The 57,671-nt window shown below is 42.6% G+C and carries 52 protein-coding genes and 1 tRNA gene (1 of these 53 running past the window's edge); 36 read left to right on the top strand and 17 right to left on the bottom strand.

Annotated features, from left to right (window positions below):
* From AC13CC_RS02700 to AC13CC_RS02685, 4 genes are all read right to left on the bottom strand, one after another.
* Nucleotides 1-57, bottom strand: partial view of a hypothetical protein gene (locus tag AC13CC_RS02700; protein ID WP_482877204.1) — the start only. Its footprint begins 561 nt before the window's first position; the window shows 57 of its 618 coding nt (coding positions 1-57); the start codon lies at nt 55-57; the stop codon falls past the left edge of the window.
* Nucleotides 58-181: 124 nt separating this feature from the next.
* A complete protein-coding gene (nosZ, locus tag AC13CC_RS02695) occupies nt 182-2,134 on the bottom strand; it encodes a Sec-dependent nitrous-oxide reductase (protein WP_482877203.1) in 1,953 nt (650 codons plus the stop codon).
* Between the two features lie 25 nt (nt 2,135-2,159).
* Complete coding sequence (locus AC13CC_RS02690) at nt 2,160-2,741, bottom strand: fasciclin domain-containing protein (RefSeq protein WP_482877202.1); 582 nt, start codon at nt 2,739-2,741, stop codon at nt 2,160-2,162.
* A 5-nt stretch (nt 2,742-2,746) separates the two neighbouring features.
* Nucleotides 2,747-3,259, bottom strand: coding sequence for a c-type cytochrome (locus AC13CC_RS02685; protein ID WP_482877200.1), 513 nt, complete (start codon nt 3,257-3,259; stop codon nt 2,747-2,749).
* A gap of 116 nt (nt 3,260-3,375) precedes the next feature.
* Between AC13CC_RS02685 and AC13CC_RS02680 the strand changes: the two genes are divergently transcribed.
* Nucleotides 3,376-3,807, top strand: coding sequence for an RrF2 family transcriptional regulator (locus tag AC13CC_RS02680; RefSeq protein ID WP_482877198.1), 432 nt, complete (start codon nt 3,376-3,378; stop codon nt 3,805-3,807).
* Between the two features lie 17 nt (nt 3,808-3,824).
* Here the strand turns inward: AC13CC_RS02680 and mobA are convergent, their stop codons facing one another.
* Nucleotides 3,825-4,412 (bottom strand): molybdenum cofactor guanylyltransferase, encoded by a 588-nt coding sequence (gene mobA / locus AC13CC_RS02675; protein ID WP_482877197.1) that lies wholly within the window; start codon nt 4,410-4,412, stop codon nt 3,825-3,827.
* On the bottom strand, nt 4,406-4,783 hold the full coding sequence (locus tag AC13CC_RS02670; RefSeq protein WP_482877196.1) for a DUF7009 family protein: 378 nt from the start codon (nt 4,781-4,783) through the stop codon (nt 4,406-4,408). The genes mobA and AC13CC_RS02670 overlap by 7 nt, the downstream gene beginning before the upstream one ends.
* A gap of 185 nt (nt 4,784-4,968) precedes the next feature.
* Between AC13CC_RS02670 and AC13CC_RS02665 the strand changes: the two genes are divergently transcribed.
* Nucleotides 4,969-6,585 (top strand): carboxylesterase/lipase family protein, encoded by a 1,617-nt coding sequence (locus AC13CC_RS02665; RefSeq protein ID WP_482877195.1) that lies wholly within the window; start codon nt 4,969-4,971, stop codon nt 6,583-6,585.
* Nucleotides 6,586-6,729: 144 nt separating this feature from the next.
* Here AC13CC_RS02665 and AC13CC_RS02660 read toward each other — a convergent pair whose 3' ends face one another.
* From AC13CC_RS02660 to AC13CC_RS02640, 5 genes are all read right to left on the bottom strand, one after another.
* Nucleotides 6,730-7,773 (bottom strand): LLM class flavin-dependent oxidoreductase, encoded by a 1,044-nt coding sequence (locus AC13CC_RS02660; protein WP_482877194.1) that lies wholly within the window; start codon nt 7,771-7,773, stop codon nt 6,730-6,732.
* A gap of 36 nt (nt 7,774-7,809) precedes the next feature.
* A complete protein-coding gene (locus tag AC13CC_RS02655; RefSeq protein WP_482877193.1) occupies nt 7,810-8,079 on the bottom strand; it encodes an ArsR/SmtB family transcription factor in 270 nt (89 codons plus the stop codon).
* Between the two features lie 191 nt (nt 8,080-8,270).
* Nucleotides 8,271-9,668 (bottom strand): Gfo/Idh/MocA family protein, encoded by a 1,398-nt coding sequence (locus AC13CC_RS02650; RefSeq protein WP_482877192.1) that lies wholly within the window; start codon nt 9,666-9,668, stop codon nt 8,271-8,273.
* Between the two features lie 25 nt (nt 9,669-9,693).
* Nucleotides 9,694-11,052, bottom strand: coding sequence for a TolB family protein (locus tag AC13CC_RS02645; RefSeq protein WP_482877191.1), 1,359 nt, complete (start codon nt 11,050-11,052; stop codon nt 9,694-9,696).
* A gap of 55 nt (nt 11,053-11,107) precedes the next feature.
* Nucleotides 11,108-11,809: an arylesterase gene (locus AC13CC_RS02640; protein WP_482877190.1), complete on the bottom strand. Its 702-nt coding sequence runs from the start codon at nt 11,807-11,809 to the stop codon at nt 11,108-11,110.
* A gap of 43 nt (nt 11,810-11,852) precedes the next feature.
* Here AC13CC_RS02640 and AC13CC_RS02635 point away from each other — a divergent pair, with 43 nt between their 5' ends.
* The 7 genes from AC13CC_RS02635 (at nt 11,853) to AC13CC_RS02605 (ending at nt 23,486) form a co-directional block, all read left to right on the top strand.
* Nucleotides 11,853-12,530, top strand: coding sequence for an ABC transporter ATP-binding protein (locus tag AC13CC_RS02635; protein ID WP_293162391.1), 678 nt, complete (start codon nt 11,853-11,855; stop codon nt 12,528-12,530).
* A 1-nt stretch (nt 12,531) separates the two neighbouring features.
* Nucleotides 12,532-15,069, top strand: coding sequence for an ABC transporter permease (locus tag AC13CC_RS02630; protein ID WP_326279207.1), 2,538 nt, complete (start codon nt 12,532-12,534; stop codon nt 15,067-15,069).
* 307 nt (nt 15,070-15,376) lie between these two features.
* The gene (locus tag AC13CC_RS02625; protein WP_482877189.1) at nt 15,377-16,831 is read left to right on the top strand and encodes an efflux transporter outer membrane subunit; all 1,455 of its coding nucleotides are present in this window, start codon (nt 15,377-15,379) and stop codon (nt 16,829-16,831) included.
* Nucleotides 16,821-18,029 (top strand): efflux RND transporter periplasmic adaptor subunit, encoded by a 1,209-nt coding sequence (locus tag AC13CC_RS02620; protein WP_482877187.1) that lies wholly within the window; start codon nt 16,821-16,823, stop codon nt 18,027-18,029. Before AC13CC_RS02625 ends, AC13CC_RS02620 begins: the two co-directional genes overlap by 11 nt.
* A gap of 8 nt (nt 18,030-18,037) precedes the next feature.
* Nucleotides 18,038-21,184 carry an efflux RND transporter permease subunit gene (locus AC13CC_RS02615; protein WP_482877185.1) on the top strand — a complete coding sequence of 1,049 codons (3,147 nt, stop codon included), beginning with the start codon at nt 18,038-18,040 and terminating at the stop codon, nt 21,182-21,184.
* A gap of 84 nt (nt 21,185-21,268) precedes the next feature.
* Nucleotides 21,269-22,111, top strand: coding sequence for an ATP cone domain-containing protein (locus AC13CC_RS02610; RefSeq protein WP_326279211.1), 843 nt, complete (start codon nt 21,269-21,271; stop codon nt 22,109-22,111).
* Nucleotides 22,112-22,115: 4 nt separating this feature from the next.
* The gene (locus AC13CC_RS02605) at nt 22,116-23,486 is read left to right on the top strand and encodes an MBL fold metallo-hydrolase RNA specificity domain-containing protein (RefSeq protein ID WP_482877184.1); all 1,371 of its coding nucleotides are present in this window, start codon (nt 22,116-22,118) and stop codon (nt 23,484-23,486) included.
* A gap of 4 nt (nt 23,487-23,490) precedes the next feature.
* On the opposite strand, the gene upp is transcribed toward AC13CC_RS02605, so the two are convergent.
* Complete coding sequence (gene upp / locus AC13CC_RS02600) at nt 23,491-24,144, bottom strand: uracil phosphoribosyltransferase (protein WP_326279213.1); 654 nt, start codon at nt 24,142-24,144, stop codon at nt 23,491-23,493.
* A 177-nt stretch (nt 24,145-24,321) separates the two neighbouring features.
* Between upp and AC13CC_RS02595 the strand changes: the two genes are divergently transcribed.
* The 3 genes from AC13CC_RS02595 to AC13CC_RS02585 all read left to right on the top strand — a co-directional run bounded on the left by AC13CC_RS02595 (nt 24,322) and on the right by AC13CC_RS02585 (nt 26,496).
* Nucleotides 24,322-25,236, top strand: coding sequence for a DnaJ C-terminal domain-containing protein (locus tag AC13CC_RS02595; protein ID WP_482877183.1), 915 nt, complete (start codon nt 24,322-24,324; stop codon nt 25,234-25,236).
* Nucleotides 25,237-25,242: 6 nt separating this feature from the next.
* On the top strand, nt 25,243-25,533 hold the full coding sequence (locus AC13CC_RS02590; protein WP_326279215.1) for a chaperone modulator CbpM: 291 nt from the start codon (nt 25,243-25,245) through the stop codon (nt 25,531-25,533).
* Nucleotides 25,534-25,674: 141 nt separating this feature from the next.
* Entirely contained in the window at nt 25,675-26,496 is an 822-nt protein-coding gene (locus tag AC13CC_RS02585; protein ID WP_326279216.1) for a universal stress protein, read from the top strand.
* Here the strand turns inward: AC13CC_RS02585 and AC13CC_RS02580 are convergent, their stop codons facing one another.
* A complete protein-coding gene (locus AC13CC_RS02580; RefSeq protein WP_326279217.1) occupies nt 26,497-26,904 on the bottom strand; it encodes a hypothetical protein in 408 nt (135 codons plus the stop codon).
* Between the two features lie 119 nt (nt 26,905-27,023).
* Here AC13CC_RS02580 and AC13CC_RS02575 point away from each other — a divergent pair, with 119 nt between their 5' ends.
* The 11 genes from AC13CC_RS02575 (at nt 27,024) to AC13CC_RS02525 (ending at nt 36,172) form a co-directional block, all read left to right on the top strand.
* On the top strand, nt 27,024-28,520 hold the full coding sequence (locus tag AC13CC_RS02575) for a sensor histidine kinase (RefSeq protein WP_482878236.1): 1,497 nt from the start codon (nt 27,024-27,026) through the stop codon (nt 28,518-28,520).
* A complete protein-coding gene (locus tag AC13CC_RS02570) occupies nt 28,498-29,547 on the top strand; it encodes a response regulator (protein ID WP_326279218.1) in 1,050 nt (349 codons plus the stop codon). Before AC13CC_RS02575 ends, AC13CC_RS02570 begins: the two co-directional genes overlap by 23 nt.
* Before the next feature lie 87 nt (nt 29,548-29,634).
* On the top strand, nt 29,635-30,471 hold the full coding sequence (locus AC13CC_RS02565) for a universal stress protein (protein WP_482877180.1): 837 nt from the start codon (nt 29,635-29,637) through the stop codon (nt 30,469-30,471).
* Between the two features lie 153 nt (nt 30,472-30,624).
* Complete coding sequence (locus AC13CC_RS02560) at nt 30,625-31,467, top strand: universal stress protein (RefSeq protein ID WP_482877178.1); 843 nt, start codon at nt 30,625-30,627, stop codon at nt 31,465-31,467.
* Nucleotides 31,468-31,477: 10 nt separating this feature from the next.
* Nucleotides 31,478-32,287: a universal stress protein gene (locus AC13CC_RS02555; RefSeq protein ID WP_326279221.1), complete on the top strand. Its 810-nt coding sequence runs from the start codon at nt 31,478-31,480 to the stop codon at nt 32,285-32,287.
* 58 nt (nt 32,288-32,345) lie between these two features.
* On the top strand, nt 32,346-33,197 hold the full coding sequence (locus AC13CC_RS02550; protein ID WP_482877176.1) for a universal stress protein: 852 nt from the start codon (nt 32,346-32,348) through the stop codon (nt 33,195-33,197).
* Between the two features lie 13 nt (nt 33,198-33,210).
* A complete protein-coding gene (locus AC13CC_RS02545) occupies nt 33,211-33,639 on the top strand; it encodes a hypothetical protein (protein ID WP_326279223.1) in 429 nt (142 codons plus the stop codon).
* Nucleotides 33,640-33,750: 111 nt separating this feature from the next.
* Nucleotides 33,751-34,128 carry a hypothetical protein gene (locus tag AC13CC_RS02540; RefSeq protein WP_482878235.1) on the top strand — a complete coding sequence of 126 codons (378 nt, stop codon included), beginning with the start codon at nt 33,751-33,753 and terminating at the stop codon, nt 34,126-34,128.
* 78 nt (nt 34,129-34,206) lie between these two features.
* Nucleotides 34,207-34,647: an Hsp20/alpha crystallin family protein gene (locus AC13CC_RS02535; RefSeq protein ID WP_482877172.1), complete on the top strand. Its 441-nt coding sequence runs from the start codon at nt 34,207-34,209 to the stop codon at nt 34,645-34,647.
* A 49-nt stretch (nt 34,648-34,696) separates the two neighbouring features.
* A complete protein-coding gene (locus AC13CC_RS02530) occupies nt 34,697-35,143 on the top strand; it encodes a hypothetical protein (protein ID WP_482877170.1) in 447 nt (148 codons plus the stop codon).
* A 21-nt stretch (nt 35,144-35,164) separates the two neighbouring features.
* Nucleotides 35,165-36,172 carry a 2-hydroxyacid dehydrogenase gene (locus tag AC13CC_RS02525; RefSeq protein ID WP_482877169.1) on the top strand — a complete coding sequence of 336 codons (1,008 nt, stop codon included), beginning with the start codon at nt 35,165-35,167 and terminating at the stop codon, nt 36,170-36,172.
* On the opposite strand, the gene cls is transcribed toward AC13CC_RS02525, so the two are convergent.
* Nucleotides 36,167-37,573 carry a cardiolipin synthase gene (gene cls / locus AC13CC_RS02520; RefSeq protein WP_326279229.1) on the bottom strand — a complete coding sequence of 469 codons (1,407 nt, stop codon included), beginning with the start codon at nt 37,571-37,573 and terminating at the stop codon, nt 36,167-36,169. The two genes, AC13CC_RS02525 and cls, sit on opposite strands and share 6 nt — an antisense overlap.
* A 397-nt stretch (nt 37,574-37,970) precedes the next feature.
* Between cls and AC13CC_RS02515 the strand changes: the two genes are divergently transcribed.
* From AC13CC_RS02515 to AC13CC_RS02480, 8 genes are all read left to right on the top strand, one after another.
* Complete coding sequence (locus AC13CC_RS02515) at nt 37,971-39,611, top strand: TldD/PmbA family protein (protein WP_482877167.1); 1,641 nt, start codon at nt 37,971-37,973, stop codon at nt 39,609-39,611.
* Nucleotides 39,612-39,638: 27 nt separating this feature from the next.
* Entirely contained in the window at nt 39,639-40,955 is a 1,317-nt protein-coding gene (locus AC13CC_RS02510) for a TldD/PmbA family protein (RefSeq protein ID WP_482877165.1), read from the top strand.
* Nucleotides 40,956-41,047: 92 nt separating this feature from the next.
* A complete protein-coding gene (locus tag AC13CC_RS02505; RefSeq protein WP_482877217.1) occupies nt 41,048-41,668 on the top strand; it encodes a DUF4159 domain-containing protein in 621 nt (206 codons plus the stop codon).
* Nucleotides 41,669-41,678: 10 nt separating this feature from the next.
* A complete protein-coding gene (locus AC13CC_RS02500) occupies nt 41,679-42,683 on the top strand; it encodes an AAA family ATPase (protein ID WP_482877164.1) in 1,005 nt (334 codons plus the stop codon).
* Entirely contained in the window at nt 42,683-43,582 is a 900-nt protein-coding gene (locus AC13CC_RS02495; protein WP_326279233.1) for a DUF58 domain-containing protein, read from the top strand. Before AC13CC_RS02500 ends, AC13CC_RS02495 begins: the two co-directional genes overlap by 1 nt.
* A complete protein-coding gene (locus AC13CC_RS02490; RefSeq protein WP_482877162.1) occupies nt 43,583-44,854 on the top strand; it encodes a BatA domain-containing protein in 1,272 nt (423 codons plus the stop codon). It abuts the gene before it with no gap.
* Entirely contained in the window at nt 44,851-47,079 is a 2,229-nt protein-coding gene (locus AC13CC_RS02485) for a tryptophan-rich sensory protein (RefSeq protein ID WP_482877161.1), read from the top strand. The genes AC13CC_RS02490 and AC13CC_RS02485 overlap by 4 nt, the downstream gene beginning before the upstream one ends.
* Nucleotides 47,072-48,823 (top strand): hypothetical protein, encoded by a 1,752-nt coding sequence (locus AC13CC_RS02480; RefSeq protein WP_482878234.1) that lies wholly within the window; start codon nt 47,072-47,074, stop codon nt 48,821-48,823. The genes AC13CC_RS02485 and AC13CC_RS02480 overlap by 8 nt, the downstream gene beginning before the upstream one ends.
* A gap of 58 nt (nt 48,824-48,881) precedes the next feature.
* Here the strand turns inward: AC13CC_RS02480 and AC13CC_RS02475 are convergent, their stop codons facing one another.
* Together AC13CC_RS02475 and ppdK are read right to left on the bottom strand one after the other, a co-directional pair.
* A complete protein-coding gene (locus AC13CC_RS02475; protein WP_326279239.1) occupies nt 48,882-49,763 on the bottom strand; it encodes a cation diffusion facilitator family transporter in 882 nt (293 codons plus the stop codon).
* Nucleotides 49,764-49,895: 132 nt separating this feature from the next.
* Nucleotides 49,896-52,616, bottom strand: coding sequence for a pyruvate, phosphate dikinase (gene ppdK, locus AC13CC_RS02470; protein ID WP_326279240.1), 2,721 nt, complete (start codon nt 52,614-52,616; stop codon nt 49,896-49,898).
* A 341-nt stretch (nt 52,617-52,957) separates the two neighbouring features.
* On the opposite strand from ppdK, the gene AC13CC_RS02465 reads away from it, so the two are divergent.
* The 5 genes from AC13CC_RS02465 to AC13CC_RS02445 all read left to right on the top strand — a co-directional run bounded on the left by AC13CC_RS02465 (nt 52,958) and on the right by AC13CC_RS02445 (nt 56,725).
* Complete coding sequence (locus AC13CC_RS02465) at nt 52,958-53,560, top strand: YceI family protein (protein WP_326279241.1); 603 nt, start codon at nt 52,958-52,960, stop codon at nt 53,558-53,560.
* A 35-nt stretch (nt 53,561-53,595) separates the two neighbouring features.
* On the top strand, nt 53,596-54,858 hold the full coding sequence (locus tag AC13CC_RS02460; RefSeq protein WP_326279242.1) for a hypothetical protein: 1,263 nt from the start codon (nt 53,596-53,598) through the stop codon (nt 54,856-54,858).
* A gap of 123 nt (nt 54,859-54,981) precedes the next feature.
* Nucleotides 54,982-55,536, top strand: coding sequence for a YceI family protein (locus tag AC13CC_RS02455; protein WP_326279243.1), 555 nt, complete (start codon nt 54,982-54,984; stop codon nt 55,534-55,536).
* Nucleotides 55,537-55,677: 141 nt separating this feature from the next.
* On the top strand, nt 55,678-56,544 hold the full coding sequence (locus AC13CC_RS02450; RefSeq protein ID WP_326279245.1) for a sugar phosphate isomerase/epimerase family protein: 867 nt from the start codon (nt 55,678-55,680) through the stop codon (nt 56,542-56,544).
* Between the two features lie 104 nt (nt 56,545-56,648).
* Nucleotides 56,649-56,725, top strand: a tRNA-Arg gene (locus tag AC13CC_RS02445).
* Nucleotides 56,726-57,215: 490 nt separating this feature from the next.
* On the opposite strand, the gene AC13CC_RS02440 is transcribed toward AC13CC_RS02445, so the two are convergent.
* A partial coding sequence (locus AC13CC_RS02440) for a PorP/SprF family type IX secretion system membrane protein (protein ID WP_482877155.1) occupies nt 57,216-57,671 on the bottom strand: 456 nt, incomplete at its 5' end.

Below are 57,671 nucleotides of genomic sequence, written 5' to 3'. Positions count from 1 at the left end.
GTAGAGACCCAATAAAAGCAGCGGGCCAACAATCATTATAATACTAGCCTTTTTCATTTTTTATGATTTAAAAGTTACAAACTGCGTGTGGCTTTTGGAGGGTAGACGGTATTCCAATTTGTAAGAAAAGCGGGCAGGTCGTGGAGACAGCCCGCTTTTTTCCATGGTGACTCAATCCGAATTATTCACCAAGTGACCATTTAAGCTCCACATTGGAGTTAGCGGGGGAAACCCTGACGTATCCTTGCATTTCTTGGTGCAGTGCAGAACAGAAATCCGTACAATAGAATGGCCATACCCCAACTTTTTTAGGTTCCCAAACCGAAGTTTTGGTCTGTCCCGGCATGATAAGGAGCTCCGAGGTGTTCTGTCCTATCATGGCAAAACCGTGCGGAACATCAAAATCCTGTTCGTGGTTGGTAATATGGAAATATACCTTGTCACCGACCTTGATACCTTCAATGTTGTCGGGGGTAAAGTGACTTCTAATGGTGGACATATATACATGTACCTCGTTTCCTTCGCGCACCACTTTGGAGTCGGTGGGGGATAATACGGCATAGGGGTGTTCGTTCTCGTCCAATCTATATATTTTCTTTGATTTTGGTGCCAAAATCTCAGCTGGGATCCCTGCGGCATAATGGGGCTCACCATGGGTAGGGAAGTCATAGATCAACTCCATTTTCTCTCCGGAGATGTCGTAAATCTGGGCTGAATGTTCCATTTCGGGCCCTGTGGGCAAGTACCTGTCCTTGGTAATCTTGTTCATGGCCACAACATATTTGCCGAAAGGTTTTCTGGAGTTCCCCCCGGGGATCATCAAGTGACCTACGGAATAGTAGGTTGGTTTTCTGTCAATGACCTCCCAGGTCCCCAACTTCCATTTCACCACTTCGGAGGAGATAAAGAAAGTGGTGTAGGCATTTCCCTCTCCATCAAACTCGGTATGTAAGGGCCCCAAACCGCCGCTTTTTACCTGTCCTGCCAATACATCCTCGAACTTAAGGATAGGGATGCCGTAGGCTTCCCCATCAAATTTTTCGCCTTCAATGGCGGCAATCATTTTATCAAAGGAGTGTACGGTCAAGTCTGCCGACAATTTACCGTTACCAATAATGTACTGTCCGGAGGGATCTACATCGCAACCGTGGGGAGATTTTGGGGTGGGCAAAAAGTAAACAGCTCCGGGAACTTTCAATGGATCTACCGTCAACACCTCTTTTTTCATGGTTGTGGTAGCTGTATGGGTACTTTCATCGTATAGATTATGAGCATAGTCGGCAGGCATTTTTGTACCTCCGCCATTGTTCACATATTCCTCGATTTTCTTCCAGTTGACCGCTGCAATAAAGTCCTTGTCGTTTTGTGAGGCATTTACTTCTTGCAAGGTGTGTGCCTCTTCGGTGTTATAGGTGGTGAAAAAGAACCAACCATGGGATTTCCCCCGTCCCGGGTGGGAAAGATCATAATTGAAACCGGGCATCAACAATTGGAATTTTAAATCCATGTGGCCATGCTCTGGGTCAACACTGATAAAGGACAAAGACCCCTTAAAGTTGCTTTTGTATTCATTGATGGGTATGTCCCTTTGTGGAATGGGAACAGAGAAACGGGTTCCCGCCACTACATACTCTGTGTTTTCAGTGATAAATGAGGAACTGTGGTTACCGGCACTATTGGGTACCTCAATAATTTCCTCGGTCTCAAAAGTGCTCAGGCTGATACGTGCAATTCTGGGCGTATTGTTCCCATTGATAAAAATCCAGCGTCCATCCAATTCACCATTGGTCTGTGATATGTCCGGGTGGTGGGCATCGTCCCAAGGTACAAAACCATGTGAAGTGTTGAGCATGGGCTTGGTTTCCTCTGAATATCCATAACCATTTGTCGGGAATTGGGAGAATACCGGAATTTCCTTGAACATTCTTCCAGAGGGCAACCCGTAAACGGTAAGGTTTCCGCTATAACCGCCCGACATAAAGGCGTAAAATTCATCTTGCTCGCCCGGAGCTACGTATACTTTTTCGGCGGCACTCGAAGAAAGTGCACCGTTCGAACTTTGGTTTTGTTGGCCGCATGAAACCAGTAATAAGGTCGCTCCCAGGGCCGTGATTAAATGACTATAGATTTTCATTGTATTAGTTTTTGTGTTATACTTTTTATTGGGTAGGAGGTAGGATTACCTTGTCCACTACATGGACGATTCCGTTTCCTGCTGTTATACTTGCAATTATTTTGGCACCGCCCACATAAACCTCGTTATCCTTTACCTCAACGGTTACATTTTGATTATTGGCCTGGCCCAATTTTTTGAAATTCATCAAAAAGTCCTTTGAGTAGTTGCCGGGGGTTACGTGGTATTTAAGGATATTGGCCAGGGCATCTTTATTTTCCGGTTTCAATAAATCTTCCACGGTACCTTCGGGCAATGCATCAAAAGCGGCATTGGTAGGCGCGAAGACCATCAGCGGACCGGCATTGACCAGTACGTTTTCCAAATCTGCTGCTTGAACAGCGGCCACCAAGGTACTGTGGTCTGCCGATCCAATGGCAATTTGTAGCACATTGGGCGTGGATTCGTCATCAGCTATAAAGGCTTGCCCTTTGTTGTTTTCCGAATTAATAATGGCCTCGTTTTGACTGGGGTCCGTTGTTTTGTTTTGAGACTTGTTTTTACAACTACCGAGAAGAGTGAACAGTAAGAACAATCCCATCATACTGAGTTTAATGGACGATTTCATAACGTTTATTCTAAGGTTCTGAAATATTCAAGAACTGCCCTGGCCTGTTCCTCGGTCAATCCTTGGTTGGCCATGGGAGATCCGTTGAACTCTTGGAGAAGATCTTTTGCCAAGGGATCTTCTTTCACCATGTTCTCAGGGTTTAGAATCATGTTCATCACCCATTCCGGGGTTCTTCTTTCCAATATTCCATTGGGGGGAGGGCCAATGAACTTTTTACCGATCCTGTGGCAGGCCAGACACATTTGGTCATATACCTTTTTACCGTTTTCCGCCATGGCTTGGTCAATTTCCGGCGATAACTCAACAGAAGTAACGGGGCCAACCCCTTTTGTGGTCATGTCCACCCGCTCGGAAGGTTTGACCTGATCGGTGGAGCTGGTTTCCGCCGGTTGTTCTGTTTGGGCCTTTTTGCGCTGTACGCTAAAGCCTTCCTCTTTTTTTTCCTCTTTCTTTCCACCGCAACCAATCATTATAAGGGTGAAGAGCAGGGCCATACTTTTTACTATTGCTTTCATGTGATCAATGGTTAAAATTTCGTTTCAAAAGTATATAGCGGCTTGGACCTATAACATGATATTAATCATAAAAAGGATAAAAATGTCTTTTAATCTTTGCTTAACATTTTGATGCCATGCTTTCCAATTCATCCAAATATGCCATAAAAGGGGTACTCTATTTAGCTTTGAACTCCGATGAGAGCCATAAGGTCATGGTCAGGGATATTTTTGAGGTAGTGCATGTACCGGAAGCTTATTTGGCAAAATTATTACAGGAACTATCCCGACATGGTGTCATATCATCGACCCGGGGACCCAAAGGGGGTTTCTATTTGAGTGAAGATGACCGAAGGCGTACCTTAATGGATATTGTAAGGGTAATCGATGGTGAAAAGCGCGTGCACTCCTGCGTCATGGGTATGAGAAACTGTGATTTGGACAACCCCTGTGTGCTTCATAAACTTGTAGGGGCCAATAAGTCTAAATTTATCGACATTCTGGAAAATACGACCATTCTGGACTTGGTTGATGGCAAACAGAACATTGAGGAGTTTTTTCCATTATAGTCCAGAACAGCCTATAGTTAGGTTTCTTTTTTAAGATTTTGGATCGCTTTAAAATCTTCTAGTGTATTAATGTTCCATACTGACTTGGAGTGGGACTTGGGCACATCAATGGTTTTTGTACGCATTGTTGCCAGCAGTTTTAGCAAGCCCAGCTTTTCCTCATCAATGGCTTCCTTAAAACAAGCTATGCCACTTTTTCTGTAGATACCGATCAATGGCATAGGTACATCTTCATGTTGTACGATAAAGCCATCATGCTCATCATCAATTCCATCAATTAAAACACCAATGGTTTCCTTGCTCAATAAAGGGGTGTCACAGGCAACAACAAGGTTAAACTCGGTACTTGAGTGGACCAGACCAGTATATATGCCACCAATGGGGCCAAGATTGGGAATCAAGTCAGCGTACTTTGTTGCGCCCAAGCTATCCAGTTTTTGATTGTTTGATATGATAAGGACATTTTCAGCACATTGTTGTACTGTTTCTAAAATATGGGAGATAAAAGGTTTGCCCTCAAGCATCAAAAAAGCCTTATCCTTGCCCATACGGGTACTTTTTCCACCCGCCAAAATAATAGCCGTCAAATTTGAAGGATTCAGCATTTTGTAGGGTCGTTTTTTGGGTTGGGGAAATTGTCCGATTGATCCTCGGTTGTATTGTCCAGACAGGCAAAATCCTTTTCCAATAACAATGAAAGTTGTTCGCCGTTTGGCAAATCCATTGTCCCACTGAAGCCAACCCTGTTCGATGTAGCCCAGTCCGATTGTTCCTTCTTGGCCAAGTACAGGCTTATGGTATTTTGCCCAAATGAGGCTTCAAGTACGTCAATTCCTTTTTTTGTTTTTAGTTGGTAGGTAAACACGCTATTTCCAAAATTTGTAGTTTCCTTGTAAGAGCTTGTTTTGCAAAAAGTTTCTACCTCGGTCTTGGTCAACCTATATCGTATTGAATTTCCTTTAATCCTAATTTTCATGCGCTTCTTTTTTTAGTATTGTAATGGTAACCCAGTAAATATTGGTCTCTGCCAGCAAATCAAAACTTACGTTACTTTTTTGTTATAATCATTCAAAAACAGGTGTTCTTTGATAGGTTATATCCCCGAATCAAAAAAAATACATTACATTTTACACGTAAATATATCAACTAAACAAGCTAAAAATGAAATTAAAGGAATTACTCTTTTTATCCCTAGTTGTAATAGGGACAGGTTCTTTACATGCACAAACCGAAGTTATAACCGGCGCAGATGTCGCTGTTACCGATACCGAATCGGGAAAGGTCCGGGGATTTATCCAAAATGGAATATATACCTACAAAGGGATTCCCTACGCGAGCGCGGAACGCTTTTTGCCCGCCCAGAAAGTTGAACCTTGGGAAGGCGTAAGGAGTTCGACCATGTACGGCCCCGTTGCTCCCTTGATGACACCCACTACAGAGGTTCGGGATGAACCTGAATTTGTTTTTGACCACGATTGGGGCTACACCAGCGAAGATTGTCTTCGTCTTAACGTTTGGACCCCGAGCATTGATGATAATAAGAAAAGACCCGTACTTTTTTGGTTGCATGGGGGCGGGTTCACTGCAGGGTCCAGTCAAGAACTCCCATCCTATCATGGAGAAAACCTGGGCAATAAGGGTGATGTTGTAGTTGTTTCCATTAACCATAGATTGAACATATTGGGCTTTTTGGATCTATCGGCCTATGGCGATAAGTATAAGGAATCGGCCAATAACAGTATGTTGGACATTGTTGCCGCTTTGGAATGGGTGAAAACCAATATTTCCAACTTTGGTGGCGACCCGGACAATATTACCATTTTTGGCCAGTCCGGTGGAGGAGCCAAAGTAAATACATTGATGGCCATGCCCAGGGCCAAGGGACTGTTTCATAAAGCAATTAACCAAAGTGGGTCGTTCAGGGGCAGTTTGTCCAAAAAGGAAACCACAAGGGCCATTGCAGCAGAGGTACTGAACCAACTTTCGCTATCCGAAGACCAGGTGGACAGTCTTCAAACCATCCCGTTCGATAGATTAAGCGCAGCGGGAACAGCAGCCTTGCAAAAAGTAGCCGAGCAAATGAATGCCAAAGGTATTGTTCCTGTGGGATTGAGCCTCAATTGGGGGCCAAGTATGGATGGGAATGTACTTCCGCACGATTTAATGTCCGACGAAGCATTCGAACTTTCCAAAGATATCCCCTTGATGTTGGGAACCACAAAAAATGAATTTACACCATTTATGAACGGACGTTTTTTCCAAGCATCCGAAGAAGAAGTGATGGCCCATATAAAGGAGACGTTCAAAGACAGGGCAGATGATTATGTGGCAGCTGTAAAGAAAGCATACCCTAACGATACCAGACCGTCCGACCTGTTGGACATAGATGCCACATTTAGGCCAGGGGCCGTTTTCCAGGCCAACAAAAAGTCAGAATTGAATGGCGGGGCATCCGTTTATATGTTTATGTTCACATGGCAATCCCCTGTTTTTGATGGTAAGTATAAAGCCCTGCATTGCATGGAACTTCCTTTTGTTTTTGATAATATTGAACGTGCCCGGCAAATGACGGGCGGTGGACAGGAAGCCCATGTACTTGCCGATAAAATGAGCAGTGCCTGGATCAATTTTGCTAAAACAGGAAATCCGAACCACAAGGGGTTGCCACAGTGGCCTGAATATAACCCGGAGCGTACACCTACCATGTTTTTTGACAATACTTGTGAGGTAAAACCACAGCACGACAAAGAGTTTTTGGCCCTGATGGCGGAGATGTAAAAGCGATCCAAGTGTTGAGAGGATCGATCTGCTCAAATACATTAAAAATACCAGCAAGCATGGATGACCGTCCATGCTTGTTTTTTATTCTAAATTTGAATTATTGATGGGCTTGATGCTGATGGTATTTGGGAAATTCTAAGATCACTCCACAGAAGATGCTTTGCCGACTTCGGCATTTTCATTGATCTCCATCATAATCTCCGCGAAAAGTCCGGCCGATTTTATTCGGTCTTCAGCACTGTACATTATGGATGAAACCATTAGTTCATCAACCTGTGTTTCGCCAATAAAGCCCTGAACCTGTTTTTTTACCGTTTCCTTGCTACCTACAAAAGAATATCGCGTCATTTGCATAATGGCAGGGTGCTGTCGTACCTCCTGTAAACTCGTGCTCATTTCGGTAGGAGGTTCGATAAACTCGCTTTGGGTCCCCGACAAAATATTGATGACCATTCTTAAGGCCGATGTATACAAACGTTCCGCTTCCTCATCGGTATCGGCTATGATTACGTTGATACCTGCAATAACATAAGGTTCTTGTAATGCTTCCGAAGGTTGAAACTGCTCCCTATAAATTTCTAGGGCATTGAAGAGTTGGGCCGTTGCAAAATGACTGGCAAAGGCATAGGGCAATCCTTTTTGGGCGGCCAATCGAGCACTGCTGGTACTTGAACCAAGAATGTAGATGGGCACATCAACCCCTTCGGCCAAGGTTACCCTAACTTTGGATGTTTTGTTGTCGGTTGAAAAATAGTGTTGGATTTTTTCAATATCGCTAGGAAAGGAATGTGTAGCCTCGATAAACCCCGGATTAATGGCACGTGCCGTTTGTTGGTCGGTGCCCGGTGCCCTGCCCAGACCCAGATCAATACGGTTCGGGAACAAATTCCCCAAGGTCCCGAATTTTTCGGCAACAACAAAAGGGGAGTGGTTGGGCAACATTACCCCACCCGATCCTACACGTAAAGTAGAGGTGTGCTGGGCCACATGGCCAATTAAAATTTCGGGGGCACTACTGGTAATGGCGGGCATGTTGTGGTGCTCTGCAAACCACATACGCTCATAACCCAAAGCCTCGGCCCTTTGGGCAAGGGCTGCCGTGTTTTTATAAACTTGCTCAATAGAGCTCCCCTTGGGAAGAACGGCCAGTTCCAGAATAGAGTACGCTATTTTTTTTGAATTCATATATTTATATGTATCGATGTATTGTCGAAATAAAAATCAAAGTTTTTTGAGGGCTTTCAAGTAGTTTTCCATCACACTTTTGTTGAGTGAGTAAAAATAGAACCGTCCCTCTTTTTGAGGTTCTATCAATTCGGCATCGACCAATTTTTTTATATGATGGCTTACCGATGGCTGTGATAGATGTAGCGATGCAGTAATCGTACTACATTCAAGTTTGTCATCACAGCATTGGATTGCTCGAAGAATCTTCAAACGATTGACATCGCTCAAAGCCTTTGATATTTTCTCTACTTGTTTAAGGTTCAAAACAATTACATATTGAAACATGTAAATATATCAATAAATATAATTGTGACAATGGCTGAGGCTGTAATTATGGACAGAACACCTCTTTTGGGAAGGAGGCAGTAGGATATCCAAAGCATGGTAAAAACAATCCGATGTACCATTGAAAAGTTCCCAATGCCTCCAATATCTTCCAAAAGAAACTAGGGGATCTAGACCAATTTCATATTGATGGGATCCCAGGTCATTATTTTCTTTTCAAAATAACTGGTGTTACATGCCAAGGCCGGAGCCGCTGCCCTAAAGCCGAATTCAGCATTTTCCACCACTTCTTTTCCAGACCTTATGGCATCAAAGAAATTGGTGAAATGGTCCAAATGGGCACTATAGCCTTCAGGTGCTTTGTAAATAACATCGCCTTTTGGATGTTTATTTTGTTGCGCCTTGGTCCATTTGGCATTGTAATCGGCCGTCATTCGTTTTTGCATTTCCTCTGGAAAGGTAAATACAGAGTCGTACCCACCAAAACCTGGGGCTTCGGGCATTTTGCTATACCCCACGGTAATATCGTTTCCGTTTATGGTAATGGTGCCTTCGGAACCTATCATTTGTATAATTTCCTGGCCTCCCGTACCGCTGATAAAGTTTACGCGCAGATTTAATTGAAACGCAGGGTGTTCCTCACTGTCAGGGTACTGCATTACACCGGACATCACATCGGGCATGTTTCTACCATCTTTCCAATAGCTGAATTGCCCTGTACTATAAATATCTTCCGGTCCTTTGGAATTGGTTATAAAATGGGTACCACTTAATAAATGGATGTAAAGGTCGCCTGCTACACCCGTGCCAAATTCTTTAAACGCCCTCCACCAAAAGAATTTTTTGGCATCAAACTCCATTTTATCGGTTACCTCTACAAAGGTGTCCCAATCCGTGGTTTCTGCACTGGCATCGTCAGGAATGGTATATTCCCATGCCCCGATGGAACTTTGACGGTCCCAAGCTGCCTGCACCATGTTAAGATTACCTATTTCTCCTGCGGCCAAAAGTTCTTTGGCCTTGGCATACCCGACACTACTTACTCTTTGACTACCTATCTGAACAACCTTACCGGATTTTTTGGCCGCTTTCATCATCGGATAACCCTCCTCAATTTTGTGCATCATGGGTTTTTCCAGATACACGTGCTTGCCTTTGGCAAGAGCATCCAAGGTTATTTGGGAATGCCAAACATCGGTGGTACAAATAAGCACGGCGTCAATATCGTCCCTATCCAAAAGATCTTTATAGCTTCGGGTAACAAACAGGTCTTTTCCAAACTCTTCTTGGGCCCGAACCAACCTGCCTTTGTACAGGTCGCAGATGCCCGCAAGTTCAACCCCGGGAACTTGTAGGGCGGTACTTAGGTCAAAATGCCCTTGTACCCCGTACCCGATCACACCGATTCTTACTTTATCGTTATTGGAAAATCCTTTTTCATATCGTAACATGCGCTCTTCTGCTTTTTTTTGTGCTGCAAAAGATGCGAATGGGGTGGCGGCAGAGGCCAAAGTAGTGGCTCCTATCTGTCGTAAAAATTTTCTTCTTTTGTTTGAATTGTTTTTCATCAATTGTTGATTTTATATATAGGTTTTAGTTCACTGAATAACTTACAAAGGCCAATTTTTTACTGTTTGGACTCCAAGAAGGCACATTGATGGTGCCTTGGCCACCAAAGAAAACAGGGGTAATATCCTTTATGGCCTTCGTCTCAACGTTCATGAGCCTAAGTTTTACTTGTTTGCCGAACAAATGGTCTTGCTTTTGGTCGGAAGTGTAGGCGATATAAACAATCCATTTTCCATCGGGCGATGGATGCGGGAACCAATTGGAATTCTTGTCAAAGGTCAACTGCTCTTGCTTTCTTCCGTTGGCAAGCATCCGCCAAATCTGCATGTGTCCAGATTTATAGGAGTTGTAATAAATATATTTTCCATCGGGCGAATATTCAGGACCATCGTCCAGCCCTTCAGCTGTGGTCAACCTTTTTTCTTTTCCGCCATTTACACTGATGGTATACACATCGTAATTACCATTTCGTTCGGCACAATAGGCCAATCGTTTTCCGTTGGGAGACCAACCGTGCCAGTAGGATGGCACTTTGGAAGTTACTTTCCTCGGTTTTCCACCTTCTACGGGCATCACATAGATAGCGGATTTATAAGATTTGGGTGAGGGATCGATCACATCGTTGTGGCTAATGGCCAGCCATTTGCCATCCGCGGAAATCCCGTGGTCGTTGTTGCTCTGGTCAATAAAATCGGTATCCAACACCTCCAAATCTTTGGTTTCCAAGTCCAAAGTGTACAGTTTTCCCTTACTGTTTACGATCAAATAATTGTCAGGATGCCAGTTTGGGGCCTCAAAATGTTCGTTTATGGCAAGTACGGTCTCAATGCTGCCCGTTTCAATATCCACTGTTTGTATGTAGCTAGTGGTATCAATTTTATTTTCAGGTGGATGATCGTAAAAATGGATGGATTGTGCTACCAGTTTCCAATGGGCATCAAACTTTTCCAAAAAACGAAATTCAGTGGATAGGCTTTCTTTGCCATAACTATCCACGGAAACCTCATCATGTGTTACCCAAGCTGTATTGCCGCCAATTTTCATTTTATGGTTGCTATGGAAGGCAAAACCCCCATTCCCGATCATGTTGGATGGTGGGTTTATAATGGTTTCTATAGGGATATCCATAGTGCGTCCATCTGCGGTAGATACCATAAAACGACTATAAGACCGTTTTTCCCAGTATTTCGTATGAGCTTCTTTGTCGCCCATTCGCCAAGTGAGCCCTTCATTTTCCAAAAGTTTGATGATAGCAAGTGAATCTTGCTGCTGGGAATACAGGGAGAAACTGCATAGTGCCCCCAGAAAGAACAGGAAATATTTTTGAAACAACCCTTGTGTGCTGCCAAAAGTATACTCCTGAAGTACATAAAATGACTTCATGATGTTTAGTTTAGTTTTGTGTGCTCGATAAATATACACTTTGCGCACAAAAAATTTAGAGCATTGGCCCTAAAACCTCCCAAACATTTTCAGCCACCAACTTTTGTCCCGCTACAGTTGGATGAATACCATCCCCTTGATTGAGTTCGGGAATCCCGGCTACGTTTTCCAATAAAAAAGGAATCAATGTTATGTTTTCCGAAGATGCCAACTCTGGAAAAAGGCTCTCAAATTTTGAAGTGTAATCGGGGCCCATGTTCGGTGGAATCTTCATTCCCGCAAGAATGATCTTGGCATTGGGTAATTTGCTTTGGATGGTGTCCACCATGCTTTGAAGATTCGATTCCGTTTCCCTAAGCGGGACACCCCGCAGCCCATCATTGGCACCCAATTCTATGATAATGATGTCGATATCGTCTTGCAAAACCCATTCCAACCTATTTTTTCCGCTTGCCGTGGTTTCTCCACTGAGCCCGGCATTGATTACGGTATAGTCCAACCCCAAAGAGTCTACTTTTTGTTGGATAAGCGCGGGAAAGGCCTGACTGACCTCCAACCCATAGCCGGCGGTTAGACTATCACCAAAAAACAAGATTTTTTTATTGGAATCGGGGGTCTCGGTTACGGTTGTTTCTTGGGGTCGAGAGGTCTTCTCGGCATCCCTTTTAGCGTTCTTTTCCCCACAACCAAGGAGTAGTAGCGATAAAAAATAACAAAACATTAACGGTAATGGGAAGCTCGGGGTTTTCTTGGTCATGATCTATTTTAGTATTTTGAGAGTTTTTAACCTAAAATGTGGTATGTCAAAGATATTAAAAGTTCAACACCTCTCTAAAACCTATCGAAGTGGGGAACACGACCTCAATGTACTCAACAATGTTTCATTTGAAGTGGGAAGTGGAGAAAGTTTTGCGATTGTCGGCCCATCGGGCAGTGGAAAAACCACCTTGTTGGGACTCTGTGCGGGATTGGATACCACGGATGAAGGCGAGATTTGGCTTTGCGGCCAAAATTTGTTTGAACTTGATGAAGACGGAAGGGCACGATTACGAAATCAAAATGTAGGTTTTGTTTTTCAGGACTTTCAATTGCTCCCTACATTGACCGCTTTGGAAAATGTGATTGTTCCCTTGGAACTTCGAGGTGTTAAAAAAGCCGCGGATCTGGGGAAGGAACTTTTGACCAAGGTTGGATTGCAGGATAGGGAAGGCCATTATCCGTCCCAATTATCGGGCGGGGAGCAACAGCGTGTTGCATTGGCGCGTGCCTTTGCCAACAAACCTGCCATACTTTTTGCCGATGAGCCCACAGGAAACCTAGACGATGAAACAGGTACCAAAATAGAAGATTTGCTTTTTGAACTCAACAAAGAGCAGGGCACCGCACTTGTAATCGTGACCCATGATCTGGAGCTGGCCAAAAAAACAGATAAAAGTATTCGCCTAAGATCGGGTAAAATCGAGGAAACCGTTGGTTAATATGGGGAAGCACAACACTGGATTTTCTTGGTTGCTAAAAATGGCATGGCGCGATGGCAAGGCAAGTTATGGTAAACTATTATTGTTTGTATTCTCTATAACCTTGGGCGTGGCCGCTGTGGTCAGTGTCCAGTCATTTAGTGGATTGTTAAAAGAGAACATTGCTAAACAGTCCAAAGCACTTTTGGGTGCGGATTACCTTATAGAAAGTGATAAGCCCGTCAACGATAAAGTAATGGGCATTATGGATTCTTTGGGTGGAGCGGATGCGCGCGAGATCAATTTTCTTTCCATGGCAGCCTTTCCGGGAAATAATGGTACCAAGCTCATGGAGGTTAGGGGAGTGGAAGGCGGTTTTCCATTTTATGGAGAATTGGAAACCACGCCCGTTTCAGCGGTAAACGATTTTAGAAACCGTGGGGCATTGGTGGATGCCACTACCATGCTTCAGCTCAACCTAAAGGTTGGCGACAGTATAAAGTTGGGGGCAGTTACCCTTCCCATAGCAGGGGAATTGGAAACAGTTCCCGGCAGTACCTCGGTTTTTGGGGCGATTGCACCACCTGTTTTGATTCCTTTTCAATTTATTGAATCAACAGAGCTGGTACAAACAGGTAGTCGGGTTGAGTACAAATATTATTTCACGGCCGATGAAGGCCAAGATATGGCCGTCTTGGGCGAAAAAGTGGAACCCATACTGGATGCCGAAGAAGCCGATTTGGACACCCACCTATCCGAAGCTCGACGCTTGGGACGCCGTTACGAAAATTTTGGAAAATTCCTCAATCTGGTCGGTTTTATTGCATTGCTTTTGGGGTGCGTAGGTATTGCCAGTGGCATGGGGATTTATGTCCAAATGAAGATAAAATCCATTGCCGTGCTCAAATGTTTGGGGGCTTCAAAACGGCAGAGTTACCTTATCTTCTTTGTTCAAATAGCCTGTATGGGAATCTTGGGCGGATTGCTGGGAACAGCCATTGGTTATTCGCTCCAACAATTGTTTCCCATCTTATTGGGCGATTTATTGCCCGTGGATGTTGATATTGTCCTATCGCTTCAAAGTGTATTGCTGGGACTTTCCTTGGGATTGGCGATGTCCGTGCTCTTTGCCCTTTATCCTTTAATGAAAACTTTGTATGTTTCGCCTTTGCAGGCCTTGCGTGTGGTCCAGGAAACGAAATCCCGATCAAAGCGGGCCACCACGGCAGTTGGTTTGGGCATTGTGTTGTTTGTATTCAGTTTTTCGTTTTGGTTGCTCGGCGACTTCATGCGCTCCTTGTTTTTTGTTGGAGGGCTTTTGGTCGTCTTTTTGATTTTGACGGCAGTAGCCCGATTCTTTATGGCCATGTTGAAAAAGTTTTTCCCGTATTCGTGGAGTTTTATTGCCCGCCAGAGTTTGAAGAATTTATTCAGGCCCCAAAACCAAACCTTGGTATTGGTATTGGCCATTGGCATCGGAACTTTTTTGATAAGCACCCTGTACTTTACAAAGGATATGCTGTTGGAGAAAGCAGCCATTGAGGATAGTGCCAACAGTGCCAACATGATTTTGATGGACATTCAGAACCAACAAGTAGACGGGGTTTCCAATACAATCAAGGCTTCAGGTTATCCTGTGATTGATAAAATTCCGATTGTGACCATGCGGGTGGAAACCCTTAATGGAAGACATGTGGAAGCTATCAGGAAAGATACCACATCGCAAGTGAGCAGATGGATTTTGAACCATGAGTTTAGGGTGACCTATCGGGACAGCTTAATCGATTCCGAACGTATTTTGGAAGGGGGCTGGGTAAGCAGCGTAGATGCCGATTCCGATGTTCCCATCTCTGTGAGCAGTGATTTTGCTGATAGGGCTAAAGTAACTATTGGGGATGCCGTTACATTTAATGTACAGGGCAGGATTATGAACACGGTGGTACAGAGCATAAGGGAAGTAGATTGGAGCAGGTTACAACCTAATTTCTCCATAGTTTTTCCATCGGGAGTACTCGAAAATGCCCCACAGTTTGGAGTAATGACCACCAGGACCGCCGATGATAAAGGCTCTGCCCAACTCCAGCAACAATTGGTACGCGATTTCCCCAATGTTTCCATTTTGGATTTAAAACGAATCCTAAGTCTGTTGGAAGATATTTTGGGGAAAATCGGATGGGTCATCAACTTTATGGCCTTCTTTAGCATATTTGTCGGGGTTGCAGTGCTTATGGGAGCCATTTACAGCAGCAAGCACCAACGTGTAAAACAAGGGGCCTTGCTCCGGACCTTGGGGGCCCAAAGCTCCCAAATTTTAAAAATGATCGCCATTGAGTACGCCGTCCTCGGGTTTTTGGGGGCTTTTATGGGGGTGTTGCTCGCTGTTTTAGGAAGTACCTTGTTGGCCTATATGTTGTTTGAAACCACTTTTACTCTTTCATGGGTGCCGTTCTTTGTGATACTTCCCGCCATTACCTTATTGGTTTTTGCCTTGGGTGTGGGAAATAGTATAAGTATTGTAAGGAACTCTCCGCTTTCCGTTTTAAAGAAGGAAAAGGAGTAGTGAACCCATATGGTTATCTTAACCATTATCCATATACCAACCTTTTGGGATAATGATTACAGCAACAACCATTGAGAGAGTTGGAGTTGAAAAGAAAGCTGCTAAAAATCCCAACCTTAAACAAATTGGGGGATTTTTCCTATGGGCGGAACCCTTAAATCCGTTCAAAACCTGCTTTTTGGGGCAATTTTTGTTGTTGACGGGGTCTGTACGGTTGTTTGAATGTTTTTTTTTTCAAACCATCTTGAAATTCACTTAATTAAAGTGGTGGTGTTTTTTGTTAAACTTAGTTTATCAAATCAAGACAATGGGAAAAAACAAAACAGAGGGGTATTATTTATACATCAAAAACAGACAGAGCTTCACAGTTTTGTTCCTTTTTTCTTTTTTTGGATTGCTCTATTTCAATTGCTCTCCCAAATATGCAGACCTATCACCTCCAATTGATGATTTTCAAGAGTTTACAGCAAGTGGGGATTCCTTGGTCACTGATAAGTGGTGGGAAGTTTTTAATGACGATAAATTAAACATACTGATAGATAGCGCAATGCAGTCCAATTTAAACATGGCTGCCACTTGGCAACAATTTTTGTCGACCAGGGCCACGGTCAGGTCCCAAGCCTCCAATAAATGGCCAGCCATTGAAGCGTCGGCACAGACGGCAAGAACCCTTCCAGAACCGGATTTCGTTGGTGGTGAGAATACACAGTTGGGATTTTTGTCCAGTTACGAACTCGATTTATGGGGTCGTATCGGTACTGCCGTAAACGCAGAAAAATTTAGGTCAGAAGCCAGCTATTTCGACTACCAGACCCTTTCCTTGTCACTCTCTGCCGAAATTGCCACTACTTGGTATCAATTGCAGGCCGCTAAAAGACAATTGCAGATAACCGAAGACCAGATCAAAACCAACGAAGCCATCATTAAACTGATACGTTCTCGTTTTGTGGGTGGTCAACTACGGGCGGTAGATATTTTACGGCAAGCCCAATTGCTGGAAAGCACCAAGGAACAGAAGATAATTTTTGAAACCAATATTCAACTTTTAAAAAACCAATTGGCCGTACTTTTGGGTAAACAACCTCAAGAAGGAATTGTCTTGGATGGGGCTACAATGCCCACTGTCCCCGAATTGCCAAAAACGGGCCTGCCCTTGGAATTGGTTCGCAGAAGACCTGATTTAAAACAATCCTTTGCAACCTTGTTGGCCGCGGACAGGGATATGGCCTCAGCGGTCCAAAGTAAATATCCACGAATTACTTTGAGCGGTCGCGGACAGCTTCGTTCCAATAATTTTGATAACCTTTTTGATAATTGGGCGTATTCGTTGGCAGGTAATATTTTGGCACCACTATTTTATGGAGGACAATTAAAGGCCGAGGTTGATAGGGCCACAGCAATCAAAAAGCAACGATTATACGAGTATGGGCAGGCTACTTTGGTTGCTTTTAGAGAAGTTGAAGATGCCTTGACCCAAGATATGAAGCAAGCAGAACGATTGGACAATATTGCCAGACAACTGGAATTGGCCGAAAAAAGCAACAAGCAATTACGGGTCGAGTTTTTAAATGGCTTCAGTCCATACCTCGATGTGCTTTTGGGCCTGGGGCAAGAACAACAATTGCGAAGAGATTATGTTGCTGCCCAATTGCAGCACGTGCAAATAAGGATAGCCTTGTACCGGGCATTGGCAGGAGGATTTGATACGGGAAGAAATTTGGTTGATCAAAAAAATAAAAGGGACGAATTCTATGAGCAATAAAAAATTAATTTTGATTTGTTTGGCCATTCTCTTGGGGGGAATATTGGTAACAACACTCATATTTTCCACCGAACCTGAAGCACAACAGGAAGGGGCCACCATCGAGACCGCTATTTTGGTGGATGTAGTCTCGGTGGAGAAAGGTACTTTTGCCCCGACCATTGTGGCAACAGGTACTGTGCAACCAGTGGAGGATGTAATTTTAAGTCCTTTGGTTTCGGGGCAGATCATTCGTCGGGATCCAGCATTCACTCCCGGTGGTTTTGTAAAAAAGGGAGAAGTGCTGCTGCAGATAGACCCTTCGGACTATCAAAACACATTGGAGCTCCGAAAAAGCGAACTTTTGCAATCCGAAACTACCTTGGCCACCGAAATGGGACGTCAGCAGATAGCCGAACAAGACCTTCAACTTATAAACAACGATTCCCTTTTCGGGGACAACCCACTTTCCGATAACGAAACACAGTTGGTTCTGCGTAAGCCACAATTAAATGCGGTCAAGGCCACCATTGAAGCTGCACGAGCCTCCTTGAACCAAGCACAATTGAATTTGGAGCGAACCACCATCCGTGCACCTTTCGATGCCCATATTTTGAGCCAGAATGTCACTGTGGGGAGCCAAGTGGCGCAAGGGGATAATCTGGGTAGGATCGTTGGGACCGATAGTTATTGGGTAACGGCAACTGTTCCAATTTCCCGACTGCAATGGTTAAAGTTTCCCGAATCGGACTCTGAAAGAGGGTCTTTGGTCCATATTGAAAACCCATCGGCATGGACAAAAGGCGCCCACCGTGAAGGGTATTTGAACGGACAGATCGGTGCTTTGGACGCCCAGACCCGACTGGCCAGGGTTTTGGTTCGGGTAGAAGACCCTTTGGCAACATCAAAAGAATTGAAAGGCGCCCCCAAGTTGATGATCGGGGCTTTTGTGGAAGTGAACATCGAGGCGGAACCCATTCCCGATGTCGTGCGCATCGATAGGGATCTGATCAGAAGCGATCAAACCGCATGGGTAATGAAAGATGGGCTTTTGGAAATACGGGAATTGGACATCATCCTTACCGATAATGAACACGCTTATATAAGGTCAGGCCTGGAACAGGGAGAAAAAGTGGTGGTCACAAACTTGAGCACGGTCACCAACGGGATAGAATTACGTACAGGAGGCAAGGAGACTTCGCAAGGGGAAAACGACTAAAAGTTGCTATGATGGAAGAAAAAGATCCGGACAGAAAAGTGAGAAAAGAAGGGGCCATAGGCTTTATGGCAAGAAATTCCATTGCCGCCAATTTATTGATGCTGATATTGTTGGGTGGGGGGATATTTACCATGTATACCATCCAAAAGGAAGTTTTTCCCGAATTCCAGCTCGACTTTGTGGATGTATCGGTAGCCTACCCGGGAGCCTCCCCTGCCGAAGTGGAACAAGGCGTGCTGCAGCCTGTTGAGGAAGCCGTGCGCGGTGTCCAGGGCATCAAGGAAATCGTTTCCCAGGCCAATGAGGGTTCTGGGGAAATCAGCATTGAACTGGTTGCCGGTTTTGAGCGTATGAAAGCCTTTCAGGATATTGATCAGGCCATCAACCGTATCCGAACATTTCCCGCCGATATCGAACGCCCCGAAGTAAGTTTAAGGTCACGACAGCGGGATGTGTTGCAAATCGGTCTATACGGGGAGACCGACATTTGGACCCTGCGGATACTCGCGGAGCGATTACGGACCATTTTGTTGAGCGATCCCGAAATTACGCAGGTAGAACTCAACAATGTCCCCGATTACGAGACCCGGATCGAAATTACAAGGAACAACCTTCAAAAATACAACCTTACCCTCGGGCAGGTAGCCGACATTATCCAGCAAAGTAGTAACGATGTGCCCGCAGGTGCGGTGCAGACCCAGAGCGGGGAAATTTTGTTGCGGATGAAAGAGCGTAAACAATGGGCCGAGGAATATGGAAACATCACCGTTGTAACGGCACCCTCCGGAGCCAAGGTAAGTCTCAGCGACATTGCTACCATTACCGATGGTTTTGAAGAAACCGGGTTTCACGGCCAATTCAATCAACAAAATTATGTGGGACTTCAGATTTTTAGGGCCGGTGACCAATCCCCTTTGGAAATTGAGGATGCCGTACTCAGTATCTTGGAGGACTTTAAGTTGCCTCCAGGAGTTAATCACCGTGTTGATAGCAATAGGGCATCCGATTATAGAGAGCGATTGTCCCTATTGACCGAGAACGGTATATTGGCCATTATTATCGTATTGTTGATCCTTACCTTGTTCTTGGAATACCGACTGGCCTTCTGGGTGATGATGGGCATGACCGTATCCTTTATCGGAGGGATTATTTTCCTGCCCCTGATCGGAATAAGCGTCAATATGATTTCCATGTTCGGGTTCTTGGTCGTACTGGGCATCGTGGTGGACGATGCCATTGTGGTAGGGGAAAATGTCTACGAATACCGTAAAAAGGGATTGAGCCCCTTAAAAGCGGCAATTGCAGGGACCAAAGATGTATCCAAACCTGTTATTTTCAGTATTACCACCACCATTATTGCCTTTGTACCCTTACTGTTTATGCCGGGCGAAACAGGTAAATTCTGGCAACCATTGCCTGCGGTCGTCATCGTGATATTGGCCGTATCCTTGTTGGAAGCATTGTTCATCCTGCCATCACACTTGGCTCATTTGAAGAAAGATCCAAGTAAGAACAAATGGGTGCATAAATTGGAGGGGTGGCAAAGTTCTTTCGCCAATACATTCAATGAATTTGTGGACAGGCGCTACCGTCCATTGCTGGATAAGGGCCTGAAACACCGCTACATTACATTGTGCAGTGCCTTGGCCCTTTTGTTGATCGTGGGCGGGTACGGGTATAGTGGCCATATGGGCATGATCATGATGCCCGAGGTAGCAGCGGATGAAATTGAGGCGGGGGTGCGTTTGCCCGTAGGTACCACACCGGACCAAGCGGCAAAGGTCGCACACGATATTTCCGATGCAACCCAAAGAATGTTTGAAAAACATAACCTATATGAAGTTGCCGAAGGCATCAAGACCAATGTAAGGGGACAGAACTTTATCGATGTGGAAATCGTGATGTTGCCACCCGATCAAAGGGATATTACTGCAGGGGAAGTCATTGAACTCTGGCGTGATAATATTGGGGATATTGAGGGCGTTGATCAAATTACTTTTGAGGCAGAGCGTGGACCTGGAGGGGCACGACAGGCCATAAGCATTGATTTGAGCCATTCCGATATTGAGGTGCTGGAAAAAGCCAGTGAGGCATTTGTGGAGCGTATGGAAGCTTTTTCCAATACCCGCGATGTTACTGACAACTACAACAATGGGAAGATGCAATATGATTTCAATCTGTTGCCACAGGGCAGAACCCTTGGGTTAACCTCCAATGATGTAGGGAGACAGGTAAGAAATGGCTTCTTTGGAGCCCTGGCGATGCGCCAGCTCAGAGGTATGGATGAGGTGGAAGTACGGGTAAAACTGCCCATGGAGGAACGAAAGGATATCAGAAACCTGGAAAACTTTCTCATTAGAACGCAGGATGGGGTAGAAGTACCCTTGATGGATGTTGTTGAGGTGAAACAGCGCGAAGCGTTTACCAGTATAAACCGAAGGGACGGCCGTAGAGTGGTCAACGTCGGAATGGACGTGGAACCCGCAAATACCGTAAATAGGGTCATCGCCAAAGTACAGGAAGAGACCTTGCCCCAGCTTAGGGCGGATTTTCCCGGAATAACATGGACCTTCGAAGGAAGTCAGGCTGATATGCGGGAAAGCACAAGTACGCTGCGTTCCGGTTTTGCCATTGCCATGTTGCTGATCTATGCCCTATTGGCCATTGCCTTTGGCAGCTATGTGCAACCCTTGATCGTGATGACGGCCATTCCCTTTGGAATTGTTGGAGCCGTTATCGGCCATATTTTGTTGGGCTACGATCTTTCCTTGGTGAGTCTTATGGGAGTTATAGCATTGTCCGGCGTGGTGGTCAATGATTCTTTAATCATGATTGACTATGCCAACAAACGCCGAAAAGAAGGACACCCTATCTACAAATCCATTCACGAAGCAGGGTTACGAAGATTCCGTCCCATTATTTTAACGACCATGACTACCTTTGGTGGGCTGGCCCCCATTATTTTGGAAACATCCAGTCAAGCCTTTTATTTGATTCCGATGGCCATTTCCTTGGGATTTGGTATTGTGTTCGCCACGGCGATCATCTTGGTGATCGTACCCTGTCTATATTTGGTTTTGGAAGATATAAGGCTGTCCATTCAAAAAGGAAGGACCGTCAAGGAGGTGGATGTTTCTGAAGGCACCGTTTCCTAATACCGGTTTCGGGCCGTATTCCCTTCACATCCGATTTTGATCAAATTTGAGGACGGTGACTAAAAGGTTACGTATTTTAGGGGTATGGCAACAAAGCAGTTTCACATTACAAAGTCCACAGGGGAAAAAGTGGATTTTTCCATGGAAAAGCTCAAGAATTCCCTTCAATTCAGTGGAGCTTCGGAAGCATTGGTAGAGGACATTGTACAGCGTGTGCAAGATGAACTTTACCAAGGTATCAGCACCCGCGAAATTTATAACCGGGCCTTTGCTCTTTTAAAGAAAAAGGAGTCGGTCTACGCATCAAAGTACAAACTGAAAAAAGCCATTTACGAACTCGGCCCAACTGGCTTCCCTTTTGAGAAATTTATCAGCGGTATTTTGCATTACTCCGGTTATCAAACCAAAGTAGGAGAAGTGTTGCAAGGCAGTTGTGTGTCCCATGAAATTGATGTTTTGGCCCTAAAAAACGAAACCTTGAACATTATCGAGTGCAAGTTTCACAGTGAGGATGGACTGAAATGCAATGTAAAGATTCCCTTGTATATCCATTCCAGGTACCAAGATGTCAAGTTGCCTTTGGAGTCCCAAAACAACAAGGACTTTAAGGAAACCAAAGGTTGGTTGGCCACCAACACCCGTTTTACGCAAGATGCCCTCGAATATGGGAAATGTGTCGGGCTCTATCTTTTAAGCTGGGATTATCCGCATGGAAACGGCCTAAAGGAGAGAATAGACAGATTGCGATTATACCCCATCACGGTTTCAACATTGTTGTCCAATAGGGAAAAGCAATTTTTGTTGCAACGCGATATGGTACTGTGCAGGCAATTGATAAAGAACAGCTTTTTGCTCGACCATTTGGGGGTTTCCAATGGTAGAAAACAACGGATCCTGAAAGAAATGAAATCACTTTGTAATTCGTAAACGGATGAAAAAACTTCTAATTTATTTTTTCGGTGCTTCGGAAACGGTGACAGGTTCAAAATTTTACCTGCACTCCGAAGAAATCAAAATTTTGGTGGACTGTGGTCTGTTCCAAGGTGTAAAAGAATTGCGAAAACAAAATTGGGAGTCGCTGCCTGTGGATGCTTCGCAAATGGATTATGTGCTGCTTACCCATGGACATTTGGACCATTGCGGATATTTGCCCCTTTTGGTCCGACAAGGATTCAGGGGAAAGATCTTGGGAACTGCCCCCACCTTGGAAATTGCCCGCATCATATTGGAGGACAGTGCCAAAATACAGGAAGAAGAAGCGGAGAGGGCCAATAAAGAAAAATACAGTAAGCATGATCCTGCCCTGCCATTGTACACAAAACAGGATGTTGCTTTTACCTTGAAGTTTTTTGAACAAGTCGAGGAGGGAGAAGAGATTTCCCTTTCGGACCATTGTTCGGTAACATTCTTGTACAATGGGCACATTATTGGTTCTACCTATTTAGATATGGATCTCTATGGAAAACGATTTGTATTTTCAGGTGATGTCGGCCGGCAAAACGATGAATTGCTCAACCCGCCAAAACAACCGGAGTGGGCCGACTATTTGTTTGTGGAAAGCACCTATGGAGACCGGGATCATCCTGAAGAAAATGTAGGGCAGATCTTAATGGAACTCGTAAAAGAGACTTTACATAAGAAGGGTGTCTTGATCATTCCTTCCTTTGCGGTGGAACGTTTACAATCCCTAATGTACCAATTGTGGAAGCTTTACAAGAAGAACAAGATACCCAATATTCCCATTTTTGTGGATAGCCCCATGGGAAACAATGTATTGGAAGTATTCAAAGCTTTTCCCAGCTGGCATAAACTGACACCGGAGGAATACAGAAATATGTACAACCATATAAATATAGTAAGTTCCTACGCCGAAACTTGGGAGACTATTGATGACCCCAGACCAAAAATTGTGATTGCAGGTAGCGGAATGGTTACGGGAGGTCGGGTTCTCACGTACATAAAGCAATTGGCGGACTTGGATTCCACTTCCATTTTACTTGTTGGGTTTCAAGCTGAGGAAACAAGGGGAAGAAAGTTGCTCGAAGGAGCAACGGAGCTTAAAATTTACGGAAAATATGTCCCCATTAAAGCCAAAGTCCATCATTTGGAAAGTTTATCTGCTCATGCGGACCAATCGGAACTGTTGAGATGGATGGGATCTATAAAAAATGTTCCTGAAAAAGTGTTTTTGGTACATGGGGAAAAATCCGCCATGGAGGCATACAAGGAAAAAATACAACAAAAATTAGGGTGGCATTGTCATATTCCCAAAATGCACGAGGTGGTTGAGGTAATCTTGTGATGCATCATAATTTCACTCCGTAACTTAAATCACCTGCATCGCCAAGTCCGGGCAGGATATAACCTTTGCTGGTAAGGCCTTCATCAACGGCAGCGATCCAAAGTTGTGTGTCTTTCGGAAAAACCTTTTCAACCTTTGCCACACCAGATTTGGAACCGATTACCGATATAATGTGAATTTGCTTGGGGGTTCCATGGCTTTTAAGGGCATCGAGCACATTTTCCAAAGTCTTTCCTGTGGCCAGCATGGGGTCGGTCAACACCAAAATTTTACCATCCAATGATGGCGCGGCCAAATATTTCACGATTACTTCAAAATCATCATCGTTGTTTGGATGATGGCGATATGCCGAAATAAAGGCATTTTCAGCGCCATCAAAATAGCTTAAAATCCCTTGGTGCAATGGGAGGCCGGCCCGCAGTACCGAACAGAGCACTAAGTTGTCCGAACATAAAAACGAATTTTTAATGCCCAACGGAGTTTTCACTTCGTTTTCTCCATAATCCAGGGTTTTGCTGAGTTCATAGGCTAGAATCTCACCGATACGTTCAATATTGCGTCGAAAACGCATGGCATCTTTCTGGATTTTTACATCCCTGATTTCTGAAATAAAAGTATTCAGGATGGAATTGGTCTGGTCAAACTGATGGATGATCATTATTTGGAAATTGCGTCTTCTTAAAGGTAAATGTTGTTGGGAAGATATAAAAATGAAAAACGTTGGCTAAAAGTGTCAGTTTGGATACTGATAAAGGTCATTGTAAAAAAAGAAGATTTTTAACGAAATTTGAAAGAGTGATGTGAGGTATTACGAATTCAGATTTCTGTATCGCCTATGGATTTTATTGATTATTACAAAGTATTGGGGGTAGATAAAAAAGCACCTACCGACGAAATTAAAAAAGCATACCGTAAGCTCGCAAGAAAATACCATCCCGATCTAAATCCCAACGACGAGGAGGCGGAGAAAAACTTTAAGCGCGTTAATGAGGCCAACGAAGTACTCTCGGATCCCGAGAAAAGGAAAAAATACGACGAGTACGGAAAAGATTGGCAGCATGCAGAGGAGTTTGAGAAAGCGAAACGGTCAAGAGCCCAACAAAGTCGAGGTGGGGATTATTCAGGCTATACCTACAGCCGCTCTGGAGGGTCTGCTCAAGATTTTTCAGACTTTTTTGAATCGATGTTCGGTGGGGGAGCATCTGGATTTGGCTCAGGAAGGCAAGGGGTTCGTTTTAGGGGGCAGGATTACAATGCCCAGCTCCAATTGTCCTTGATGGATGTGTACACTACCCAAAAACAGACAATCACCGTAAATGGGAAAAATATCCGCTTGACCATTCCCGCTGGTATTGAAGATGGACAGACCATCAAAATTAAAGGATACGGTGGACCGGGAATTGAAGGCGGCCCAGCTGGTGATCTGTACATTACGTTTTCCATTACAAACAATACTACGTTTAAACGCGATGGGGCAAATTTGTACAAAACAGTACAGATACCTTTGGTAAAAGCTGTGCTTGGGGGAGAAATACAGGTGGAGACCCTGACCGGGAAAGTAAAGTTAAAAGTGGCCCCTGGCACGGATAACGGCACCAAAGTGAAACTTAAAGGGAAAGGCTTTCCAAAATACAAGAAGGAAGGCCAATTTGGGGATTTGTACCTCACCTATGCGGTAAAAATACCCAAGAACTTGACACAAGAACAGCAATCGCTTTTTGAATCTTTGGAGAAAACCAACCTAGAATAAAAAGACATGAAACAAGAGAATTACATATCCATTAAAACTTTTTGCGAATGCCATGGGGTTGGGGAATCTTTTGTTTACTCCATGTACGAGTATGAGATTTTACAACTAGCATACGAAGAAGATGAGGGAAAGCTTCATGTTGAGGATTTACCGCTCCTGGAAAAAATGGTGCGCCTGCACAAAGAGTTGGATATAAATCCCGAAGGAATCCAGGCTATCCATCATCTTTTAGGGCAAGTGGAAAGTTTACAGGAAGAAGTGGCCTCGCTTAAAAAGAAGCTGGACACATTCAAGTAAACATCCCATCAATTTTAGATATGACCAAGATCATAGGAGCTGTTGCCTCCCCACCTTACCTTTAAAGGAAAATGCAACAAATGGAGATGGTTCATGCCCTTTTTTAAAAAAGAGAACCATTTTGTCTTAACAATCAAAGTCATGAAAAAAATATTGGTGCCTGTCGATTTTTCGAAATATTCGGAATACGCCCTCGAAGTTGCCTCAAAAATTGCAAAACAGCATGGAGCTGGCATTGTGTTGCTCCATATGATCGGTGTGTCAGATTCTGTTTTGGCCAATTCGGAAATCGCAGAGGAAGCCGAGGCCAAATATTATCTAAATCAGGCCAAAGAAAAAATCAAACAGTATACGGAAAAAGAGTATATGAAAGAGATTCCTTTAGAAGCAATTATACAAAATTATAAAGATTTTAAGGAAGTAAACACAGTGGCCCAAGAACAACATTGTGACCTAGTGGTGATGGGCTCGCACGGAACAAGTGGTTTTAGTGATCTGTTCGTTGGCTCCAATACCGAAAAGGTGGTGCGCTCTTCGGAATTGCCCGTTTTAGTGATCAAAAAACAACAAAGGGATTTCACCATCAACAAAATGGTGTTGGCCTGTGACCTTAAGAAAGAAAACATACCGATTTATAAAAAGGCGGAAACTTTTGCAGCATTGTTCTCAGCTTCATTGGAAATTGTTTATGTGAACGCCTCAGGCGGAAATTTTATGGGCCGTGATAATGTGGAGAAGAGAATTGAGCTATTTAAAAAAGAATTGAACAAGGAAATTAACGTAAACCTTTATGACCATTATAGTGTGGAGCGCGGAATTCTTGATTATTGTTTTAAGAAAGGTGCTGACTTATTGGTGATTCCAACACATGGCCGCAAAGGGCTGTCCCATTTTGTAGTTGGAAGTTTGGCAGAAAATGTATCCAACCACGCAGAACTACCGGTAATGACCATTAAACTATGATCAATTGTTGAAAAGCAATTGCAAACGCCCCAATACAATGAGCTCCGACTTATTGCTGCCCGAAAAAGAAGCGATAATGGCCCTTGATGTGGACATGGCCAGATTTTTGATCTGGGGGGTAAACAGCACCTTATTGTCGGTATAGAAAGCTTCGAATTCCTCATAAATTTCTTCGCCGTCCTTTTCATATTCCAATAGCCAATCAAAAACGGATACAATTTGAAAAGCGGCATCCGAACCATATTCATCTTCAATATCATCGACCTCTAGCCAATAATCCCGAACCACTTCGTTGAGCTTTTTCATTTCCTGTACATGAATGCTGTGATCTGCCATGGCCATGGCATAGAACAATTTTCCCAAACTTTGATAAAGTTCGTTTCCGAGCTTTTTCTTAGATTCCAACATTTTCTTAAATTTAGTTGTAAAAGTTTAAATATAGTCATGTAAAAGCTTTCCCCCCATGACCAAAATCAGTAAATTCATTTTTCGTTTTGGAAGTATTTGAAAAAAGTAACGTGCTAAGGATGTTATCGGAGGTAATCTCGGAAGGCATCCTTGTTGTTGATGAACAACAAATGATTACTGCCAGCAACACTACCACCGATAAAATGTTCGGTTATCCCGAGGGTGAACTTGTCGGTAAACCAATGCAATTATTGCTTCCCGATAAAGTAAGGAATCACCATACGGGATTGGCCAATAACTTTATGAGTGAGGGCAAGGCCAGGCAGATGGGAAAGGGCAAGGATTTGGTGGGCAAGCGCAAGGATGGCAGTGAATTTCCTTTGGAGATAAGCCTAAACCCGTTCCAATTGCGCCAACGCAAATATGTGTTGGCCCTGATCATGGATATTACCGAGCAAAAGAAGGCCAAAGAGGCAATGGACCATTGGTTCCGAATTTTTGATGAATCCCTTAACGAAATTTATGTTTTTGATGCTGAATCGTTTGTTTTTATCAACGTAAACCGGGGCGCTCAACACAATTTGGGGTATAGTATGGAAGAGCTGGGCCAAATGTCGGTAATGGACATTAAACCAGCACTTACAAAAGATGTATTTCGTAGGCTGGTGTCCCCCTTGCTATCCAAAAGAAAAGAAAAAGTAATTTTTGAAACGATCCATAAACGAAAGGACGGCTCCACGTATCCGGTAGAGGTGCACCTGCAATTATCATTGTTGGGCAAGCAAGAGGTATGCGTGGCCATTGTGCTTGACATTACGGAAAGAAAAAACTATACCCAACAACTGGAAAACAAGGTAGAAGAGCGAACACAACAGTTAAAACAGGCACTCCAAGCAGAGAAAAAACTGAATGAGCTGAAAACGAAGTTTCTTTCCTTGGTCTCGCATGAGTTTAAAACTCCGCTCAGCAGTATTCTTACTTCTACCTCGCTCTTGTCCAAATATATTGAATCCGAACAGCAGGACAAAAGGGACAAGCACATCGGTACCATCAAATCCAAGGTAAAGTATTTGGACAATATCCTTACGGACTTTTTGTCCATAGAACGTTTGGACCTTGGAAAGGTCAACTATTCCATGTCCCCTTTCCCTTTGAGTAAATTGATCAATGAAGTGGTCTACGATTCCAATATGCTCCTAAAGGAAGGGCAGCGAATTCAATATCCCGAGAACATTGATGGGATTGAAGTGGAATTTGACGAAAAAATCTTGGGATTGGCCCTTTCCAACCTTGTGCACAATGCCATAAAATATTCACCGGAAGATTCGACCATTGAGCTTGTGGTAACCAAAGAAAATGGACACCTTTACATTGATATTATTGATCAAGGTTTGGGAATACCTTTGGAGGACCAACCCTTTATCTTTGATAGATACTATAGGGCCAGCAATGTGCTCACCGTACAAGGGACCGGCATTGGCCTCAATATAGTAAGGCAGCACCTGCATAACCTCAACGCCAATGTGACTTTTAAAAGCGAATTGGGCAAAGGTTCAACGTTTACACTGTACATACCCATAAATAACAAGGAAAATGAAAAAAATATTACTGGTTGAGGATGACACCTCGCTACGGGAAAATGTAGCTGAACTGTTGGAATTGTCCGGTTTTAATGTGTGTTCGGCATCAAATGGAAAAATAGCAGTGGACAAGGCTGTTAAAGAACAGCCGGATCTGGTCTTATGTGATATTATGATGCCAGAGATGGACGGTTATGAAGTTTTGGAGCAACTTTCATCAATTGAGACCACCCGTTACATTCCCTTCATCTTTGTTTCCGCTAAAACCGAGAAGCAGGATGTTAGAAGGGGCATGAACCTTGGCGCTGATGATTACTTGACCAAACCTTTTGAAGAGGAGGAACTTTTGTCGGCCATTCAATGCCGGTTGGAAAAGGCCAAAGAAATGGGGGCCGCCCTGGCGGAATACCCCAAAACAACATCACAAGAACAGGAAATTAGATCATTGAACGAACTGAAGAACTTTTTTGATGACCATGGTCAAATTTTTTCCTTTAAAAAAGATGAAACCATTTATGCGAAAGGGGATCACTCCAACATGGTGTACCTGATCTTAAAAGGGGTCGTAAAAAGTTGTGGATTGGACGAAGAAGGAAAAGAACTGATTACATCGGTGTACTCCGAAGACGATTTTTTGGGATTCACCTCTTTAACGGACCACTTGCCATATCAGGAATACGCATTGGCAATGGAAGAAGTGGAATTGGCCGGAATATCCAAAGAAAAAGTGAAGGGCATTTTGGAAGACAACAAAAGTGTTTCCCTAGAGCTTATGGATGTTATAACAGGTGACTTGGCAAACATTAAAAACCAGTTGTTGCAAATGGCCTATAGTTCCGTAAGAAAAAAAACGGCCCAAACACTTTTAATGTTTAGCAGGGCCATTAACAAGGACAAACAGGAACCTTTAAAAATATCCCGAAGCGACTTGGCCGGAGTTGCGGGTATTGCAACGGAAAGTCTCATCAGAACTTTATCGGATTTTAAACACGAAGGCCTTATCACCATAGAAAACAGAAATATTATGGTGTTGGATAAAGAAGCATTGCAGAACGTGAATTAAAAAATATGCGTCATAAATGGCTTAAGTGATATTTATCATTCCTTTTTTTTCTACGAATGATAAACTTGTGCCCATAATTTATGACACATGAAAAATGTTCTTGTTCCGACAGATTTTTCCGAGAACTCCATTCAGGCATTAAAGTATGCCCAAGTACTGTTCAGTTCCATGGAGTGCAATTTTTATTTGCTTTATGTCGGTACGCTGTTGGATACAAAAATAGATGCAGAGTCCTTTCAAGAATCAGGTGGGGCACCCACAGAAAACACAAAGAAAAAATTATTGGACCTGGTTAAGGAATGTAGAAAGCATAGCACTGAGGCAAACCACTTTTTTTTTGCATTGCATGAGTACGGTTTTTTTACTTCTACCATAAAAAAATATATAGCGGAACAGAACATTGACCTGATTGTAATGGGAACCAGGGGAGCTTCGGGAATTAAAGAGAAAATACTGGGAAGCAATGCTGGTGATGTTATTACCAAAGTACAATGCAACACCCTTGTTGTTCCTGCCCAAGTTAAACTGTCCAAACCCAGGGAAATAGCTTTTCCCACAGATTTCAATATTTTTTATTCCCTACGTATTTTACACCCAATGGAAGAAATGGTGGAATTGGGAAAATCCAAGCTTCGGGTCATGAATGCGTTAAAGGAAGGGGACAGTCTAAACAAAGAGCAAGAGAAGAACAAAGAGCACCTTTTGGATTTTCTGGAGGATACATTGCCTGAAGCCTACAGTATGCATACCATTACAAGCCAAAAGGTTAAACCCGCCATACAATGTTTTATGGAGAGCCGCGAGATCGACATGATCGTGATGGTGGCCAAAAACCTAAACTTTATCCAACAAATCCTCTTTGATTCCATTGTGGAACAAATAAGTTTCCATACAAAAGTTCCATTCTTTGTGATTCACGAATAAACACTGTTTTTAACTGTTCATGAATTCCTTGGGAAGTTAAGAACCTATTTTTATGGCTTTATAATAGTTTGGGTATGTGATGTAGATCATAGTATTTGATCAACACCATAATTAGCTTTGTTAACAGCAGAAAGTTATTTAAATAATGGAATTATGATCAAAGTAGTATTGCCCACCGATTTCTCCGAAAACGCATTCCATGCCATTTCCCACGCGGTGAAATTGTTGGAGAATTCCACCTGTATATTTTATTTGGTACATGCATATACCCCGGCCATTTACAGGGTCGATTATACACTGGGAAGTCCTGGACAATTGGGTTTGCCTGATGATGAAAGATATCGGGCTGAGGAAGCCTTGGAAAACACCAAAAAGAAAATCCAGGCCCAGTTCAATGTATCAAAACACACCTTTGTTGCCCATGCGGCCTTTAATTCGTTGACAGACGAGATTGCATCAATTTCCCAAAAAGAAAAGATAGATTTTATTGTAATGGGAACACAAGGAGCAACCGGTGCCAAGGAGATTCTTTTTGGATCGAACACGGTACATGTGATTCAAAAATCGGACATTCCAATTTTGGCCGTTCCTTCTGGTTTTGAATATGAGCCCCCAAGGAATATTTTGTTCCCCACCGACTATGAAGTGGATTATAAAAAAGTCAATCTGGATTTCCTGCTCAAATTTTCAAGACTATGGCACTCCAAACTGCACATAATGCACGTAACCGCTCCAGAAGGTCTTAGTATTGATCAGACAGACCACAAAACCTATCTGCAAGGTAAGTTACTGGAACATAACCATAAGTTTTACGATTTACCGGACCAAGAATTGATAGAGGCCATTAATGGGTTTCAACAAGAAACCCCGGTGGAAATGCTCGCTATGGTAAAAAACAAACATACGTTCTTGGAACGCCTGTTTGTAGAACCGATAATCAAAAATATAGGTTTCCACAGCAAGGTTCCTTTTTTAGTACTTCCCATCAACCCGTAAACAAAAAGCCATGTTACAGATTTTAGTGTCAACAGATTTTTCCAACAACTCCTATAATGCATTGTATTATGCAGCACAGTTGTTCAAGGGCAAGGAATGCATATTTCATATTGTAAATGTGTGCAGTAGCGAGAATGATCCGGATATGGAAAAAGCGAAACTGGATTCAAGCCAAGGGTTGGACGCTTTGGTACACCGTTTGGTCCGAGATGTTGGAGAGAACAAAGAACACAGCTTTAAAAAAGTTTCCCTTTGCTCCGATATGACCAAGGGAGTTGCTGAATATGCCAAATCGAACAAGGTGGACCTTACCGTTATCGGAAATAAGGAACAAGAAGAGATAAAACATATATTGTTCGGGAATAATGCCATGCAACTGGTAAGGGAAATAACCGGTTGTCCCGTGTTGATTGTTCCCTTGGAGATTGATTTTAAAAATGTCGATAAAATCGCATTTACATCCAATTACGCGAGACCAATTGCGGAAAAGAACATTAAAACTCTCCAATTTTTTAGTGGTTTAACAAATAGTGCAATTGTCCCTATGGTGATTGAGGAAAATAAAGATGATCGCACGGCCAGGAAAAATAAGGTCGATTTTCTCAGGGCCATTTCCGAGAACAGTTCAAAAGAGGTTGCTTTACCAGTATTTGATGGCAAGGTGAACACCATTTTGGAATTTGTGGATCTCTGGAGTATAGATATGCTCTGCATGGTGTATTATCCGCATCATTTTTTCTTGGAGTTTATTGGAAAGGGTATTATAAAAGAGCTCAATACAAAATTGAAGGTACCCTTTTTGATTCTGCCGAACAGTTGACCAAAATCATGGTACAACATTTTGAAGTACTGTAATTTTCGCTAAAACAAAAACCATCATGAACAAGAGAATTTTGTTGCCTACGGACTATTCCAAAAATGCATTGAATGCCATTAGGTACGCATTGGAACTATACAGTAATGTGCGATGCGATTTTTATATACTCAATGCCTTTCATATTTCAGGATATACTTTGGACAGTATGAGGGTTCCCGAAATAGGGGAACCTTATTATGAAGCGGCAAAAAAAGAGTCCGAAGAAGGCATGGAACGATTGATGCAAATCATAAAGCTCCATCCTCAAAATAATAAGCACCAATTCCATACCATTACAACCTTCAACAGCTTAAGCGAGGCCATTAAAATTGTAATCGACAAAAAGGACATCGACATTATTGTAATGGGCACCAAAGGGATTACTGAATCCAAAGCCCGCATATTTGGTACCAATACCGTAAATGTGATGGAGCAGGTACGGGAATGCCCCGTTATTGCAGTACCCAACGATTATATGTTTCAAATACCAAGGGAGATTGTTTTTCCCACGGATTATAAAACCCCTTTTAAGAGAAAGGAAATAGGGGATTTAACAGAGCTCGCCAAATTGCACGATGCGAAGATTAACGTGGTGCACATAGATAAGGACAAGGATGGAAAACTCAGCCGAAAAGAAGAGATGAACAAGGAACTGCTGCAAGAAATTTTACAGGGTACAGATTATGAAATGCATTTTTTGCCCGCAGATAAGATCAGTGATGGCATCAACAAGTTTATAGAGGAGAATAATTGCGACATGGTGGCCTTTTTGAACAAAAAACATTTGTTCTTCGGGAGTATCCTTTCAAATCCCCTGGTAAAAAAGATAGGGTTTGATCCCCAAGTGCCCATTTTGGAACTGAACGATAACTAAAAAAGTTGAGATTATGAAACAAATAGGAATATGGTTGGACAAACTAGAAGCCAACGGAGTAATATTGGACAATGGAAAGGAAAGTCTTTTTAACATTCCTTCGGAACTGGAATTTTTTAACCCCAAGGGAGGATCACGGTCCAAAACCAGATGGGGTCCGCAAGATGTTATCCAGGATAGCAAATATCTTGAGAGGGAAAAACATCAGTTAAAAAATTATTTTGAAGAGATAGCCGAGCAGATTTCCGATGCGGACCAAATAGCCATTTTTGGACCGGCCGAAGCCCCGGAAAAATTTGTAGAGTCCCTAAAAGACAACCATCCAAAATTGGCCTCGAAGATAAAGACCACCAAAACGGTGGATAGCATGACCAAGAACCAGTTCAAAGCATTGGTAAAACAATCTTTTGGAATGGATGACCGGTATCCGGATGGCACTTAACTAGATCATCAATATGATTTAGATCATTTCACAATAACCGACCAAACCTTACATTCAATAGCAATTTAATAAAGGGCCATAATAATGTTAAGGGAGAGACAAATAGAGCTGATGCACGGAGAATTGCAAAATTGGAAATCCTATTTGCAGTTTATCGAAGGTGAAATGGTCTTTATCCAAGGGCTGTTGGACTCCTATGTATTTGAGCCATGTACTCCCAAACTCTTCGAGCGTCTGGAAACATTCAAAGAACATTTCAAGATTTCCAAGAGGAAAAGAAGATCACTGTCCGAAACCATTAAGAAACATGAAAATGGACTTGGTGGCATTTTTGAATGTGTAGACGATGAATGTGATGACCACTACTACCAAAAGCACCAGGAACTCAATAAGAAAATAACGGATTACATCAAAGCCTACATCAATCTTAAAAAGGAGGTTTATGATTATGCAGGGTCTGTGCTCAAAAAAAAGAAACCATCATACTGACTTGACCATGTTTTTGTAGCGTAAAATACAGTGCTTGTCGGATTGTCAAATATTCATTAATCAGTAAATTAAATAGTTATGTCACTTGTAAAATTGAACGGAAAGCGATTTCCATGGAACGAGAGATTGATTGATTTCTTCAATCGAGATGCATTTGTGGATGATGATTTTTTCAATTTGGAAAAAACCCATCCATCAATGAATGTTAAGGAACACAAAGATGGTTTTGAAATTGAATTTGCCGCACCTGGATTTGAAAAAAAAGATTTCAAGATCACTATAAAAGATGATGTATTGGAAGTTTCTGCACAAAAAGAAAAGGAAGAGACCAAGGAGGAAGAAAACTTCACCCGAAGGGAATTCAACTACAATGCATTTACGAGGACCTTGCAATTGCCCGCTTCGGTTGATCGATCAAAAGAAGTAAAGGCAGTTTACAAAAATGGTATTCTTAGGCTTAAAGTCCTTAAAATGGAAGAAGCCAAGAAAGAACAGAAAAAAATAATAGAGGTAGTGTAACCTGAGTTCGCGGTAGATGAACTTTCATCTGCCGCCCAAAAGCATTAAAATGATGGAAACAAAATCAAACAAAAGAAAATTTAGGGAATGGTTTAGTGCGGACGAGCTGCACGAAGAATCAAAAAGGTGGTCCTCTGAATTAAAATTTGCCCGTGATGAACAAAAATTTCTGAATCAAATGGTGAAGGACTATACATTGGACATTATAGATTCCGATATGTTCAAAAGCGTACAACCTGTAGTTGAATCCTTGGACAAATTGGAGAAAGACTTGGTGGATCTCTTCAAAAAAGTGCAATTGCACGAGAATCAACTTCAGATTATGGTAGATGAGGTAAACCAAGAAAAAATGGAGGAGGCCTACTTGGACACGCATAATGATCTGGGCAAGGAGATAGAAGATTACTTTGTAAAATATAGAGACTCCAAAACCAAAATATTCAATATCGTATCCAACGTAATCAAGCGCAAAAAGCAAAAAAGATTGTTGAACTAAGTTTATTTAGAAACAAAGCATATGAAAGTACTGGTGTATAGCGCCAAGGATTTTGAGATAAAAGAACTGAAAAAATCCAATGGTAACAAGCATAAGATCAAGTTCGTACCCGATACCCTGAACTCCACAACGGCAGTAATGGCAGCCGGGTACGATGCCATTTCAATTTTTTCAAACGACGAAGCGTCTTTGGTGGTTCTGGAGATTTTAAAGGAGCTGGGGGTAAAATACATTACCCTAAGATCAACGGGCTATAACAATGTCAGTGTTAAGTCCGCCAAACGAATAGGGCTTAAAGTGGCCTATGCTCCAGAGTATTCTCCCCATTCCATAGCAGAGCATGCGGTAGGTCTATTGTTGGCACTAAACCGTAAGTTGATCCAAGCCAATGCCCAAGTGAAACAACACAATTTTTTATTGGATGATTTGGTTGGACTTGATTTGAACGGAAAAACGGTTGGCATTGTGGGAACGGGTAGAATCGGTTCCATTTTGGTAAAAATATTCCATGCTTTCGGATGCAAGGTGGTAGCCAACGATGTGAAGCGGAACCAATATCTGGAAAATCATTATGATCTTGAGTACCTTCCTTTGGAAGAACTATGCAGAAGATCGGATGTAATCAGTATAAATGTGCCCCTAAATTATGAAACACACCACATTTTTTACGAACCATTGTTCTTGGCAATGAAGCCGGGAGCTTTATTGATCAATACGGCAAGGGGAGGTATCGTAAAAACGGAAGATGTTATAAGCGCATTAAAAGATGGCCATCTTGGAGGATATGCCACCGATGTTTATGAACATGAAAGAGGTGTGTTCTTTAGGGATAACAGTAAAACAGGATTAAACGATGCGCTTTTACAAGAATTGATCGCATTGCCCAATGTACTTTTAACGCCCCACCAAGCCTTCGCAACCAAAGAAGCCCTTGAAAGAATTGCGGAGACCACCATTTATAACCTCGATTGCTGGGAAGAAGGGAAAATCTGTAAAAACGAATTGGGTTACGAAACCATCTCGTTATAACAGAGGGCTCAACAATTTGGCAAAGCCTTGTGCCAATTTTTTAATCCAAGGTCTCTTTTTGTATTTTTCATAATCTGTTAGGACAGTGGATTTTTCGCAATCCTTTAAAAAATCAGATTTCATGCGTTTGCACAGGGCGGGGTCATAAACAAAGACTTGTGCCTCATAATTTTGCTGTAGGCTCCTGTTATCGAGATTTGCCGTACCAATACTGGCAATCTCATCATCGCACAGCATAACTTTACTGTGCAAAAAGCCATCATCGTACAAATATATCTTGATTCCGGCCTTAAGGTACGACTCGTAATAGGCCCTAACGCACCAGTCCACAAGTTTAATATCCGTACTGGACGACATTAAAATTCTCACATCGACCCCGCTTAATGCTGCGGTAATAAGAGCTTGTAAAATGGCATGGTTTGGAATGATGTACGGATTAACGATGTAAAGGTATTTCTCGGCACTATTGATGATGGAAAAAAAGGCCTGCTCCATTACATCAAAATCATCATCAGGGCCACTGGGAACTATTTGTAGCGAAGTACCTTTCTGGGGAGCCTTGTGCACCTTGAATGCAGCTATATCCACTTTATTTTCACTAGCAAGATACCAATCGCCTACAAAAACTCTGTTCAAATAATCAACAGCCTCACCTTCAATCCTCAAATGGGTGTCGTGCCATTTGCCCAATGCAGGATCCCCTTTCAGGTACTTATCCGAAATATTGATACCGCCTGTAAAACCGACCTTATTGTCGATTACAATAATTTTTCTGTGGTTTCGGTAATTCAACGCGCTAAGGAACCTACCAAATTTAAAAGGAAGAAATTGGGCGGTTTCCACCCCGATTTGCTTTAACCTTTTAAGGTATTTTTTACTCAAGGAGTAACTGCCAATCCCATCATACAACAATCGCACAGTAACATTTTCAGCTACTTTTCTTTCAAAGACCTCCAATAGCTTATCGGCCAAAATCCCGTCTTCAAAAATGTAATATTGTAGGTGAATGTGTTCTTTGGCTTCTTCCAGCGCCTCAAATATACTTTCAAAGGTATTCTTCCCATCTTTTAGCAATTCAAGTTCGTTAAGGCACGTAACCGGGCATTTTGAAGTATTGTTGATCAAGGAGGTTATTTTTTGTTTGTTGGCGGATAATTCTGAATGGCATTGGGCATTTTCCAATTCATCCAAAGGATTAAACTGATTTTTTAAAGAAAACATTTTAATTTTCCTTCTGTTTCTGCCGAACAAAATATAGAGGAGAGCGCCGGCCACGGGAATGGTAAAAATGGCCAACAACCAGGCCAAGGTCTTGCTGGGCCTAACCCCGTTCAAAAGCAGGCTAACAACCATCAAAAGGGCAATTATAATATAAAGTCCTATGAGAATGGGTATGAGCATTAATTGTATTGATTCATTAAAATTCATTGACAAGTTAATCAAACTATTTGGGCGATTGAACGCTTCTTTTTAACTAATGGTTTCAATATTTTGAAACGTTTGAAAGATTGACTGTTAAATAAAAATCAATAAAACTGTATCAAATAGGAGGAAAAGGATACCAAAAAGAGGTGAAGGTTGCATTTTATTAAAAAATAATGGTCAACTGTGATATAAATAAAAAATGGCAGCGCTTAGATAAGTATTGGAAAATTAAGGTTTCACCTCTTGTATTTTAGGTTAAAATTAACATAAAACTAGAGGAACACTACTTAATTTTAAAGCCTATGGGTTCGTACAGACCAATTTTAACATATACCCACCTATTTTAATTAAAAGTAAATCAAACAACTAACTTATGAAAAGAAGAGATTTTGTACAGTACGCTGGTATGGGTGCAGGAGCAATGATGATGCCTTCGCTTCTTTTGGGGAACGATATTCCTGCAGAAGCGCTACTCGAACCAGGTATGGATACCGTACTTAAAAAGAAAATGGCAGATGTTGCCCTAAATACGGCAAAGTCCATGGGGGCCACCTATGCAGATGCCAGAATAGGGAGATATTTGAACCAATATGTTTTTACTAGGGAAGATAAAGTTCAGAACGTGGTGAATACAGAATCGTTCGGAATTGGGATCAGGGTTATAGCCAACGGAACTTGGGGCTTTTCCTCGACCAATGATGTAACCGAGGACGGTATAAAAATGGCTACCCAACATGCTGTTTCCATTGCCAAGGCCAATTCCAAGATTCAAAAAGAACCCGTAGTATTGGCTCCAGTTGAGTCGCATGGCGAAGTTTCTTGGAAAACTCCCATAAAAAAGGACTTTAAAGAAGTACCCATCTCCGAAAAAGTTGATTTGCTTTTGAATGCAAATGCGGCTGCCATGGAAAATGGCGCCAACTTTGTAAATTCCGCCCTTTTTATGGTGAACGAGCAAAAGTATTTTGCCTCTACCGATGGATCATACATTGATCAAGACGTACATCGTATTTGGCCAACCTTTAATGTTACGGCCATTGACCGTGCAGCAGGTAAATTCAAGAGCCGTCAGGCATTGAGCGCACCAATGGGTATGGGCTACGAGTACATGGACGGCCTGGAATCGGAAAAACTCTCCGGACCAGAAGGCATCACCTTATACAACAGAAGCTACGATATTATAGAGGACGCCACCATGGCGGCCAAACAGGCCAAGCAAAAATTAACGGCAAAATCGGTTGAAGCCGGTAAGTACGATTTGGTTTTGGAACCAAACCACCTTGGATTGACCATTCACGAATCTGTAGGCCACCCGTTGGAATTGGATCGTGTACTGGGTTACGAGGCCAACTACGCAGGTACCAGTTTTGCTACATTGGACAAATGGAAATCAAAAGACTTTAATTACGGAAGCAACATCGTAAACTTGGTTGCGGACAAGACCCAAGTAGGATCTTTAGGCGCCGTAGGTTATGATGATGAGGGCGTAAAAACCAAAAAATGGGATTTGGTCAGAAACGGAACCTTGGTGAACTATCAGGCCATTCGCGACCAGGTGCATATGATCGATCAAAACGAATCGCACGGATGCTGCTACGCCCAAAGTTGGGAAGATGTGCAGTTCCAACGTATGCCCAATGTTTCCTTGGAACCGGGTACGGAAAAATATTCCTTGCAGGATATGATCAAGGATGTGGACAAAGGCATCTACATTTTGGGCCGTGGTTCGTACTCCATTGACCAACAACGTTACAACTTCCAGTTTGGAGGAACCTTGTTCTACGAAATCAAGGACGGTGAGATTGTAGGTATGCTCGATGATGTAGCTTATCAATCCAATACCCAGGAATTCTGGAATTCTTGCGTCAAAATTTGTGATAAGGACGATTACAGATTGTTTGGTTCCTTCTTCGATGGAAAAGGGCAGCCTTCACAGGTAAGTGCCGTTTCACACGGTAGCTCCACGTCAAGATTCAACGGAGTCAATGTAATTAACACAGGTAGGACCATTTAAGGTTTATTCAAATTAAATAATAAGACAATGGCTATATATACAAAAGAAGAAGCAAAAAAGATTTTGGAAAAGGCGTTGAGTTTTTCCAAGGCCGATGCCTGCGAAATAAACCTAAGTGGAAGTAACAGCGGTAATATCCGATATGCAAGAAATACCGTATCCACTGCAGGATATAGATCAACACAAAGTTTGGCGGTACAATCAAGTTTTGGTAAAAAAGTAGGTACAGCCACCATCGATGAGTTTGATGATGCATCGTTGGAAAAAGTGGTGAGAAGGGCTGAAGAATTGGCCCGATTGTCACCGGAAAACCCTGAGTTTATGTCTCCTTTGGGACCACAGGAATATGATGAAGCGATTACATATAAGGAAGCTACCGCCAATGTAACACCAGAGTTCAGGGCAGAGGTCGCCAATAAAAGCATTGTTCCCGCAGCGGCCAAAGATGTGACCGCAGCAGGTTTCTTGGACGATTCTGCCCAGTTTTCGGCCATGATCAATTCCAACGGACTGTTTGCTTACAATCAATCTACCGATGTGGACTTTACAGTAACCATGCGTACCAACGACGGTACAGGATCAGGCTGGGTGACCAGGGATTACAACGACATCTCCAAGTTTGATGCGGACGAAGCATCAAAAACGGCGATAGACAAAGCAGTAATGTCCAGAGAAGCCCAAGCCATAGAACCTGGAAAGTACACGGTAATTTTGGAACCGGCAGCATCGATTGGCCTATTGGAAAATATGTTCCGATCTTTTGATGCACGATCTGCCGATGAGGGTAGAAGTTTTATGTCCGCAAAAGAAGGGGGTAATAAAATTGGGCAAAAAATAGTGGACGAACGTGTTAATATTTGGTCAGATCCCTTACATCCCGATGTACCGACCTCCACTTGGAACGGAGCAGGGCAACCTTTAAAGAAAACCAGTTGGATAGAAAATGGTGTGGTGAAGAACCTGGCCTACAGCCGTTACTGGGCAGAAAAGCAAGGCGTAGACCCCGTGCCATTCCCAAGTAATGGAATAATGGAAGGTGGGGACGAAAGCCTTGAGGATATGATCAAGGGCACCAAAAAGGGTATTTTGGTGACTCGTTTTTGGTACATTAGAAGTGTGGACCCACAGACCTTATTGTACACTGGTTTGACCAGGGACGGTACTTTTTATATTGAAAACGGGGAAATCAAGTTTCCTGTCAAAAATTTTAGGTTCAACGAGAGCCCGATTATTATGTTGAATAATTTGGAATCCCTTGGGCAACAAGTACGTGTCGATGGAAACTTAATACCTTATATGAAGATTCGTGACTTTACGTTCACCAGTCTTTCGGATGCGGTATAATTACTAAGAATTAAAACAAACTGGTGGTCAGGTTATCCTTGACCGCCAGTTTTTTATTTTGGCAACGATTTTAGCCTACCACCTAAATGGCATTGGACAACGAATTCTTTTTTACACGATTGCAGTATGAGTCAGGGGATTGGGATGTGGATCAGCGTATGCCCTCCAATTTACTGAATTCCCTGGTCGAGTACACCACCTTAAAGGTGGATACTCAGGAGAAGATTATCACCCTTGCCAGCGACGATATTTTTAAAAGCCCATTCTGTTATATCTCGGGCCATAAATTGGTCCAGTTTACCAAAAAGGAACGCGAAAATTTTGAAAAATACGTGCGCAACGGTGGTTTTGTTTTTGCTGATGACTGTAACCACGATATTGATGGTCTTTTTGCCAAATCGTTCGAACGCCAAATGGAAGAAATATTCGGTCCGGGTGAACTTCGAAAAATTCCCAATGACCACGAAATCTATACCATTTTCTTTGAGTTTGATGATGGCCCTCCCACCACATCCCAAGAACTTAATGGTTGGGGAGATGACCTAGTGCACGATTACCTTAAGGCCATCATAATAAATGGAAGGATCGGTGTGCTATACAGCAACAAGGACTATGGCTGCGAATGGGATTACGATTTTAGAAACAAACGCTGGTACAAAATAGACAATACCCGATTTGGGGTGAATATTGTACTATATGCTTTAACCTCTTAACGATACTAATTTGGATAAAGAACTACAACAGATTGCAAGTGAAGTAGAAGGGCTTTCGGAAAAGCTGACCGCCCTTAAAAAAGAAATCGGCAAAGTAATTATTGGTCAAGAAGAGACCGTTTCCCAATTGCTCATCACATTTCTTGCAGGCGGCCACGCCTTGCTCGAAGGTGTGCCAGGACTTGCTAAAACATTGATGATCCGAACGCTCTCCAACGCCATCGACTTAAAGTTTAAACGGATACAGTTTACCCCCGATTTAATGCCATCGGATATTATCGGAACAGAAATTTTGGAAGAGGACCATAGCACGGGCAAAAAGTTCTTCAAATTTAACAAAGGACCCATCTTCTCTAACATCATTTTGGCGGATGAGATCAACCGAACACCACCAAAAACGCAGGCGGCACTTTTGGAGGCCATGCAGGAGTTCGAGGTGACTTATGGGGACAAAACGTATTCCTTGGACAAGCCATTTTTCATTTTGGCTACACAAAACCCCATTGAACAATCGGGAACTTTTGTGTTGCCGGAAGCACAGCAGGATAGATTCTTGTTGTACATCAAAATAGGATATCCAACGGACGAAGAAGAAACACAAATTTTAAAGGCCACTACGGGAACCAAAAAAGCCCAATTGAATAAGGTATTGTCAGGAGACGATATCGTGAGATTGCAACAACTGGTTCGAGAAGTTTCTATCAGCGATGGGTTGATTCAATATGTAAGTGATGTAATCCGTGCCACACGACCCGATACGACTTCCGTGGACTACGTGAAACAGTGGGTGGATTGGGGCGCAGGCCCACGTGCAGGTCAGGCAATGATTTTGACCGCGAAGGCGAATGCACTTTTGGAAGGTAGATTGGCCGTTACGCTGGAAGATTTACAAAAAGTAGTCTTACCTGTATTGCGGCACAGGGTACTCGTAAACTTTAGGGCCGATGCCGAAGGAATCACCTCGGATATGGTCACAAAAGAAATACTGAAAGCAGTTCAATTAAGGGATAAATAATGGCATCAAGGGACTACCACGACCTTTTAAAACCTGAAGTCATCAATACCGTATCGGGCCTTAGCCTGATCTCGCGTATTGTGGTGGAAGGATACACTTCCGGTCTGAACCGGAGCAAAAGTGTGGGGCCCGGAATGGAATTCAGTCAATACCGTGGTTATGAACCTGGGGACGACCTACGATTGCTAGATTGGAAGATGTTGGCCCGTTCAGGTCGCTATTACATCAAACAATCCGAAGTGGAAAGTCACGTTACCGTGAAATTTATCGTGGATGCAAGTGCTTCCATGGATCACAAAGAAGATGGCATTTCCAAATTGGAATTTGCTCGGATAATGGTTGCTTGTTTGTCACATATGGCTCAAAAACAAGGCGATTCCGTAGGGCTTTTTGCACTCAATGAAGATGATTTTGTGAGTATCTACCCCAAAGCGGATAAGAAACATTTCAACCGTTTGCTGTTGGAGTTGTTGAGGATTTCCACCAAGGGGAAATGGCCCGAACTCTCCATTGCATCGAGAAGAATCCACAATAGGGGAGAAAAGGAGTTGGTATTTTTCCTGACGGATATGTACGAAGATGTTTCCGAACTGTCCGATTTTGTAAAAAGCCTGAAGACTGCCAAAAATGAGGTCGTTGTTCTTCAAATTATGTCTGGAAAAGAAATGGATTTTGATTATAAAAAGTCCGTCACTTTTGAAGATTTGGAAACTGGAGCCAAGGTCAAAGTGGATGTAAACAAGGCCAAAACAGCCTATTTAAAAGCTTTGGACGAAAAAGTAAATCAAACCAAAGAACAATTGCTATCCCAAGGAGTATATTATCATCTGTTTAGAATGGACAATGACTTGGGCGATGCATTACAATTATTTTTAAAAGAACGAATACGATTAGTGTAAATGGTTTTTGCGAATCCGTCATATCTCTGGGCACTTTTGGGACTTTTGGTTCCCTTGGCTATCCATTTGTGGAGTAAAAAGGAGGCGAAGACCATAAAAATTGGAAGTATCCAGTTGTTGGACGAATCCAATTCGCGGCAATCCAGTAGTATTCAATTGAACGAATGGTTGTTGCTATTGTTACGAATGTTGATTATAGCTTTGATTGTTTTATTGATGGCAGGCCCACAATGGCGCACCAAAGGCAATCAAAAACAAATAACCTATCTGGTGGAATCGTCTATTGCCAATGAAGCATCCATCAGCTCTGTTTTGGATAGCTTACAAGAGGATTCCCCTGTTTTTCTTTTGAAAAATGGATTTCCTGAGTGGGAAGTTGATGCCGATTATCAATCGGACAAGGAACAGCCCAACTATTGGCAATTGGTTCAAAAAATGGATTCGTTGCGTTCGGATAGTATTGTGGTTTTCACAAAAGCACTGGTCAAAGGAATCAAATCGATGCGGCCCAATACCCAAAAGAAAATCCATTGGGTGGTTATGGAATCAGAAGAAGCTAAAGATAGACCCTTATTGGCTTTTAATCGTGAATCAGGAGTTGAATTGATAACCGTTTCAAGCAGTGGTAGAGCGACCAAATTCAATAAAGAAGCATTGGAGGAGGGCTTTGAAATCACCAACGATAGCCTCCGTTTACTTTCCGATGAACCTATCACCGTTCCCTTAAATACATTGGATACAATTCAAATCAATTTGTATGTGGCGGACGATTTTGAACGCGAAGGAAAATATATGGAGGCGTCTTTTAGGGCATTATCGGCATTTTTGAAGCGTGAAATTGTTGTTCACAAAGAAGATGAACCGACGAGTGATCAAGCTAATTTGAACATTTGGTTGAGCAATGAACCTAAGTATAATTTAGAGGGTAAATGGTTGGTGTATCAAGAAAATCCTTTGGCAAAACAATTGATTGAATTATCCCCTCGGGAAAACTTATTTTATCTAACATCAAGATTGAACCCCAAAAACACGGTCGACCAACACTTGCCCGAACAGTTACTCACCATTTTAGGGCTGGATAATGATTTAAAAGCTGTGGTAACCAATGTGGATGCAAGACAATTGGACGAAGCTGAACTTAAACCCAATTATGTGGAACCAAAACGAAAAAGGGAACGGGCAACTTTACTTGATATTTCCCTCTGGGTATTCTGCTTTCTGGCTATGCTAATGATCGTTGAACGTTTGCTATCAAACTATAAAAAACAATGATGGGAGCAGGGGCGATAGAACAATTTCAGAAACGATGGCAGCAATTCAAATATGTGGAAGGATTGCTCTATGCTGTTGGATTTGGTGGTTTTGTGTACCTGTTGACCCATAATATTTTCTATGGAATTCTTGGTTTGCTAATGGCATCGGGAATTGCCTTTTGGATTTTAAAACCTTGGAAAATAAGTTCGGAAAATGCCGTAGGCTATATTGATGCGCACTTACCCGAAGCGGGATTTAGTAGTGGACTATTATTGTCACCAACCCATGAACTTTCCGATCTGTCCAAATTGCAGCAATATCGGGTGGCCACGCAATTGGAACCTGTTTTGTCCAAATTGAGACCGCCCCACAACCTATTAAAGGCGGCTCTTGTGATGTTTGGATTGATACTGTTGGGACTTGCCGGCAGATTTGTACTGACCAAGTTTGGAAATCCATCGGGAGGAGATTCATCAAATACCGAACAAATCACTTTTGCTCCGAAAGATACTTTGTCCACTACTGCTGAAATCCCAGAATTGATAGCGACCAATATCACGATTGCATATCCAGCATATACAAGAAAAAGGACGTTGAACACTTCGGCTCCCAACATTAAAGCTGTGGAAGGTTCAAGAGTCACCTGGAATCTTGAATTCGATGGTGATGTGCAAGAGGTGGAGATGGATTTGATGGGCGAGCGCATCGGTTTTACAAAAACACAAGAATCATATCGATTGACCAAAAAACTAGAGGCTTCAGGCTTTTACAGTTTCACTTTTAAAGATGATAGTGGGAATGACTACGTAAGCGATTTGTATTCCATGGAAATGGTGACCGATGAACCACCAATGGTTCAAATTGAAGGCTTGGACAACTATACCTATTTTGAGTTTGATGATGATAAACGTTTGATGCTCAACACCAACATTTCTGATGATTTTGGAATTGATGATACCTACATTATTGCAACAGTGAGCAAAGGCTCTGGTGAATCGGTTAAATTTCGAGAGGAAACCGTCCGTTTTGATGCGGCTATTCCCAAAGGGAATAAACGAACCCAATTACAGCAAGCTTTGGATTTGGATGCCCTTAAAATGGACCCGGGGGATGAACTCTATTTTTATGTGGAGGCGCTGGATCAAAAAACACCAACACAGAACATTGGACGTAGCGAGACCTATTTCGCTGTAATCCGAGATACGGTATCCGATGCTTTTGTGGTAGAGGGGAACTTGGGCGTGGATTTAATGCCCGACTATTTTAGGAGCCAACGCCAATTGATCATCGATACAGAAAAACTCATTGCGGACAAACCAAATACTTCTGAAAAAGATTTCAAGTCTAGGAGCAACGAATTAGGTTTTGATCAAAAACAATTGCGTTTAAAGTATGGACAGTTTATGGGAGATGAGACCGAAATGCAAGCAGCACCAGGGCAAGTTTCTTCAACTGAAGCAGAAGGAGATGGCCATGCGGGTGAGGAAGGCGAAGACCTTTTGGATGAATACAGTCACAGGCACGATAGCGATAACGAACACAATTTGGTCCAGGAGCAAGAACACGGTCACGAGAATGGGGAAGAAGAGGAAGACCCCCTGCACGATTATTTGCACAACCATTCGGACCCGGAAGCGTCGACCCTGTTCGAAAAATCATTGAAGGCAAAGCTTCGGGATGCGTTGAACATTATGTGGGATGCTGAACTCCATTTACGACTTTACGAACCTGAAAAATCATTGCCGTACCAATATGACGCCCTTAAAATAATTCAAGACATAAAAAACAGTGCGCGAATTTATGTGCATCGCATCGGTTTTGACCCACCGCCCATTAAAGAGGAAAGTAGGTTGAGCGGGGATATTGGGGATATTACCAATTTTGATAAAAAGGAAGCGTTTGAATATCAAATGCCCTTTACTTCAACGAGGGAAACCATTGCTCGTTTGGAACGTTTGATTTTAGGTGAAAAGCAGTTTGATGACCGCGATAGTGCCCTTTTTATTGACGCAGGAAATGAACTGGCGCCAAAAGCAATTTCCGAACCGCTCAAATATTTAAAAGTACTTCAGGGTTTACGAGATCTTGAAAAAGTTGCAAATAGAAACAAAGAAAACTTTAAAGCGGTTCAAAAAAACCTATTGGAAGTACTTCCCGAGGTAGCGGACAATCCGATGAAAAGGGCCGAATACCAAGACGAAATCAATCTATTGTATCTAAAGGAATTGGGAGTTTATGAGTGATGGGGCGATGTTTATGAACCAAAATCTTTTGTGGCCCGTGATTTTGATCGGTCTGGTACTATGGGCGGTTTTTATCTTGAAAGAATGGTCGCAACGAAAAGAGCAAAGGTTTTGGGTAAAATTGATTACAGCGTTTTTGGCGATTGCCTCATTGGCGATGATCGTACTGAAGCCGAGTACTTGGCAAAAATCAACCAACGGAAAAGGCGTTGTTTTGACCGAAGGATATCGACCTACTCAGTTGGATAGTTTAAAATCAATTTACAAACGCATACAAACCGAAGCGTATTCCAAAGGAAGAACATTGTCCATTGTGGAAGATGTGGACTCTTTGTTTGTTCTTGGTCATGGTTTGGCACCTTTTGATTTTTGGCAGGTGAAGGATGAATACGTTGCCTTTTTGGGCGGTGAAGCGGTGGCAGGATGGACGGATATTTCGTATAAAACCGAAATTCCACTGGGCGAAGTTTTATCCGTTAATGCCAAATATTCCCAACCAAAAGAGGGGCATTGGGCCATTTTGACCGATAATGGGGGCAATCCCTTGGATTCAGTGCTTTTAAGAGAAGCGAAGGGGCAGCGAGTAACACTTAAGGCCAATCCTAAAGCAAGCGGACAGTTTGTTTACCATCTTTTGGAGAAAAATGACAAAGGCATATTATCCGATGAGCCACTGCCCGTTCAAATAGTGGAGGGGAAGCCCTTAAAGATTTTGATGGTCAATACGTTTCCCACTTTTGAGACGAAATACCTTAAAAATTTCTTGACAGAGAATGGACATGAGGTGCTGGCTCGGACACAGCTTACCAAAGGTAAATACAAGTTTGAATATTTTAATGGGGCATCGAATCCCATTTATGGTTTTACCGAGGAGCATTTGAAAGATTTTGACCTTTTAATCATTGATACAGACTCCTACACGGGGCTTGGAAGTGCCTCAAAAGCGGCAATGGAGAAGGTTGCCAAAAGTAATGGACTTGGTATTTTTGTCCAACCCAGTGAAAGTTTGTTCCGGCTTTCCGTAAATCACTTGCCATTGCGGTTCAATCGTGATTTTATTACTGAGATTTCTTTGGGTGAACCAGCGCAAACCCTTCAAAAATATCCGTATAATTTTCAACAGGATGTTCCGGCACAAGAAATTTTGGTGGACTCTTTGGCGGTAGCGACCTCTGTTCCCGTGGAAAAAGGTAAAATGGGCACTACGGTGCTTCAAAACACCTATCAGTTGGTTTTGGATGGAAAGGAGGAGCTTTATGCCCGTATCTGGACTCAAATTCTTGATGAAATAGTAAGGGAACAGCATACGGTAGTGGAATGGAAAGCTGTAACCCAAACCCCAAGACCAGACGAACCTTTCGAGTTTGAATTGCGAACCTCGTTAAACAGTTTTGAGGTCAAAACCGATGAAGGGGCATATATTCCCTTGCTTCAAGATGGTTTGGTGTCCAATAAATGGACCGGAATTGCATATCCGCGAAAAAGGGGATGGAACCAACTTGAGGTTTCCAAAGATACCATAGCTCATTATTCATACTACGTTTTTGATGAAGACCAACGTGGATATGTTACAAGGTCAGAAACCTTGGAAGCCAACCTTCGCGAATTTGGCACTCAAAACAATTTTAGCACTTCTGTTTCAACATCAAAAAAAGCCTTGAGACCAATTTCATCAGTATGGTTTTATGGTGTGCTTCTTTTGTGTTTGGGTTGGTTATGGTTGGAGCCTAAGCTGTTTAACTAGGGTTTTTAAAGCTACATTCAAGGTGGTTGCAAGAACAAGGTTGTACTTAGTATAATTTCTATTTATAAGTATATTCATTTGGCTCAATATGGATGAGTACATGTCCTAGATTGGGAATTTCTTTTCGTAAATAATCTTTTAGATTATGAGCGATCCAATGGCCTTTTTCCACAGAAATTCTCCCATCTACAATAGCATGAAGATCTACATGGTATCTCATCCCGGACTTGCGGATAAAACATTTTTCGGTTCCTAAAACTCCATCTACTTGCGAAGATTTTTTCCGGATCTCTAAAATTAGTTCATCATATTGGTGCTCGTCCATGATCTCACCGAGTGCGGGACGAAATATCAAATAACTATTGTAAAGGATAAAGACTGATGCCAGAAGGGCGGCCCAATCATCTGCTGTTTCATAGCCCTCGCCAAATAGAAGCGCAATGGAAATCCCCAAAAATGCCATTACGGAGGTTATCGCATCGCTCCTATGGTGCCAGGCATCTGCCCGCAACGAGGAACTTTGGGTTTGTTTACTTTTTCTGATGACTACTTGAAATGAAATTTCCTTCCAAAGAATAATACCGCCCAAAACAATCAACGTCCAAGGTTCTGGAACTTTGTGCGGGGTTTGAATATGCTGGATACTTTCGTATGCAATGATTGTTGCGGATGTTACCAAAAAAGCAACAACAATAAATGTGACCAGGGGTTCTATTTTTCCATGCCCGTAAGGATGGTTCTCATCTGGTGGTTTTTCGGCATATTTGAAGCCGAGCAAAACCAAAAAGGACGAAAAAATATCGGTGGTGGATTCTATGGCGTCAGCAATTAGCGCATAGGAATTCCCAAAATATCCGGCCAAACCTTTTATCAAGGCCAACCCTATATTACCAAAAATACTAAAATAAGTAGTTCGTATGGCGGTTTTTTCGTTGCTCATATCATTTTTCGGTCAGATGCTGCTAAGATCGTGAATACAGATTAAAGCTGTGGTCAAAAAAATCCCCGACACTTGATAAGTTTTAAGGTCGGGGATTCTAAATAAAACAGAATGATCAGGTGTACTTAACAATTATGATATTGCAGCTTGTGCAGCTGCCACCCTAGCAATAGGAACTCTAAATGGAGAACAGCTTACATAGTTCATCCCTACTTTTTGGAAGAAGGCTATGGAACTTGGTTCCCCTCCATGTTCCCCACAGATGCCAACTTTAAGGTTGGATTGTGTTTCACGACCTCGTTTGGTGCCCAATTCCACTAATCTACCCACACCTTCTTGGTCCAATACCTCAAAAGGGTCCGCTTTCAAGATGCCTTTTTCAAGGTAGGTAGGTAAGAATTTCCCTGAATCGTCCCGGGAATATCCAAAGGTCATTTGGGTAAGGTCGTTGGTTCCGAAAGAGAAGAAATCCGCATTTTCTGCAATTTTATCGGCTATCAATATGGCCCTTGGGATTTCCATCATGGTACCTACGGAATACTCCACGGTGTCCTTGCGTTTTTTAAAGACCTCTTGGGCAGTCGCATCAATAATTGCTTTTTGTTGCACAAACTCTTCAACGGTTCCTACCAATGGAACCATTATTTCAGGTTTTACATGGATACCATCTTTTTTTACACTGAGCACAGCTTCCAAAATGGCCTGTGTCTGCATTTCGGTGATTTCGGGATAGGTGTTCCCCAATCTGCATCCACGGTGTCCCATCATCGGGTTGAACTCTTCCAGTTCGGCCACTTTACTTTTTACGGCGGCCAAAGAAATATGCAGCTCTTCGGCCAACTCTTTTTGGGTGGCCAATTGGTGGGGTACGAATTCATGCAAAGGTGGGTCCAGTAGCCTAATTGTTACAGGGAGTCCTTCCATGGCCCTAAAAATTCCTTCAAAGTCGTTTCGCTGCATGGGAAGAAGCTCCTTTAATGCCTGTTTACGGCCTTTTACGGTATCGGCCAAAATCATTTCCCGCATAGCTTTGATGCGGTCCACCTCAAAGAACATGTGCTCGGTACGGGTCAAACCAATGCCTTTTGCCCCAAAATTACGTGCTATCAGAGCATCCTTTGGAGTATCGGCATTTGTTCTTACCTCCATGGTGGCGTAGTTATCGGATAGTTCCATCAACTCTGCAAATTCGCCACTCAATTCCGGTTCCTTGGTGCCAACCTTACCTTCCAAAATGTTACCTGTTGAGCCATTGATGGAAATCCAATCCCCTTCATGGTACTCATGGCCATTAACTTTAAGGGTTCGGGTTTTGTAGTTGATCTTTAAAGCGCCGGCCCCGGAAACACAGCATTTACCTATACCTCTGGCCACAACCGCGGCATGCGATGTCATTCCTCCGCGGGCAGTAACAATCGCCTTGGCAATGTTCATTCCCTCTACATCTTCTGGAGAGGTTTCCACTCGCACTAGAATACTGTTTTTAAACTTATCGGCCTCATCGGCAAAGAAAACGATCTGACCGGTAGCCGCACCCGGTGATGCCGGCAAACCTTGTGCAATTACTTCGGCTTCTTCCAAGGCTTTGGGATCAAAGACAGGATGTAAAAGTTCGTTTAGTTTGTTGGGCTCTATGCGCAATAGGGCTTTTTTTTCATCGATCAGCCCTTCTTTGAGCAAGTCCATGGCGATTTTTACCATGGCGGCACCGGTACGCTTACCATTACGGGTCTGCAAAATCCAGAGTTTACCCTGTTGAATGGTAAATTCCATGTCCTGCATGTCTTGGTAATGCGTTTCCAGTTTGTTCTGGTATTCGAACAGTTCCTTATAAATGTTGGGCATCAACTCTTCCAAAGATGGATAGCTTTCCTTGCGTTCTTCCTCATCTATTTGAGCCAGTTTGGCCCAACGTTGTGATCCCAACAATGTAATTTGCTGAGGGGTACGAACTCCGGCAACCACATCTTCCCCTTGTGCGTTAATAAGGTATTCCCCATTGAACACATTTTCACCGGTTCCGGCATCCCTGGTAAAGCAAACCCCGGTTCCGGAATCCTCCCCCATGTTACCGAAGACCATGGCCTGCACATTTACAGCGGTGCCCCAATCTTCGGGATAACCGTGCATTTTTCGATAATAGAGGGCGCGGTCGCCGTTCCAGCTATCGAATACCGCGGTAATGGCACCCCAAAGCTGGTCCCATGGATTGGTCGGGAAGGGTTTCCCCGTTCTTTTTTTTACGATTTCCTTAAAGTCATACACTAAATCCTGAAGGTCTTGAACGGTAAACTGGGTGTCCTGCTCAATTCTTCGCTTGTCCTTTAAATGATCTATGATTTCTTCAAAGGGGTCAAGGTCGTCCTTGGATTCTGGTTTGAGACCCATTACCACGCTACTGTACATTTGAATGAAACGACGGTAGGAATCCCAGGCAAATCGCTCGTTGCCCGTCATTTTAATGACACCTTTAATGGATTCATCATTCAGACCCAGGTTGAGGACGGTATCCATCATGCCGGGCATGGAGACCCTTGCCCCGGAACGTACTGAAATCAATAGTGGGTTTTCATCATCGCCAAAAATGGTTCCCATGGTTTCCTCAATACGGGTTATGGCAGCCCGAACCTCGGGTTCAATACGATTTATTACGGCGTCTTTGCCCTCTTCGTTGTATTGCGTACAAACTTCTGTTGTTATAGTAAAACCGGGAGGTACAGGAATACCGATACGGCTCATTTCGGCCAAGTTGGCCCCTTTGCCACCGAGCAGTTCCTTCATATCGCGACCGCCATCAGCCTTTTTGTTACCGAAGGAATATACGCTGAGTTGGTTTGCTGTGAGTGTTTCCATCTTTTTATCTATTAAGAGATTGATAAATGCTAAAATCCATATGTAAAATTAGCTGCTTCTTGATCTTCAGAACATGATAAAAATCAGGGTTTTACCCCTTACAGCTGTTTAAACCTTGATTTTGTCTTTTTAAAAAGTGATTGATTAAGTACGATGGATAGCAAGTAGATTTTTTAAAAAAACTTGGAACAAATGATATTGGTACATGAGAAAAAGCCAACGTATGAAAAAAATATTTGATGGTTAAATGTTAAAAATCAGGTGTTTAGGAAAAAACTGACAAATATCATCTTTTAAGAATTTTCCGTAAAGGATCTTTGACCCAACAAAAAACAAGAACTATGCAATACCATACAACACACCGACAGTCGCTTTTAAAAGCAGCAATCCTTTGGATAACATTTGCCCTTGTACCACTTGCACTTTCCGCACAAAACTTTAAGCTCAACAATGCTGAAGGGGAAGTTATGGTAACAGGAACTTCGACCCTTCATGATTGGGAAGAGGTGGCAGAACAAAAATCAGGTTCAATTACATTGGACAATACAGGAGAGCTTCCAAAAATCAACGCTTTAAAGTTTACGGTTGAAGCCGAGAGCCTAAAGAGTGGAAAGGGAGCCATGGACAAGAATACTTACAAAGCACTCGAAACCAAAAAATACAAACAAATTGTATTTGAGTTGAAAAGTGTGAAAAGTGTTTCCCCGATCACCGCTACCTCTGATAGATACAAGGTGGTCGCCACGGGCAACCTTACCATTGCGGGAAGCACCAATACCATTGATTTGCCCTTTAATCTAACGATTAAGGATGATAGGGTGCTGCTCGAAGGCAAGAAACCTTTAAAAATGACAGATTACAACATAGAACCCCCCAAGGCACTTTTGGGTACCATTACCACAGGTGATGAGATCGAGGTTCTCTTTAACACCGTTTGGAAATAACTAAATCGTAATACTCAACTAATAAATTTAACGTAATGAAAAAATACACAAAATTCGGATTATTGGGCGCTGCATTTCTTGTAGGGCTTATGGGATATTCCCAAAATCGTCAACTGGACAATTTCCGCTCGCCGGACAAAAATGGAGTAAATGTTTTTGAAGCTCCAAAAGATACTGTAAGTACCTTTGATGGGGTAAAAGTAAGAGTGGGTGGATCATCTACTTTACAGTTCCAAGCAGTAGATCATGAAAACTCGGGGGCCGTAGAGCTTATCCCGATAGGGGACAACTTTAACCTGGCAACCGCAAACTTGGATTTGGATGTGGCCTTGGCCAAAGGTGTGAGAATGCACTTGAGAACTTACTTGTCATCCCGTCACCACCCAGAACCTTATGTAAAGGGAGGGTATTTCCAAGTGGACAACTTGGATTTCATTAGCCCTGGACTTTTGGAAGAAGCCATGAAGTACCTGACCATAAAAGTGGGACACATGGAAAACAACTATGGTGATGCCCATTTTAGGAGAACCGACAACTCGCAAGCCATGCACAACCCATTTGTTGGTAACTTGATCATGGATGCGTTTACCACAGAGGTTGGTGGAGAAGTTTACTTCCAAAAAAATGGATTCATAGGTATGTTCGGGCTTTCCAACGGTAAATTGAACCAAGCAGTGAACAATCCAGAAACCACAGGAGCCTCAATATTGGCCAAATTGGGATACGATAGTCAAGTGACCGAGGATTTGAGACTTAGGTTTACCGGTTCCATGTACAGCACAAACAAATCCGCCAGAACATATCTTTATAGTGCCGATAGGGCAGGGTCTAGATACTATTTGGTGATGGAGGATGTTGACGCTTCTACATCGGGCAATTTTAGATCGGGCAGATACAATCCAGGTTTCAACAACGAAATCACTGCCTTTATGATCAACCCGTTTGTAAAATATAAAGGATTGGAGTTTTTTGGAACCTTTGAAAGTGCTTCTGGAAAAACTGATGCTGAAACCGATGATAGAAATGCTACGCAATTGGCAGGTGAGTTGATCTACCGATTCGGCAACAATGAAAATTTCTACTTGGGAACTCGATACAATACTGTAAATTCAGACGACCCATCAGGATCGGAAGTAACGATAGATAGATTCCAACTTGGAGGTGGTATATTCTTGACCAAGAACATTTTGGCCAAAATAGAGTATGTAAACCAACAATATGATGGATACGATACCACAAGTATCTTCCACGATGGTGAGTTTAAAGGGGTTTTATTGGAAGCTGTAATCAGTTTCTAGACCATCATTGATCTTTAACAAGGCCTAGGACAGCAATGCCCTAGGTCTTACATCTTAAAATCATTATATTTAGGTTTCATGTTGACCTCAATCCCACATATCACAAAAACCCTGTTGTTAGGATTGTTTTTTATATCCTGGTTCAACTTTAACGACCCGGAACGGGAAACCAAAGTAAGGGTAGAGCCAGAGAGTGAGGTTGTGATTGCCGGTACCACCAACGTTAATAATTTTACCTGCAAGTATAATTTACAGGAGTTGGAGATGCCCATTCGTTTGATCTATGATGAAAAGTCCGAGCAAATTCTTTTTAAAAACGCAGAACTTACATTGATCAACGATTGTTTTGATTGTGGGGGCAAGGCCATTAATAGAGACTTTCAGGAATTGCTCAAAACAGAACGGCACCCACAAGTGGGACTAAAACTTCTCTATGTGGAACCCCCATCACCAAATCAAAGTATGGTGGATGTTGGTGTCGAAATTAAGATTGCCGGTGTTTCCCGAAAGTACCAGACACTACTTAATTGTGAACAGGCAAAGGATATATGTGTCAACGGAACGTTGGAACTCAAGCTCAGCGATTTTGACTTGGAACCCCCAAAGAAAATGCTTGGCATGATTAAGGTTGATGATGAAATAAAAGTCCATTTAACATTGCAGTTGAGTGAGATTTGATTATTGATCACTTGTTGCATAAAAAATCCGTTGGAATGTATATATCTAACGGATTTTTTGTTTTTTGACACATTTCATAAAACCTTTAATCAGTATCTTGTGTACCACATTTGAAACTGAAATTAACTACAAACAATACCAATGGACAGAATTTTATCATTAAAAGGGATTTTTACCCTCGCCTTTACACTATTTTCAATTACATTTTATGCTCAAGACAGTTTTGGCGGACTCGCATTATATACCGTGCGTGAAAACATGGGAGAAGATGCAAAGGCTACTTTACAAAAGGTGGCGGATGCAGGTTATGCCTATATTGAAGCGGCTGATTACAAAGACGGAAAATTTTATGGTATGGAGCCACAAGCATTTAAAGCCTACGCGGAGAGTTTGGGGCTGGATCCGGTAAGTGCACACATGGGTAGTGTAACTTTGGATAATGCAGATCAGCAAATTGCTGACACCAAGGCCGCGGGATTTGAATATTTCACGATTCCAGTGCCTCCGATGGGCATGTTCACTTTTGATCCAAAGAACAGAACCATGGGCATGAAAGGCACTATGAAAGAGTTTGCTGATATTCTCACAACATTGGGAGAAAAATGTGAAGCAGCTGGATTGAAACTATTGTACCACAATCACGATTTTGAATTCAAGGACAATGAAGAAGGAGTAAAACCAATAGTTTATTTGCTGGAAAATACCAATCCAAAATATGTAAATTTCCAAATGGACTTATACTGGGTTACTAGAGCTGGAGCAGACCCGGTCGATTACTTTGAGGAATATCCAGGAAGATTTAAGTTATGGCACGTGAAGGACATGGACGAGGAAGGAAAATTTGCACCCGTAGGAGAGGGCACCATTGACTTTAAAAGAATTTTGGGAGAAAAAGGAACTTCTGGAATGATAAAATACTTTGTTGAACAGGATATGACCTGGGACAAGAAACCTTTGGAAGTCATTAAGATTAGCCATAAAGGCTTGAAAGAGATAGGTTTTAAGTAAAAATTAATGTAACCGTTTTGAATGTCTTTTCATAAAAGTGATAAGAAATTAAAAAAATATTTTTTACAATCGGTTACATTAGTATCTTTGCACCCGCAAAGTTTGGTCGCGTAGCTCAGCTGGATAGAGCATCTGCCTTCTAAGCAGACGGTCGAAGGTTCGAATCCTTCCGCGATCACCAGTAAATAAAGGGCCTTGGAAAGTTTTACTTTCCAAGGCCTATTTTTTTGCAAACAATTTGCAAACACGTCGTTTTTTAAGAAAATTTAACTCAATATCAATCTATTTGTTAAATATTGAATCCATTTACATTGTTTTATTCATTAGTTCCATTCTTCTATCATAGAAACGATCAGACTTCTTTTTGAGACATTTTAATTAGATATAGCACATTCTGTATAAGGAAACTAAAATCATTAGGAGAATATTACAAATAGCTGCTTGCTAGCTCTGGATTTTCTTTTTTAAATTATGGAGAGATGTTTTATTCGGGGATGGGAATGAAAACTGCCTTATCTCAATCTGTAAAAACGGGCATGTTGTACCACTCTCGTTGGAAAAAATGGGCACCGCACAACAACGGTAAGCCCTAGCGTACAAATCTCTGTGACAAAATATTGGATGGTTCACATTTGCCGTTTTCGGTGGTTTCTGTTATCCGTCCAAGCCAGTTACATCCTCAATCTCATAAACAATTCATGGGTATTGTTGTCCAACCCGTCAATGGGGTTTTGGATGGAGGTCTCATAGGCATAGCCCAGATTGAAGCCGTTGCTGATGTTGAAGAGGAACAGCCCGCTGACGCTTTCATCGTACCTGTAGCTGGCCCCGAACTCAAAGCGTTCCCCTAAGTCCAGGATGCCGGTCAGTTCCACCGAAATGGGGGAGGCATCCACGTAGCGCAACATCCCCATGGTCTTCAGGTCCAAGGTTTTGCCCAAGAGAAAGGTATACCCCCCGCTGAGGTAGGCGTGCATGCGGTCGGTCCCCAAATAGGCATTTCCATCGCGTTCCTGCAAGCGATCCGGGGTCAGCAGCTTGGGAGCGGACAGGGATGCAAAATACCTATCGTGCTTCAAATAGACCCCGGCCCCGACATTGGGGTTGAAACGGCTATCGTAGTCCAT

The organism is Flagellimonas sp. L-11 (assembly GCF_056857735.1).
The sequence above is the reverse complement of the archived record's forward strand: the minus strand, read 5'-3'. Positions and strand labels throughout refer to the sequence as shown.

What these genes read in the sequence shown, in the direction of transcription:
- nosZ (WP_482877203.1), bottom strand. Translation starts at nt 2,134, where the DNA reads ATGAAAATCTATAGTCATTTAATCACGGCCCTGGGAGCGACCTTATTA.
- AC13CC_RS02690 (WP_482877202.1), bottom strand. Translation starts at nt 2,741, where the DNA reads ATGAAATCGTCCATTAAACTCAGTATGATGGGATTGTTCTTACTGTTC.
- AC13CC_RS02685 (WP_482877200.1), bottom strand. Translation starts at nt 3,259, where the DNA reads ATGAAAGCAATAGTAAAAAGTATGGCCCTGCTCTTCACCCTTATAATG.
- AC13CC_RS02680 (WP_482877198.1), top strand. Translation starts at nt 3,376, where the DNA reads ATGCTTTCCAATTCATCCAAATATGCCATAAAAGGGGTACTCTATTTA.
- mobA (WP_482877197.1), bottom strand. Translation starts at nt 4,412, where the DNA reads ATGCTGAATCCTTCAAATTTGACGGCTATTATTTTGGCGGGTGGAAAA.
- AC13CC_RS02670 (WP_482877196.1), bottom strand. Translation starts at nt 4,783, where the DNA reads ATGAAAATTAGGATTAAAGGAAATTCAATACGATATAGGTTGACCAAG.
- AC13CC_RS02665 (WP_482877195.1), top strand. Translation starts at nt 4,969, where the DNA reads ATGAAATTAAAGGAATTACTCTTTTTATCCCTAGTTGTAATAGGGACA.
- AC13CC_RS02660 (WP_482877194.1), bottom strand. Translation starts at nt 7,773, where the DNA reads ATGAATTCAAAAAAAATAGCGTACTCTATTCTGGAACTGGCCGTTCTT.
- AC13CC_RS02650 (WP_482877192.1), bottom strand. Translation starts at nt 9,668, where the DNA reads ATGAAAAACAATTCAAACAAAAGAAGAAAATTTTTACGACAGATAGGA.
- AC13CC_RS02645 (WP_482877191.1), bottom strand. Translation starts at nt 11,052, where the DNA reads ATGAAGTCATTTTATGTACTTCAGGAGTATACTTTTGGCAGCACACAA.
- AC13CC_RS02640 (WP_482877190.1), bottom strand. Translation starts at nt 11,809, where the DNA reads ATGACCAAGAAAACCCCGAGCTTCCCATTACCGTTAATGTTTTGTTAT.
- AC13CC_RS02635 (WP_293162391.1), top strand. Translation starts at nt 11,853, where the DNA reads ATGTCAAAGATATTAAAAGTTCAACACCTCTCTAAAACCTATCGAAGT.
- AC13CC_RS02630 (WP_326279207.1), top strand. Translation starts at nt 12,532, where the DNA reads ATGGGGAAGCACAACACTGGATTTTCTTGGTTGCTAAAAATGGCATGG.
- AC13CC_RS02625 (WP_482877189.1), top strand. Translation starts at nt 15,377, where the DNA reads ATGGGAAAAAACAAAACAGAGGGGTATTATTTATACATCAAAAACAGA.
- AC13CC_RS02620 (WP_482877187.1), top strand. Translation starts at nt 16,821, where the DNA reads ATGAGCAATAAAAAATTAATTTTGATTTGTTTGGCCATTCTCTTGGGG.
- AC13CC_RS02615 (WP_482877185.1), top strand. Translation starts at nt 18,038, where the DNA reads ATGATGGAAGAAAAAGATCCGGACAGAAAAGTGAGAAAAGAAGGGGCC.
- AC13CC_RS02610 (WP_326279211.1), top strand. Translation starts at nt 21,269, where the DNA reads ATGGCAACAAAGCAGTTTCACATTACAAAGTCCACAGGGGAAAAAGTG.
- AC13CC_RS02605 (WP_482877184.1), top strand. Translation starts at nt 22,116, where the DNA reads ATGAAAAAACTTCTAATTTATTTTTTCGGTGCTTCGGAAACGGTGACA.
- upp (WP_326279213.1), bottom strand. Translation starts at nt 24,144, where the DNA reads ATGATCATCCATCAGTTTGACCAGACCAATTCCATCCTGAATACTTTT.
- AC13CC_RS02595 (WP_482877183.1), top strand. Translation starts at nt 24,322, where the DNA reads ATGGATTTTATTGATTATTACAAAGTATTGGGGGTAGATAAAAAAGCA.
- AC13CC_RS02590 (WP_326279215.1), top strand. Translation starts at nt 25,243, where the DNA reads ATGAAACAAGAGAATTACATATCCATTAAAACTTTTTGCGAATGCCAT.
- AC13CC_RS02585 (WP_326279216.1), top strand. Translation starts at nt 25,675, where the DNA reads ATGAAAAAAATATTGGTGCCTGTCGATTTTTCGAAATATTCGGAATAC.
- AC13CC_RS02580 (WP_326279217.1), bottom strand. Translation starts at nt 26,904, where the DNA reads ATGTTGGAATCTAAGAAAAAGCTCGGAAACGAACTTTATCAAAGTTTG.
- AC13CC_RS02575 (WP_482878236.1), top strand. Translation starts at nt 27,024, where the DNA reads ATGTTATCGGAGGTAATCTCGGAAGGCATCCTTGTTGTTGATGAACAA.
- AC13CC_RS02570 (WP_326279218.1), top strand. Translation starts at nt 28,498, where the DNA reads ATGAAAAAAATATTACTGGTTGAGGATGACACCTCGCTACGGGAAAAT.
- AC13CC_RS02565 (WP_482877180.1), top strand. Translation starts at nt 29,635, where the DNA reads ATGAAAAATGTTCTTGTTCCGACAGATTTTTCCGAGAACTCCATTCAG.
- AC13CC_RS02560 (WP_482877178.1), top strand. Translation starts at nt 30,625, where the DNA reads ATGATCAAAGTAGTATTGCCCACCGATTTCTCCGAAAACGCATTCCAT.
- AC13CC_RS02555 (WP_326279221.1), top strand. Translation starts at nt 31,478, where the DNA reads ATGTTACAGATTTTAGTGTCAACAGATTTTTCCAACAACTCCTATAAT.
- AC13CC_RS02550 (WP_482877176.1), top strand. Translation starts at nt 32,346, where the DNA reads ATGAACAAGAGAATTTTGTTGCCTACGGACTATTCCAAAAATGCATTG.
- AC13CC_RS02545 (WP_326279223.1), top strand. Translation starts at nt 33,211, where the DNA reads ATGAAACAAATAGGAATATGGTTGGACAAACTAGAAGCCAACGGAGTA.
- AC13CC_RS02540 (WP_482878235.1), top strand. Translation starts at nt 33,751, where the DNA reads ATGCACGGAGAATTGCAAAATTGGAAATCCTATTTGCAGTTTATCGAA.
- AC13CC_RS02535 (WP_482877172.1), top strand. Translation starts at nt 34,207, where the DNA reads ATGTCACTTGTAAAATTGAACGGAAAGCGATTTCCATGGAACGAGAGA.
- AC13CC_RS02530 (WP_482877170.1), top strand. Translation starts at nt 34,697, where the DNA reads ATGATGGAAACAAAATCAAACAAAAGAAAATTTAGGGAATGGTTTAGT.
- AC13CC_RS02525 (WP_482877169.1), top strand. Translation starts at nt 35,165, where the DNA reads ATGAAAGTACTGGTGTATAGCGCCAAGGATTTTGAGATAAAAGAACTG.
- cls (WP_326279229.1), bottom strand. Translation starts at nt 37,573, where the DNA reads ATGCTCATACCCATTCTCATAGGACTTTATATTATAATTGCCCTTTTG.
- AC13CC_RS02515 (WP_482877167.1), top strand. Translation starts at nt 37,971, where the DNA reads ATGAAAAGAAGAGATTTTGTACAGTACGCTGGTATGGGTGCAGGAGCA.
- AC13CC_RS02510 (WP_482877165.1), top strand. Translation starts at nt 39,639, where the DNA reads ATGGCTATATATACAAAAGAAGAAGCAAAAAAGATTTTGGAAAAGGCG.
- AC13CC_RS02495 (WP_326279233.1), top strand. Translation starts at nt 42,683, where the DNA reads ATGGCATCAAGGGACTACCACGACCTTTTAAAACCTGAAGTCATCAAT.
- AC13CC_RS02490 (WP_482877162.1), top strand. Translation starts at nt 43,583, where the DNA reads ATGGTTTTTGCGAATCCGTCATATCTCTGGGCACTTTTGGGACTTTTG.
- AC13CC_RS02485 (WP_482877161.1), top strand. Translation starts at nt 44,851, where the DNA reads ATGATGGGAGCAGGGGCGATAGAACAATTTCAGAAACGATGGCAGCAA.
- AC13CC_RS02480 (WP_482878234.1), top strand. Translation starts at nt 47,072, where the DNA reads ATGAGTGATGGGGCGATGTTTATGAACCAAAATCTTTTGTGGCCCGTG.
- AC13CC_RS02475 (WP_326279239.1), bottom strand. Translation starts at nt 49,763, where the DNA reads ATGAGCAACGAAAAAACCGCCATACGAACTACTTATTTTAGTATTTTT.
- ppdK (WP_326279240.1), bottom strand. Translation starts at nt 52,616, where the DNA reads ATGGAAACACTCACAGCAAACCAACTCAGCGTATATTCCTTCGGTAAC.
- AC13CC_RS02465 (WP_326279241.1), top strand. Translation starts at nt 52,958, where the DNA reads ATGCAATACCATACAACACACCGACAGTCGCTTTTAAAAGCAGCAATC.
- AC13CC_RS02460 (WP_326279242.1), top strand. Translation starts at nt 53,596, where the DNA reads ATGAAAAAATACACAAAATTCGGATTATTGGGCGCTGCATTTCTTGTA.
- AC13CC_RS02450 (WP_326279245.1), top strand. Translation starts at nt 55,678, where the DNA reads ATGGACAGAATTTTATCATTAAAAGGGATTTTTACCCTCGCCTTTACA.